Origin of the sequence: Exiguobacterium sp. s166 (assembly GCF_018618855.1) — a bacterium.
Lineage (GTDB): Bacteria > Bacillota > Bacilli > Exiguobacteriales > Exiguobacteriaceae > Exiguobacterium_A.
On sequence record NZ_JACSMU010000008.1, the window covers coordinates 55,105 to 112,775 of the forward strand.

General features: G+C 49.3%; 58 protein-coding genes and 3 riboswitches (2 of these 61 only partly in view). Of the genes, 42 read left to right on the forward strand and 16 right to left on the reverse strand.

Annotation, left to right across the window (positions count from 1 at the left end):
- On the reverse strand, positions 1 to 277 hold the 5' portion of the coding sequence (locus tag KNP93_RS14160; RefSeq protein ID WP_131972051.1) for a GNAT family N-acetyltransferase. It extends 173 nt beyond the left edge of the window; 277 of the gene's 450 nt are visible here — the first part of the coding sequence; its start codon is at positions 275 to 277; its stop codon lies beyond the left edge, outside the window.
- Positions 278 to 447: 170 nt separating this feature from the next.
- Between KNP93_RS14160 and rpoE the strand changes: the two genes are divergently transcribed.
- Both rpoE and KNP93_RS14170 read left to right on the forward strand, forming a co-directional pair.
- Entirely contained in the window at positions 448 to 972 is a 525-nt protein-coding gene (gene rpoE, locus KNP93_RS14165) for a DNA-directed RNA polymerase subunit delta (protein ID WP_131502435.1), read from the forward strand.
- A gap of 254 nt (positions 973 to 1,226) precedes the next feature.
- Entirely contained in the window at positions 1,227 to 2,822 is a 1,596-nt protein-coding gene (locus tag KNP93_RS14170; RefSeq protein WP_131502434.1) for a CTP synthase, read from the forward strand.
- Between the two features lie 80 nt (positions 2,823 to 2,902).
- Here the strand turns inward: KNP93_RS14170 and KNP93_RS14175 are convergent, their stop codons facing one another.
- Positions 2,903 to 3,412: a DUF2529 family protein gene (locus tag KNP93_RS14175; RefSeq protein ID WP_214855859.1), complete on the reverse strand. Its 510-nt coding sequence runs from the start codon at positions 3,410 to 3,412 to the stop codon at positions 2,903 to 2,905.
- Between the two features lie 93 nt (positions 3,413 to 3,505).
- On the opposite strand from KNP93_RS14175, the gene KNP93_RS14180 reads away from it, so the two are divergent.
- The 5 genes from KNP93_RS14180 to glpX all read left to right on the forward strand — a co-directional run bounded on the left by KNP93_RS14180 (position 3,506) and on the right by glpX (position 7,951).
- Positions 3,506 to 3,880 carry a response regulator gene (locus KNP93_RS14180; RefSeq protein WP_026827306.1) on the forward strand — a complete coding sequence of 125 codons (375 nt, stop codon included), beginning with the start codon at positions 3,506 to 3,508 and terminating at the stop codon, positions 3,878 to 3,880.
- A gap of 132 nt (positions 3,881 to 4,012) precedes the next feature.
- Complete coding sequence (gene fba / locus KNP93_RS14185; protein ID WP_131502432.1) at positions 4,013 to 4,867, forward strand: class II fructose-1,6-bisphosphate aldolase; 855 nt, start codon at positions 4,013 to 4,015, stop codon at positions 4,865 to 4,867.
- A 164-nt stretch (positions 4,868 to 5,031) separates the two neighbouring features.
- On the forward strand, positions 5,032 to 5,679 hold the full coding sequence (fsa, locus tag KNP93_RS14190) for a fructose-6-phosphate aldolase (RefSeq protein WP_012371594.1): 648 nt from the start codon (positions 5,032 to 5,034) through the stop codon (positions 5,677 to 5,679).
- Between the two features lie 27 nt (positions 5,680 to 5,706).
- Positions 5,707 to 6,954 (forward strand): UDP-N-acetylglucosamine 1-carboxyvinyltransferase, encoded by a 1,248-nt coding sequence (murA, locus tag KNP93_RS14195; protein WP_131972053.1) that lies wholly within the window; start codon positions 5,707 to 5,709, stop codon positions 6,952 to 6,954.
- Positions 6,955 to 6,985: 31 nt separating this feature from the next.
- Entirely contained in the window at positions 6,986 to 7,951 is a 966-nt protein-coding gene (gene glpX / locus KNP93_RS14200) for a class II fructose-bisphosphatase (RefSeq protein WP_114597299.1), read from the forward strand.
- 646 nt (positions 7,952 to 8,597) lie between these two features.
- Here glpX and KNP93_RS14205 read toward each other — a convergent pair.
- Complete coding sequence (locus KNP93_RS14205; protein WP_214855862.1) at positions 8,598 to 9,371, reverse strand: SDR family NAD(P)-dependent oxidoreductase; 774 nt, start codon at positions 9,369 to 9,371, stop codon at positions 8,598 to 8,600.
- 72 nt (positions 9,372 to 9,443) lie between these two features.
- Positions 9,444 to 10,127: a C40 family peptidase gene (locus KNP93_RS14210; RefSeq protein ID WP_131502430.1), complete on the reverse strand. Its 684-nt coding sequence runs from the start codon at positions 10,125 to 10,127 to the stop codon at positions 9,444 to 9,446.
- Between the two features lie 360 nt (positions 10,128 to 10,487).
- Between KNP93_RS14210 and rho the strand changes: the two genes are divergently transcribed.
- On the forward strand, positions 10,488 to 11,852 hold the full coding sequence (gene rho, locus KNP93_RS14215; RefSeq protein WP_131502429.1) for a transcription termination factor Rho: 1,365 nt from the start codon (positions 10,488 to 10,490) through the stop codon (positions 11,850 to 11,852).
- 97 nt (positions 11,853 to 11,949) lie between these two features.
- On the forward strand, positions 11,950 to 12,195 hold the full coding sequence (locus KNP93_RS14220; protein ID WP_012371588.1) for a type B 50S ribosomal protein L31: 246 nt from the start codon (positions 11,950 to 11,952) through the stop codon (positions 12,193 to 12,195).
- Between the two features lie 35 nt (positions 12,196 to 12,230).
- Here KNP93_RS14220 and KNP93_RS14225 read toward each other — a convergent pair whose 3' ends face one another.
- Positions 12,231 to 12,881: a DedA family protein gene (locus tag KNP93_RS14225; RefSeq protein WP_214855864.1), complete on the reverse strand. Its 651-nt coding sequence runs from the start codon at positions 12,879 to 12,881 to the stop codon at positions 12,231 to 12,233.
- Between the two features lie 177 nt (positions 12,882 to 13,058).
- Between KNP93_RS14225 and KNP93_RS14230 the strand changes: the two genes are divergently transcribed.
- Entirely contained in the window at positions 13,059 to 13,679 is a 621-nt protein-coding gene (locus KNP93_RS14230; RefSeq protein ID WP_131502427.1) for a thymidine kinase, read from the forward strand.
- Between the two features lie 67 nt (positions 13,680 to 13,746).
- Here the strand turns inward: KNP93_RS14230 and KNP93_RS14235 are convergent, their stop codons facing one another.
- Positions 13,747 to 14,505, reverse strand: coding sequence for an alpha/beta hydrolase (locus tag KNP93_RS14235; protein WP_251138838.1), 759 nt, complete (start codon positions 14,503 to 14,505; stop codon positions 13,747 to 13,749).
- 62 nt (positions 14,506 to 14,567) lie between these two features.
- A riboswitch (SAM riboswitch) is annotated at positions 14,568 to 14,671 on the reverse strand.
- 249 nt (positions 14,672 to 14,920) lie between these two features.
- Positions 14,921 to 15,024: riboswitch (SAM riboswitch) on the forward strand.
- 86 nt (positions 15,025 to 15,110) lie between these two features.
- Between KNP93_RS14235 and KNP93_RS14240 the strand changes: the two genes are divergently transcribed.
- The 9 genes from KNP93_RS14240 to KNP93_RS14280 all read left to right on the forward strand — a co-directional run bounded on the left by KNP93_RS14240 (position 15,111) and on the right by KNP93_RS14280 (position 25,406).
- On the forward strand, positions 15,111 to 16,142 hold the full coding sequence (locus tag KNP93_RS14240) for a methionine ABC transporter ATP-binding protein (protein WP_214855869.1): 1,032 nt from the start codon (positions 15,111 to 15,113) through the stop codon (positions 16,140 to 16,142).
- A complete protein-coding gene (locus tag KNP93_RS14245) occupies positions 16,132 to 16,782 on the forward strand; it encodes a methionine ABC transporter permease (RefSeq protein WP_214855871.1) in 651 nt (216 codons plus the stop codon). Before KNP93_RS14240 ends, KNP93_RS14245 begins: the two co-directional genes overlap by 11 nt.
- A 36-nt stretch (positions 16,783 to 16,818) precedes the next feature.
- Positions 16,819 to 17,640 (forward strand): MetQ/NlpA family ABC transporter substrate-binding protein, encoded by an 822-nt coding sequence (locus KNP93_RS14250; protein ID WP_214855873.1) that lies wholly within the window; start codon positions 16,819 to 16,821, stop codon positions 17,638 to 17,640.
- A 27-nt stretch (positions 17,641 to 17,667) separates the two neighbouring features.
- Positions 17,668 to 18,879, forward strand: coding sequence for a M20 family metallopeptidase (locus KNP93_RS14255; RefSeq protein ID WP_214855876.1), 1,212 nt, complete (start codon positions 17,668 to 17,670; stop codon positions 18,877 to 18,879).
- Between the two features lie 158 nt (positions 18,880 to 19,037).
- A riboswitch (FMN riboswitch) is annotated at positions 19,038 to 19,185 on the forward strand.
- A gap of 156 nt (positions 19,186 to 19,341) precedes the next feature.
- Positions 19,342 to 20,388, forward strand: a complete 1,047-nt coding sequence (ribD, locus tag KNP93_RS14260) for a bifunctional diaminohydroxyphosphoribosylaminopyrimidine deaminase/5-amino-6-(5-phosphoribosylamino)uracil reductase RibD (RefSeq protein ID WP_214855879.1) — start codon at positions 19,342 to 19,344, stop codon at positions 20,386 to 20,388.
- The gene (ribE, locus tag KNP93_RS14265) at positions 20,373 to 21,002 is read left to right on the forward strand and encodes a riboflavin synthase (protein WP_214855882.1); all 630 of its coding nucleotides are present in this window, start codon (positions 20,373 to 20,375) and stop codon (positions 21,000 to 21,002) included. Before ribD ends, ribE begins: the two co-directional genes overlap by 16 nt.
- The gene (gene ribB / locus KNP93_RS14270) at positions 20,999 to 22,183 is read left to right on the forward strand and encodes a 3,4-dihydroxy-2-butanone-4-phosphate synthase (RefSeq protein WP_214855885.1); all 1,185 of its coding nucleotides are present in this window, start codon (positions 20,999 to 21,001) and stop codon (positions 22,181 to 22,183) included. Before ribE ends, ribB begins: the two co-directional genes overlap by 4 nt.
- Before the next feature lies 1 nt (position 22,184).
- On the forward strand, positions 22,185 to 22,643 hold the full coding sequence (ribH, locus tag KNP93_RS14275; protein WP_131502418.1) for a 6,7-dimethyl-8-ribityllumazine synthase: 459 nt from the start codon (positions 22,185 to 22,187) through the stop codon (positions 22,641 to 22,643).
- Between the two features lie 126 nt (positions 22,644 to 22,769).
- Positions 22,770 to 25,406: an EAL domain-containing protein gene (locus KNP93_RS14280; protein WP_214855888.1), complete on the forward strand. Its 2,637-nt coding sequence runs from the start codon at positions 22,770 to 22,772 to the stop codon at positions 25,404 to 25,406.
- A gap of 58 nt (positions 25,407 to 25,464) precedes the next feature.
- Here the strand turns inward: KNP93_RS14280 and KNP93_RS14285 are convergent, their stop codons facing one another.
- Both KNP93_RS14285 and KNP93_RS14290 read right to left on the reverse strand, forming a co-directional pair.
- Positions 25,465 to 26,115 carry a DUF4352 domain-containing protein gene (locus KNP93_RS14285; protein WP_131502416.1) on the reverse strand — a complete coding sequence of 217 codons (651 nt, stop codon included), beginning with the start codon at positions 26,113 to 26,115 and terminating at the stop codon, positions 25,465 to 25,467.
- A gap of 11 nt (positions 26,116 to 26,126) precedes the next feature.
- Positions 26,127 to 27,485, reverse strand: coding sequence for an alkaline phosphatase (locus KNP93_RS14290; protein WP_131502415.1), 1,359 nt, complete (start codon positions 27,483 to 27,485; stop codon positions 26,127 to 26,129).
- Positions 27,486 to 27,744: 259 nt separating this feature from the next.
- On the opposite strand from KNP93_RS14290, the gene KNP93_RS14295 reads away from it, so the two are divergent.
- Both KNP93_RS14295 and KNP93_RS14300 read left to right on the forward strand, forming a co-directional pair.
- Positions 27,745 to 28,554 carry a DUF6612 family protein gene (locus KNP93_RS14295; RefSeq protein WP_188004798.1) on the forward strand — a complete coding sequence of 270 codons (810 nt, stop codon included), beginning with the start codon at positions 27,745 to 27,747 and terminating at the stop codon, positions 28,552 to 28,554.
- Between the two features lie 368 nt (positions 28,555 to 28,922).
- Positions 28,923 to 30,281 carry an alanine/glycine:cation symporter family protein gene (locus KNP93_RS14300; RefSeq protein ID WP_131502413.1) on the forward strand — a complete coding sequence of 453 codons (1,359 nt, stop codon included), beginning with the start codon at positions 28,923 to 28,925 and terminating at the stop codon, positions 30,279 to 30,281.
- Positions 30,282 to 30,339: 58 nt separating this feature from the next.
- Here the strand turns inward: KNP93_RS14300 and treC are convergent, their stop codons facing one another.
- The 7 genes from treC to KNP93_RS14335 all read right to left on the reverse strand — a co-directional run bounded on the left by treC (position 30,340) and on the right by KNP93_RS14335 (position 39,608).
- Entirely contained in the window at positions 30,340 to 31,983 is a 1,644-nt protein-coding gene (treC, locus tag KNP93_RS14305; RefSeq protein ID WP_214855890.1) for an alpha,alpha-phosphotrehalase, read from the reverse strand.
- A 23-nt stretch (positions 31,984 to 32,006) separates the two neighbouring features.
- Positions 32,007 to 33,446, reverse strand: coding sequence for a PTS system trehalose-specific EIIBC component (treP, locus tag KNP93_RS14310; protein ID WP_012371570.1), 1,440 nt, complete (start codon positions 33,444 to 33,446; stop codon positions 32,007 to 32,009).
- A gap of 302 nt (positions 33,447 to 33,748) precedes the next feature.
- The gene (locus KNP93_RS14315; RefSeq protein WP_214855892.1) at positions 33,749 to 36,535 is read right to left on the reverse strand and encodes a GGDEF domain-containing phosphodiesterase; all 2,787 of its coding nucleotides are present in this window, start codon (positions 36,533 to 36,535) and stop codon (positions 33,749 to 33,751) included.
- A 132-nt stretch (positions 36,536 to 36,667) separates the two neighbouring features.
- A complete protein-coding gene (treR, locus tag KNP93_RS14320) occupies positions 36,668 to 37,378 on the reverse strand; it encodes a trehalose operon repressor (RefSeq protein WP_131502410.1) in 711 nt (236 codons plus the stop codon).
- Between the two features lie 46 nt (positions 37,379 to 37,424).
- Entirely contained in the window at positions 37,425 to 38,387 is a 963-nt protein-coding gene (locus KNP93_RS14325; RefSeq protein WP_131972077.1) for a hypothetical protein, read from the reverse strand.
- Positions 38,380 to 39,246 (reverse strand): ABC transporter ATP-binding protein, encoded by an 867-nt coding sequence (locus tag KNP93_RS14330; RefSeq protein WP_131502408.1) that lies wholly within the window; start codon positions 39,244 to 39,246, stop codon positions 38,380 to 38,382. The genes KNP93_RS14325 and KNP93_RS14330 overlap by 8 nt, the downstream gene beginning before the upstream one ends.
- Entirely contained in the window at positions 39,240 to 39,608 is a 369-nt protein-coding gene (locus tag KNP93_RS14335) for a GntR family transcriptional regulator (RefSeq protein WP_114597321.1), read from the reverse strand. The genes KNP93_RS14330 and KNP93_RS14335 overlap by 7 nt, the downstream gene beginning before the upstream one ends.
- Positions 39,609 to 39,802: 194 nt before the next feature.
- On the opposite strand from KNP93_RS14335, the gene prfA reads away from it, so the two are divergent.
- The 14 genes from prfA (at position 39,803) to wecB (ending at position 52,531) form a co-directional block, all read left to right on the forward strand.
- A complete protein-coding gene (prfA, locus tag KNP93_RS14340; protein WP_131502407.1) occupies positions 39,803 to 40,861 on the forward strand; it encodes a peptide chain release factor 1 in 1,059 nt (352 codons plus the stop codon).
- Positions 40,861 to 41,709 carry a peptide chain release factor N(5)-glutamine methyltransferase gene (prmC, locus tag KNP93_RS14345; protein ID WP_214855894.1) on the forward strand — a complete coding sequence of 283 codons (849 nt, stop codon included), beginning with the start codon at positions 40,861 to 40,863 and terminating at the stop codon, positions 41,707 to 41,709. The genes prfA and prmC overlap by 1 nt, the downstream gene beginning before the upstream one ends.
- Positions 41,706 to 42,704 (forward strand): L-threonylcarbamoyladenylate synthase, encoded by a 999-nt coding sequence (locus KNP93_RS14350; RefSeq protein ID WP_131502405.1) that lies wholly within the window; start codon positions 41,706 to 41,708, stop codon positions 42,702 to 42,704. Before prmC ends, KNP93_RS14350 begins: the two co-directional genes overlap by 4 nt.
- Before the next feature lie 17 nt (positions 42,705 to 42,721).
- Complete coding sequence (locus tag KNP93_RS14355) at positions 42,722 to 43,237, forward strand: low molecular weight protein arginine phosphatase (RefSeq protein WP_012371560.1); 516 nt, start codon at positions 42,722 to 42,724, stop codon at positions 43,235 to 43,237.
- 6 nt (positions 43,238 to 43,243) lie between these two features.
- On the forward strand, positions 43,244 to 43,684 hold the full coding sequence (rpiB, locus tag KNP93_RS14360) for a ribose 5-phosphate isomerase B (RefSeq protein ID WP_012371559.1): 441 nt from the start codon (positions 43,244 to 43,246) through the stop codon (positions 43,682 to 43,684).
- A complete protein-coding gene (locus tag KNP93_RS14365) occupies positions 43,685 to 44,224 on the forward strand; it encodes a TIGR01440 family protein (RefSeq protein WP_131502404.1) in 540 nt (179 codons plus the stop codon).
- 110 nt (positions 44,225 to 44,334) lie between these two features.
- A complete protein-coding gene (gene glyA / locus KNP93_RS14370; RefSeq protein ID WP_131502403.1) occupies positions 44,335 to 45,594 on the forward strand; it encodes a serine hydroxymethyltransferase in 1,260 nt (419 codons plus the stop codon).
- 100 nt (positions 45,595 to 45,694) lie between these two features.
- Complete coding sequence (locus KNP93_RS14375) at positions 45,695 to 46,366, forward strand: response regulator transcription factor (RefSeq protein ID WP_251138839.1); 672 nt, start codon at positions 45,695 to 45,697, stop codon at positions 46,364 to 46,366.
- On the forward strand, positions 46,363 to 47,733 hold the full coding sequence (locus KNP93_RS14380; RefSeq protein ID WP_214855896.1) for a sensor histidine kinase: 1,371 nt from the start codon (positions 46,363 to 46,365) through the stop codon (positions 47,731 to 47,733). The genes KNP93_RS14375 and KNP93_RS14380 overlap by 4 nt, the downstream gene beginning before the upstream one ends.
- A 70-nt stretch (positions 47,734 to 47,803) precedes the next feature.
- Positions 47,804 to 48,835 (forward strand): ABC transporter permease, encoded by a 1,032-nt coding sequence (locus KNP93_RS14385; protein WP_214855898.1) that lies wholly within the window; start codon positions 47,804 to 47,806, stop codon positions 48,833 to 48,835.
- Positions 48,832 to 49,476 carry an ABC transporter ATP-binding protein gene (locus KNP93_RS14390; RefSeq protein ID WP_131502400.1) on the forward strand — a complete coding sequence of 215 codons (645 nt, stop codon included), beginning with the start codon at positions 48,832 to 48,834 and terminating at the stop codon, positions 49,474 to 49,476. The genes KNP93_RS14385 and KNP93_RS14390 overlap by 4 nt, the downstream gene beginning before the upstream one ends.
- Before the next feature lie 106 nt (positions 49,477 to 49,582).
- Positions 49,583 to 50,560, forward strand: a complete 978-nt coding sequence (locus tag KNP93_RS14395) for a hypothetical protein (protein ID WP_214855900.1) — start codon at positions 49,583 to 49,585, stop codon at positions 50,558 to 50,560.
- A gap of 76 nt (positions 50,561 to 50,636) precedes the next feature.
- A complete protein-coding gene (gene upp, locus KNP93_RS14400; RefSeq protein WP_012371551.1) occupies positions 50,637 to 51,266 on the forward strand; it encodes a uracil phosphoribosyltransferase in 630 nt (209 codons plus the stop codon).
- A gap of 128 nt (positions 51,267 to 51,394) precedes the next feature.
- Positions 51,395 to 52,531 (forward strand): non-hydrolyzing UDP-N-acetylglucosamine 2-epimerase, encoded by a 1,137-nt coding sequence (gene wecB / locus KNP93_RS14405; protein WP_214855903.1) that lies wholly within the window; start codon positions 51,395 to 51,397, stop codon positions 52,529 to 52,531.
- Between the two features lie 357 nt (positions 52,532 to 52,888).
- Here the strand turns inward: wecB and KNP93_RS14410 are convergent, their stop codons facing one another.
- Positions 52,889 to 53,680 (reverse strand): pentapeptide repeat-containing protein, encoded by a 792-nt coding sequence (locus KNP93_RS14410; RefSeq protein WP_214855906.1) that lies wholly within the window; start codon positions 53,678 to 53,680, stop codon positions 52,889 to 52,891.
- Between the two features lie 647 nt (positions 53,681 to 54,327).
- Here KNP93_RS14410 and KNP93_RS14415 point away from each other — a divergent pair.
- The 7 genes from KNP93_RS14415 to atpA form a co-directional block, all read left to right on the forward strand.
- Positions 54,328 to 54,546: an AtpZ/AtpI family protein gene (locus tag KNP93_RS14415; protein ID WP_012371548.1), complete on the forward strand. Its 219-nt coding sequence runs from the start codon at positions 54,328 to 54,330 to the stop codon at positions 54,544 to 54,546.
- A complete protein-coding gene (locus KNP93_RS14420; protein WP_012371547.1) occupies positions 54,543 to 54,929 on the forward strand; it encodes an ATP synthase subunit I in 387 nt (128 codons plus the stop codon). Before KNP93_RS14415 ends, KNP93_RS14420 begins: the two co-directional genes overlap by 4 nt.
- An 8-nt stretch (positions 54,930 to 54,937) precedes the next feature.
- Complete coding sequence (gene atpB / locus KNP93_RS14425; RefSeq protein ID WP_026827347.1) at positions 54,938 to 55,681, forward strand: F0F1 ATP synthase subunit A; 744 nt, start codon at positions 54,938 to 54,940, stop codon at positions 55,679 to 55,681.
- A gap of 75 nt (positions 55,682 to 55,756) precedes the next feature.
- On the forward strand, positions 55,757 to 55,969 hold the full coding sequence (gene atpE / locus KNP93_RS14430) for a F0F1 ATP synthase subunit C (RefSeq protein ID WP_012371545.1): 213 nt from the start codon (positions 55,757 to 55,759) through the stop codon (positions 55,967 to 55,969).
- 137 nt (positions 55,970 to 56,106) lie between these two features.
- Complete coding sequence (atpF, locus tag KNP93_RS14435; protein WP_131502396.1) at positions 56,107 to 56,640, forward strand: F0F1 ATP synthase subunit B; 534 nt, start codon at positions 56,107 to 56,109, stop codon at positions 56,638 to 56,640.
- Positions 56,640 to 57,173: a F0F1 ATP synthase subunit delta gene (locus KNP93_RS14440; protein ID WP_131502395.1), complete on the forward strand. Its 534-nt coding sequence runs from the start codon at positions 56,640 to 56,642 to the stop codon at positions 57,171 to 57,173. Before atpF ends, KNP93_RS14440 begins: the two co-directional genes overlap by 1 nt.
- 19 nt (positions 57,174 to 57,192) lie before the next feature.
- Positions 57,193 to 57,671, forward strand: partial view of a F0F1 ATP synthase subunit alpha gene (gene atpA / locus KNP93_RS14445; RefSeq protein WP_012371542.1) — the start only. Its footprint extends 1,030 nt past the window's final position; the window shows 479 of its 1,509 coding nt (coding positions 1-479); its start codon is at positions 57,193 to 57,195; its stop codon lies off the right edge, out of view.

Consider the following 57,671-nt stretch of genomic DNA (forward strand, 5'->3'; position numbering starts at 1 on the left):
CGATGCCGTGCGACCGGGCTTCCGGCAATACATAGACGTGGCGGATCCGACCCGTTCCGGATTGACCGGATTGCTTCATATATCCCCCGCAGGCGAGGACCTGATTGTTCGTCGAAAGGACGACGAACATCGCTTCCCCGTCTTTTTGAAACGATTCCTCCCGGCGGTTCCGTAACATCCGCTCGACCAGTTGGAATCCTTCCTGGGAACTTTTAGCGAGCAACGGAAGCCAGTTATATCCATCGAAATCATTAACCCGTTCGATTGTCATGTCCATCCGTGATTCCTCCTTCTTTTCTTTTGGATTATTCCTTTTTCGACGCTGTCAAAAACCCGATTTTCTTTTTTGATGAATCTTTTTTTGCGAGGGACTGGATTTTTAAAAGCCCTTTTGCGTATAATGAGAAGTAATGGATTGAACGCAAATGAAAGGAAGTGGCCGTCACAATGAGCCTCAGCCGTTTAAGTAAAGAAGAAATTACTGATCTTTCACTGATTAACTTCGTCAATGAAATGCTGCAAGAAGCGGGCGAACAGCCTATTACTTTCGATGACATCATTAAAGAAATCGAAAAATTCCATACGTTTAAAAATGAAGAGGATAAGTTCGAGAAACTTGCCCAACTCTATACGGACATGAACATCGATGGGAACTTCGTTAACGTCGGAGCTAACCGTTGGTCGCTTCGTGCATGGTACCCGTTCGATAAATCGGATGAGGATTTGGTTATCGAAGCCCGTCAACGTGGTGAACTCGATGAGTTCGAAGAAGAGTTCAACTATGATGCGGAAGAAGATGAGTTCGAGACGATTGAAGATGATCTCGATACATTCGCGAAAACTGCTGATTACGATGCAGCAGACGACAGCGAAGAAGACACATTCAAAAAAGTTGCGGTCATTGATGACCTTGAAGACGATTTGGATGAAGAAGACCTCGAAGATTTCGAGGAAGATGACGAAGAAGTTTAACAACCGCAACCTGCCATTTTTGAACATGAAAATGGTAGTTTTTTCGTTGACGGCTGACACAAGTGTGTGTGATTTTTTTCTTTAAAAAATCTGCTTGACGAAGTTTTCGGAATGACGTAAGTTAGTCATGGGCTTCTTTAAGCAACGTGCTTAATTTCAGCAAAAGTGTCTCCTGTGAATGGGGGCACTTTTGCTTTTTTATTTTTTAACGACCTCTGACAGATTTCTGGACTCGAGAAGGGAGCAATTTAATCATGACAAAGTATATTTTCGTAACCGGTGGGGTAGTATCTTCACTCGGTAAAGGGATCACGGCAGCATCACTCGCCCGTCTCTTGAAAAACCGTGGCCTCAACGTCACGATCCAAAAATTCGACCCGTACATCAACATCGACCCGGGGACGATGAGCCCGTACCAGCACGGGGAAGTATTCGTCACGGATGATGGCGCTGAAACCGATCTTGACCTTGGTCACTACGAACGGTTCATCGACATCAATCTCAGCCAGAATGCGAACGTGACATCCGGCCGGATTTACTCGACCGTTCTTAAAAAAGAACGTCGCGGTGATTACAACGGTGGAACGGTTCAGGTCATTCCGCACATCACGAATGAAATCAAAGATCGTGTCTTCCGTGCCGGGAAAGAAACAGGCGCAGATGTCGTCATCACAGAGATTGGCGGAACAGTAGGGGATATCGAATCGCTTCCGTTCATCGAAGCCATTCGTCAGGTGAAAAACGATATCGGAAAAGAGAACGTCATGTACGTTCACTGTACGCTCGTTCCGTATCTTGCAGCTGCTGGCGAGCTGAAGACAAAACCGACACAACACAGTGTCAAAGAACTCCGCAGCTACGGCATTCAGCCGGATATCATCGTGCTTCGTGCCGAGCATGATGTACCGCAAGAAATGAAAGATAAAATTGCCCTCTTCTGTGATACACGTCCGGAAGCCGTCATCGAAGCGAAGGATGCATCGACACTGTATGAAGTACCGCTTAACTTACAACGTCAAGGCATGGACCAGCTCGTCTGTGACTACTTCAAGTTCGATACACCGGTTGCTGATATGACAGCATGGAAGCAACTCGTTCACACCGTGACACACCTCGAGAAGAAAACGAAAATCGCACTTGTCGGGAAGTACGTTGAATTGCGTGATGCGTACATTTCGGTTGCAGAAGCTTTGAAGCATGCCGGTTTTGCTTTTAACAGCGACATCGAAATCGACTGGATCAATGCAGAAGATGTCACACGTGACAACGTTCAGGAACTGCTTGGCTCAGCAAACGGAATCCTTGTTCCGGGCGGATTCGGAGAGCGTGGAATCGAAGGGAAAATCGAAGCAACACGTTTTGCCCGTGAAAACAATGTACCGTTCTTCGGAATTTGTCTCGGTATGCAACTGGCGACAGTTGAGTTCGCGCGCAACGTCTTGAACTTAAAAGGTGCCCACTCGGCAGAAATCGATCCGGCGACACCGTATCCGATCATCGACTTGCTTCCGGAGCAAAAAGACATCGAGGATCTTGGAGGAACACTTCGTCTTGGTCTGTATCCATGTAAGCTCGAAGACGGTTCAAAAGCACGTGCCGCGTATTCAAGCGAACTCGTGTACGAGCGTCACCGTCACCGTTACGAGTTCGGTAACGAATTCCGTGAACAGTTCGAAGCAAACGGTATGATCTTCTCCGGTACAAGCCCGGATGGCCGTCTCGTTGAAATCATCGAGATTCCAGAACACAAATGGTTCGTCGCATGTCAGTTCCACCCGGAATTGATTTCGCGTCCGGAGCGTCCGCAAGCCTTATTCCATGACTTCATCCAAGCATCACTTGGTGAGTAAGAAATTTAGCGAACGGCTAAACAACCCTGTTTCCAAATTGGAGACAGGGTTGTTTAGTTTATTACTATAGAAGAAAAGCGTCATTCCCACTCTTCCGTCATCTCCTGTAATTGCGTCAAAATGTGCGTTAACAAGAAGGCACCAAGCGCGAGACTCGGCAATCCGTGACGGGAACCGTCCTCAGCCGGAAGCAGCCCTTTATCGAATTTCAAGGCAAGCGGAGCAATCGAACGTTCGAGTGTTTCGGTCACGTCGCCAAGCGTGATGATCGAATACGGCGTGTGCCAGGCATCATAGCGGGCAAGCGACGCGAGCAGATCGGAACGTTCCGTATCCGGTGTGAAAATCAACACGCGGTCGACCGCATGGAGGGTTTTATGATCCTTAATTTTCGAGACACGTTTCATCTGGTCCGGACCGTCGGACAACATTGGATACAGTCCTTCAAACTCGCCGTAGGCATCGAGATAGACTTTTCCTTGACCGACGAGTGCCTGGGCAAGCAGCCGGACGACATCTAACAATTCGTCTTCCTGTTTTGTAAGCGTTTGTAGTTTCCCGTTGAATTGTGTCGCTAAAATTTTCAGCATTTCTAACATCCTTTCTAAATTTCTCTCACACACAGTATATAGCAAGTTTTGCTTTCATGTAGAATGGAAATAACTAGAGGAGGAGTGTGGGAGATGAAAGGAAGATTACTCATCGCGGAAGATGAACCGGGGATTCGGAATTTACTGGCACAATTGTTTCGGGCGCAAGGATATACGACCGATGTCGCTGTCGATGGTCTTGAGACGATCGAACGGCTGAAAGAGACGGAATACGACTTATTATTGATGGATGTCAATATGCCGGGCCGAACCGGTCTTGAAGTATTGCGTCATCAGGACGAGGTCGGACGACGGATCCGGACGATTCTGATGACTGCTTTGGACGAAACAGAAGCGATGGAAGAAGCAAAACGACTCGGTGTCGTCGCCTTCTTCGGAAAGCCGTTTGACATCTTTGAATTAAAAAAAGAAGTGACTGTGCAAATTTCGAACGATGTAAGCGGTTAATCCTTCACGTCGTCGTCACAATCCTAAATTCGGAGTGAAATGCTGTACGTTCCGGTGAATCAGTGTGTTATAATCAGTCTGAAAATGCACGTTTACGTGTAAGTAGCGATCAAAACAGAGGAGGATGTCATTATGCCATTAGTATCTATGACAGACATGTTAAACAAAGCTCTCGAAGGTAAGTACGCAGTAGGTCAATTCAACATCAACAACCTCGAGTGGACTCAAGCAGTACTCGGTGCGGCTCAAGAAGAGCAGTCGCCGGTTATTCTTGGAGTATCTGAAGGTGCAGCACGTCACATGGGCGGATTCTACACAGTTGTTAAAATGGTAGAAGGTCTCGTTCACGACATGAAAGTAACAGTTCCTGTTGCAATCCACCTCGACCACGGTTCGAGCGTTGAAAAATGTAAAGAAGCGATCGACGCTGGATTTACATCTGTAATGATCGACGATTCACATAGCCCGATCGACACAAACATCGAAACAACAAAAGCTGTTGTTGAGTATGCGCATTCGAAGGGTGTTTCAGTCGAAGCGGAAGTTGGTACAGTTGGCGGACAAGAAGACGACGTCATCGGTGATGTCATGTACGCGAAACTTGACGACTGCGTTCGTATCGTCAAAGAAACTGGAATTGACACGCTTGCTCCTGCGCTCGGTTCTGTTCACGGACCATACAAAGGTGAACCAAACCTTGGTTTCACTGAAATGGAAGAAATCCGTAACGCAACAGACCTTCCACTCGTTCTTCACGGTGGAACAGGAATCCCGACACACGATATCGAAAAAGCAATTTCGCTTGGTACTTCGAAAATCAACGTCAACACGGAAAACCAAATTTCGTTCGCGAAAGTGGTTCGTGAAGTCTTGGCTGAGAAACCAGAAGCATATGACCCACGCGTATTCATCGCACCAGGTCGCGAAGCAATCAAACAAACAGTCATCGGTAAGATGCGTGAGTTCGGTTCAAGCAACAAAGCTTAATTTTCCATGCCTAAAGCACGGTAGACACTCGTCTATCGTGCTTTTTTTCATCTAAATCAGCAGATTGTTTTGGAAAACGTTAGGACTTCTCGGCGAAAAAATTTATAATAGAAGAGTAAGCGATTTCAAGGGATATTTTAAGGAATGAAAGGGGAAAGAGAGAGATGAGATTTTTTATCGACACAGCAAACGTAGAGGATATTAAAAAAGCACATAAAATGGGGATTTTGGACGGGGTCACCACAAACCCGTCACTTGTCGCGAAAGAAGGCGTCGATTTCCATACACGACTGCGCGAAATTTGTGAAATCGTCGGAGACGTCTCCGTCAGTGCCGAAGTCATTGCGCTTGATGCAGAAGGAATGATTCGGGAAGGGAAGGAACTTGCTCAGATTGCACCGAACATTACGGTAAAGGTTCCGATGACACCGGCAGGACTGGAAGCCGTCGCAGCTCTTTCAAAAGAAAACATCACGACGAACGTCACATTGATCTTCAACCCGAACCAGGCCTTACTCGCGGCACGTGCCGGTGCGACATATGTATCACCGTTCCTCGGTCGTCTGGATGATATCGGTCAAGATGGAATGGGACTGGTCGAGACGATTGCTCAAATCTTCGTCATTCATGATATTCCGACACAAATCATCGCGGCTTCTGTCCGTAATCCGGTGCACGTCACGAATGCGGCACTCGCTGGAGCTGACATCGCGACGATTCCGCTCAATGTCATTGAGTCACTGACGCAACACCCGTTAACGACACAGGGAATCGAACGTTTTCTTGCTGACTGGGAAAAAGCGCAGCAATAACAGATTGTAGAGAAAGGTTGATGGAATGTGGACATTTTGCATATCGTAGGACAACAACGTCTTGAAGGAACCGTCATGATCAGTGGATCGAAACAGAGTGCGATTCCGTGTCTCGCGGCAGCATTACTGACCGATCAACAGGTCATTCTTGAGGGGGTGCCGGACATTGGCGACGTTGCGACGATGATCCAGATCATTGAGATGCTTGGAGCCGTCGTAACACGTCAAGGCGATATGGTGACGATTGACCCGAGTCATGTCGAACCGATGCCGCTCACAGGGACAGATACACGAAAATTACGTGGATCGATTTATCTGATGAGTGTCCTCGCGGCGCGATTCAAACAGGGGGTCGTCGGTCTGCCCGGTGGTTATGCCATCGGTCCTCGGCCGATTGATTTACACATCAAGGCACTGGAACGACTTGGTGTCGCGATGCGAAATGAACAAGGGGTTTACTACATGCATGTCGAAGAGTTGAAGGGAAACCGGATTTATTTGGACCTTCCTTCATTCGGTGCGACAATCAGTGCTTTACTGGTAGCAGTCATGGCGGAAGGAACGACGGTCATTGAAAATGCAGCGTGTGATCCGGAAGTCATCGACGTCAGTACGATGTTGACGAATATGGGTGCGAGTGTCAAAGGTGCAGGGACCGATGAGATTCGAATCAAAGGCGTCAAGACGCTTCAAGGATGCCGCCATACCTTGATTCCGGACCGGATGGAAGCAGGTACGTTCCTGGCAATGGGAGCAGTCCTCGGCCGTGTGACGGTGGATAATGTCATTCCGTTACATCTTGAAAGCATCATTCAAAAGCTGGAACGGTTCGGGGCCAACATCGAGTTGGCGGATGATTCGGTCACAGCATCCATCGATATGGCGAAACCGATCGATATTCGTGTTTTTCACTACGGCGGCTTTCCGAGCGATCTTCAACCGATCATCTCGGCTGTCCTGTTGAAACCGAAAGGCGCGAGTGTCGTCGTCGATAAGCTGTATCCTCAACGTTTCCGGCATGTCCAGGAGATGCGGCGGTTGAATGCACGAATTACACACGAAGACGCTTCGATCATCATCCGTGGTGGTGAAGCGTTACGTGGTACGGAAATTGAAGCTCATGATCCGCGCGGTGCAGCGGCCCTCGTGTTAAGTGGAATGCTTGCTTCCGGTGAAACGTCATTACACCATGCAGAAGTACTTGATCAAAGCTATGAACAGTTCGTCGAGAAGTTAAAAGGACTCGGAGCTCTTGTTTGGCGCGAAACGGTTTAAGGTTTTCAGTTAGGGAGAGGGGATTATACACATGGAGAGAAGTTTATCAATGGAACTCGTACGCGTAACGGAGGCAGCAGCACTGGCTTCGGCACGCTGGATGGGGAAGGGCTTGAAAAACGAGGCAGATGACGCAGCAACAAGCGCCATGCGTGATGTATTTGATACGATCCCGATGAAAGGAACGGTCGTCATCGGCGAAGGGGAAATGGATGAGGCACCGATGCTTTATATCGGTGAGAAACTCGGAAATGGATACGGACCACGTCTTGACGTCGCCGTCGATCCGCTCGAAGGCACGAACATCGTCGCTAAAGGAACATGGGGCGCACTCGCAGTTCTTGCGGTCGCCGATGCGGGAGACTTATTACATGCACCGGATATGTACATGGATAAGATTGCTGTCGGACCGGAAGCAGCAGGACACGTCAGCCTGGATGCGACGATTGAAGAAAACATCGCGGCCGTCGCAAAAGCGAAAAATAAAGAAATCGAAGACGTCGTCGTCTCGATTCTTGACCGGGAACGTCATGAAGAAATCATTCAACGGATTCGGGCAACAGGGGCACGGATTCGTCTGATTGGGGACGGAGATGTCGCAGCAGCCATCAATACGGCTTTCCCGCACACAGGGATTGATATTCTGCTCGGTTCAGGCGGGGCGCCGGAGGGTGTTCTGGCAGCTGTTGCATTAAAATGTCTCGGCGGAGAACTTCAAGGCCGGCTCTTACCGGCAGATGAAGCGGAAGTCGCACGATGCAAGAAGATGGGGATTGAAGATCCGTCGAAAATCCTCATGATGGATGACCTTGTCACGGGAGATGACTGCATCTTCGCAGCAACCGGTGTCACGGACAGCGAGTTGATGAAAGGTGTTCAGTTCACGGCACAAGGCGGTCAAACGCACTCGGTCGTCATGCGTGCGAAGTCGGGAACAGTTCGTTTCGTTGAAGGAATTCACTCGTTCAAGAAAAAACCGAAGCTCGTTATTAAGTAATTGGGATGACAGGCTTATCCAAAAGAATCTACGTTTTCTTCACCCGCTTTCCTCGGGCGAGACACAAGCTGTGCCTACTTTGTCCAAATGGACAAGTAGTCGGGTCTTGTTTGTCTCTGACAGCGCGGAACACCGCGCTTTTTCCCGTAGGAGTCGAGTGAAGAACGTAATTCTTTTCGAAAAGGGAATGCAGTTTGATGCTGTATGCGAGTCATGATTCAAAAAATGAATGAAGGGAGGTAGATTTTCGGTATTTAATCCGGAAATCTGCTTCTTTTTTCTTTTTGTACAAGAAATAAGAGCATTTGTATGAGGTATCTCAATTACTCACCAAACTGTCGTAAATGAGCATAGAAACAGCCGATGGTCCCATGAAAAGGGATCATCGGCTATTTGATTCCTGTAGAACGGAGGCATACATTCTCGACTCCTACGGGAAAAGGAAGCGCGATTAGTGCTTCCGTCAGGGATAGGGAAGACCCGGCAGATTGCATATTAATTCGAGCAGCCGCGGCTTGTCTCCCGCCCGTGGAAAGCGAGGATGTAGGAAACGTTCGTCATGAGAATTGATTTTGGAGTGACTGATGAGTCAGGCTCTGATATCAAATTTATAAAAGTCCAATCGCATGGAAATTATAAAACTGTATTAAAGACTGTGTGTCGGAGCTTGCAATTGGTGTGTCATCTGGACGAGTTTACGACGTGTGAAAAAGCGTGTCATAAAGACATACACTGCATTACTGCGACCGGGGATGACAAGCGTTTTTCCTTTCATGTACCCGGTAATGGAAAGCTTTGCAACTGTATTGGCATCCATGATACCTGGTCGTTTAAACAATCCGGATGTCGCAAGATCGGCTGTTTTAGCGAAATCTGTATACGTGGCGCCCGGACAAACAGCTGTCACTTGAATATTGTAAGGCGCAAGCTCATCAGCCAAAGCTTCCGAAAAACTGAGGACGTACGCTTTTGTTGCATAGTAGACGCTCATGAAAGGACCGCCGTGGAAAGAAGAGGTCGAAGCAATCTGAATGATCCGTCCGCTCCCTCGAACTTTCATCCCACGGGCAAAAGCTTTCGTCAAATGCGTCAGTGCTCGAATGTTGACGTCAATCATGTTGAGTTCACGGGATAAATCAGTTTCGACAAACTCCCCATACAGACCAAACCCGGCATTATTGATCAAGATATCAACCGGAATGTTTTCTGTCGCACGTAACAAGGCTTCGATTTGAACGGTTTGTCCGATATCATATGGAAGCACGACGGCAGATCCGCCCCGCTGTTCAACAAAGTGTTTCGTTTCGAAAAGTTGTTCGACGTTCCGTCCGACCAGTAACAGGTGATGTCCTTGTTCGGCATGCAGATAGGCCAGTTCGCGCCCGATTCCGGCAGAAGCGCCGGTAATTAATACGTTCATGATCCGTCCTCCTTATGTAATAGGGTAGAAAAAAAGCGATCGAGCCGATGCTCAACCGCTTGGTTTGTTCAATTATAGGTATGAACCCGCGCCGACAAGGCGTGAACCCCAGTAACCTGATTTGAAGCTTGAGTACTTGACGCCACCTGTTTCTGAGTTCACCATGCTTGTTTTGCTTGTTGCCATACCGACGTGTTGAATGCCGCTACCGTGTGAGAAGAAAACAAGATCTCCAGGTTGAACGTTTGAGACACTTACTTTTCTAGAAGAAGAATATTGTGAAGAAGACGTACGTGGCAATGTTTTGCCCGCTGCTTTTTTGTAGACGTAGCTTGTGAAACCAGAGCAGTCAAATCCACGAGTTGTCGTTCCGCCCCATACATAAGGAGTTCCTTTATGTTTAGCTGCTTCGCTTAGAAGGCGTGTACGTGTTGAAGATGAAGTTGTTGATTTTTTAGCCGTTGAAGTAGAAGACTTGTATGTTTTCGTATACTGTGTAGAAACATAACGTGTTTTTCCACCGTATGAAATTTTAGTCCAGCTGCCTGATTTACCTTTGTATGTAAATGTTTGGCCTGCGTTTACTTTACCAACGATGCTTGCTTTTGTAGAAGGACCCGTCCGAACACGTAATCCGCTGTCTGTGATTTTAACTTTCGTTACTGTAGAAGCTGCCTCAACCTTATCTGTTCCCACTGATGCAAATCCTGAAACCACTAATGCTGCCGTTGCGACCGATGCTAGAAAACGTTTCATATGTGAAATCCTCCATGTCATTTTAAAGTAGTTTTGAAAACCGAGTTATATGATGTATCTCATTAAGTGTTTGTTTAAGCAGTTTGCCTTACAACTGTGTAAGTTTTTCTCTGCACGATTATCTTAGCATGCGGAGACATGAAAACGTTTTTTCAGTTCCGCTACAAAACATGACGTTTTTGTAACATAACTGCAATAATATACTCGAATATTACAAAGAAGAAATTCCCATTTCTTAAATCACGACGAAATGGATGAAATGTGATACCTTTAATTCACGAAGAATATACAACATGATCATCGCACCATGATGATTACATCCTTTGCTCCTGAATTTATACGAAGAATAGGTGAATGCATATGCCAACTGAAAAAACTGACAAACCAGAACGTTCCTATACACTCGCTCAACTCAGCAACCTGACATTAAAAGATTTATATGAGATTGCAAAAACAAAAAACGTACCACAGTACCGAGAGGCGCGTAAGCGTGAATTGATGTTCAAGATTCTTAAAGCGCAAGCAGAATCCACCGGTCTTTATTTCCTCGAAGGGGTACTCGAAGTTATCCCCGGAAACCCACAAATGCAAAATGATGGCGGCTTCGGCTTCCTTCGTCCTATCAACTATTCGCAATCCTCTGAAGATATCTACATCGCCGCCTCACAAATCCGCCGCTTTAATCTCCGTAACGGAGACGTCGTGACTGGAAAAGTCCGGCCGCCAAAAGAAAATGAACGGTTCCAAGGTCTTTTAAGTGTGGAAGCCGTCAATGGAGAAGCACCGGATACGGCGCGCAATCGTCTGTTCTTCCCGGCATTGACACCGATCTATCCAGATCGTCTGATGCGTCTTGAGACAGAACCGCGTCATTTGTCGGTCCGGGTGATGGATATGATTGCCCCGGTTGGATTTGGCCAACGCGGTTTGATTGTCGCGCCGCCAAAAGCAGGTAAGACTTCTCTATTAAAAGAAATCGCCAATTCGATCCAGGTGAATCATCCGGATGTTGAATTGATTATTCTGTTGATTGACGAACGGCCGGAAGAAGTGACGGACATCGAACGTTCTGTCCCCGGAGCGGATGTCGTCAGTTCAACGTTTGACGAAACACCGGACAACCACGTCCGGATTTCGGAACTTGTCCTTGAGCGGGCGATGCGTCTCGTCGAACATAAAAAAGATGTCGTTATTTTAATGGACTCGATTACACGGTTGACGCGGGCTTATAACTTAACTGTTCCGCAAAGCGGTCGGACATTGTCCGGAGGGATTGACCCGGCAGCCTTCCACAAACCGAAACGCTTTTTCGGTGCCGCCCGGAATATCGAACACGGTGGCAGTCTGACGATTCTTGCGACGGCACTCGTCGAAACCGGTTCACGGATGGATGATGTCATCTATGAAGAGTTTAAAGGAACCGGCAATATGGAACTGCATCTGGACCGAAAATTATCCGAGCGCCGGATCTTCCCGGCCATCGATATCCGGAAATCCGGAACACGGAAAGAAGAGTTGCTGTTACCGCAAGATCAGCTCGATGCCTTGTGGACGATCCGCCGGACGATGAACGAGTCCAATGAGTTCGTCGACAGCTTCTTACGCAAGATTCGGGACACGAAAAATAACGAAGAATTTTTTGTCGAACTGGAGAAAGAAAAGAAGAAACCCGTACGGCGCGCACCTGTTAAACCACGTGTGACGAAAACCGACACAACGACTTGAAAATAGGTATTGCGGGACATGAAAAAATCGTTTAGTATAGGAAGGTAACTTACTCTGGCTCAGCAAATGAACCAGGGCGGAAGGAGAGAAAACAACCATGAAACAAGGAATTCACCCAAACTACAACAAAGTTGTATTTATGGACTCAACTACTGAGTACAAATTCTTGACTGGTTCTACACGTTCTTCGAACGAGACAATCACTTGGGAAGATGGAAACGAGTACCCACTCATCCGTGTGGATGTGTCTTCGGACTCGCACCCATTCTACACTGGTCGTCAAAAGTTCAACGCTGCAGACGGTCGTGTCGATCGCTTCAACAAAAAATACGGCCGCAAGTAATTGCGACTTCAGTATTAAAAAACAGCCTGTCTCCATTACTGGAGCAGGCTGTTTTTGTATAGACAGAACTTGGCACGGTACGCCAGATACGTTTTTAAAACGAAGGATAGACCGATTCCACCGGCAGCACCAATCAGATACGGAAGTGTATCCGGATTGTTCGCAAAATGTTCGAGTAAAAGACTGAAGGAAAAATGACGACCTAGGAAATAACCTGCTCCTAAAAAGACACTGATCCAAATTAAAGCACCGGTATAGGCATAAGTAACGAAGATCCGGAACGGCATTTTCGAGACGCCGGCAAAAAAAGCGGACAGTTGCCGGAGACCGGGTATGTAATAACCGATGATTAAAACCGTTTTTCCGTAACGTAAAAATCCGGCTTCTGCTTTGAAAATATGTTTTTCAGAAATACGTAACTTCGGAGCCATTCGATGGAGCAACGGCATTCCAAGTTTCAGACCGAGCACATAGCTGATTGTCATTCCGATACAACTGCCGGCATAGGCAGCAAGAATTGTCCCGACGAGCGGCAAATCACCATGATGCATCCAGAATCCTGACATGACGAGTAACGTCTCGTCTGGAACCGGAAGACCGACGATTCCACCGGCCAGAAGAATTGCGAGTCCGAACGCTCCATATTGATGGAGGACTTCATGTAATATGTGATGAATCGGAGTCACCTTCCTTCAAAGAAACTTCTCTTTCAGTGTACAGGAAATACATACCAGTTGAAATGAGAAGATGAAGAAAGTGGCGAATTTGGCAAGGGTTTTTGATTTTTAGAAGTCAATCCTTTTTCTCAATTTAGATTCGGGCTATACTCGTTAAAGTGACTAATTTAGAGGACGGTGTTTACGATGATGCATGTGATCAATCAATATGGTTGGATTGAAGTGATTTGCGGAAGTATGTTTTCCGGCAAGTCAGAAGAACTGATCCGTCGTGTCAGACGGGCACAGTATGGAAAGTTACCGGTTCAAGTGTTCAAGCCGGCAATCGATGACCGGTATCATGAAGAGCATGTCGTGTCGCATATCGGCAACTCGGTCATTGCGATTCCGATGGCGACGAGCCGTGATGTCTATGCAGCAGTGGCGGAAGAGACGCAAATCGTCGCGATTGACGAAGTTCAATTTTTTGACGATGAGATTGTCGCAGTCATCGAAGCACTGGCTCAAGATGGCAAACGCGTTATTTGTGCGGGACTCGATCAGGATTTTCGGGCCGAGCCATTCGGCAAGATGCCTGAATTACTGGCACGTGCGGAATTCGTGACGAAATTACAGGCGATTTGTCTGTCATGCGGAGATCCGGCGTCACGGACACAACGATTGATTGACGGGAAGCCGGCAAACTACAATGATCCAATCATTCTCGTCGGGGCGTCTGAATCCTATGAACCGCGTTGCCGTCATTGTCATCAAGTTCCGGGCAAACCGCAACCGTTACAGGAATGGAAAAAACAACAGCAAAATTGAGAATAGACGATTTGAAAAAGCGAACGATTCTTTGGCCTCACGGCCGGGAATCGTTCGCTTTTTTTTATCAACCGGTTCGTGTCAACCGGCTGAACTGTTCGATGAATTGTAAGGTCTCACGGACAATCGTCTTTTGATCATGGTCAAGCGTCGCGACATGGTACGAGTCGAGCAGACAATAACTGCGTTTATCTGTTGCCCCAATCGTCCGGTACAAATAATCGGAACAGGCCGGCGGGACGACGTGATCCTCAGCAGAATATAAAATAAGTGTCGGAATTTGAATCGTCGCTAAGTGTAGTCGCGTGTCATCAATGAGTCGTAACAGTTCCGAAGCACAAACTGCGGGGACAAGATCATAGATGATTTCAAAAGCGGTCTGCTTGATATCAGGGGTGCTTTCCGGCAGATAGACCGGACAATCGGTGAAGGATAAGGCTTCGTAAGCAGGGACGGACAAGGCGGCATTTATCGTGATGATTCCTGCAATCGGGAGACCTTCAGCGGCAAGTGACAGGGCAAGTGTCGCCCCCATCGATTGTCCGACGATGAAGATCGATTCGCACCGTCCGGCTAACTGTTCGAAGCCGTCACGCAAGCTCTGTTTCCAGTCATCTGCCGTCGTCGCTTCGAATTCCCGGACATCGGTCCCGTGACCGTGCAGGCGAGGGGCATAGACGGAGAAACCTTGTTCTGCGAACTGTTCTCCTACAGCCCGAACGCTTTGCGGCGTTGCGTTAAAACCATGACAGAGCAAAATGCCGACGGATCCGCGTCCTAAGGAAAAGGCTTCCGCACCCGGTATAACAGGATAAACCATACTCATCATCTCGTCCTCCATTTCAAAAATAAAAACCCGTTTGGCTTTGGACGCAAACGAGTTTCTCGTGTGTATCATCCAAAGCAACCGCTTTGCTGGTCGGAGCACCTTGCATAACAGCAGGTTGCCGTGGAGTCCTAGAGCCAGGTCTCTCGTCCACTCTTGATATATCGTATAGGAATTGTCGGATTAATCATTGAGAAGATGATAGCATTGGCGGAAATGAATTGTCAAACTCTCTTGAACAGGCGTCAAAATTCAGACAACGATCCGGTTTGTCCCGGGACAAAAATCGATATGGGTCATATGGTTTATTTTTGAAAATATGGTTGACCTTTAAAAGATCTTTCTGTAGTGTAAAAATTAGTTTTACGACATAAGTTCAACCGGCAACAACACACATACGAATTTCATACCGCAACACTTATCCAGAGAGGTGGAGGGACTGGCCCTACGAAACCTCGGCAACAGACTCATTATGAGCACTGTGCCAATTCCATCAGACAATTGTCTGAGAGATGAGTCGAGTGGATTCTGCCATTGTGCGGATCCAGGTCTCTTCTTGTTTCTTAAGAAGAGACCTTTTTTGTATTTTAAAGGGGGAACAAGTGGTGATTACATTCAAAAATGTAAAAAAAATCTATGAAACAAAGGAACAATCGATTGCTGCGCTGAACGGGGTCGATCTCGAAATCCGAAAGGGAGAAATCTTCGGTGTCATCGGTTTCAGTGGAGCCGGAAAAAGTTCCTTATTACGATGCGTCAACCTGCTTGAACGGCCGACATCGGGCAGTGTGACGGTCGATGGCCAAGATTTGACGACGCTCTCGGCGAAACAGTTACGGGAAGCCAAACAACACATCGGGATGATTTTTCAGCACTTCAATCTGCTGGATTCGAATACGGTTTTTGCGAACGTCGCAAAAACCCTTGTCTTAAAGGGCGTCAAAAAAGACGAGGTCCATCGGCGGGTCAATGAACTGCTGGATTTCGTCGACTTGGCGGATAAGGCCGATCATTATCCGGACCAGTTATCGGGCGGACAGAAACAACGGGTCGGGATTGCCCGGGCACTTGCCACCCAGCCGTCCGTCCTGTTGTGTGACGAAGCGACCTCGGCGCTTGATCCGCAGACGACACAACACATATTACGCCTGCTGAAACAAATCAATCAGGAATACGGCATCACGATCTTACTGATTACCCATGAGATGGGTGTCATCCGTGAGATTTGTGACCGGGTCGCCGTCATCGAAGCCGGCAAGCTGATTGAATCGGGTACCGTGTTCGACGTCTTCTCGAATCCGCAAACGGCGACGGCAAAAAACTTCGTCCGTTCCGTCATGCAGGATGAGATTCCGGCGTCGGTTCAAAAAGTCATCGATCAACGGGATACCGGGCACCATATCTACAAAATCAACTTCCTCGGGGCAGGGACCGGACAACCGCTTTTATCGCAAGTCGCGAAACGGTTTGATGTCGATCTCAACATCCTGCACGGCAGCATTACGGAACTGCAAAACATTCCGTTTGGCAGTCTGCTTGTTGAACTGATCGGTGATGCGGCGGAAATCAAACGGGCACTGCATTACATCGATCAATCGGATGTCGTCGTCGAGGAGGTGCTCGCAGATGCTAGTTAATTACACGGACATCTGGACCGCTTTTCTGCAGACGTTGACGATGGTTGGACTGTCATTACTCTTTTCGACATTGATTGGTTTACCGCTCGGGATTCTGCTTGTCGTGACACGCAAAGGAGCGTTGCTCGAACAAATTCCGTTCTTCAATGTCCTAAGCGGCATCGTCAATATCTTCCGGTCCGTTCCGTTCATCATTCTGCTCGTGGCAATCATTCCGCTGACCCGTTTGATTGTCGGATCGTCAATCGGAACACAGGCGGCAATCGTTCCGCTCGTCTTTTACGCGGCACCGTACATTGCCCGCCTGATCGAAAGTTCGTTGCTTGAAGTCGATACCGGTGTCCTTGAGGCAGCGGAAGCGATGGGGGCGACACCGTTGCAGACGATTTTCCGTTTTCTGTTGCCGGAAGCGCTCAGCTCGCTTGTTCTGAACCTGACGATTGCGACGATTGGTTTGATCGGCGCATCAGCAATGGCCGGGGCAATCGGTGGCGGGGGACTTGGTGACTTGGCAATCACGTACGGTTACCAACGGTTTGATACGACGGTCATGATCATCACGGTCGGAATTCTCGTCATCTTGGTTCAAGGGTTACAGACGACAGGCAATCTGTTAGCACGAAAAATTCGGAGACACTAAACAACTACAAATAGAGAAAAAAGGGAGAGATGAAAGATGAAAAAAGGTTTAGCGATTGGTGCAGCATTAACGACGGTATTGTTTGCGGGATGTGCCGCTTCCGGAGAAGAAGATCAAAAGACGGTCAAGCTCGGAGTCAGCGGTTCTGATACACAAGTCTGGGAATACGTCGCGAAAAAAGCGAAGAAAGAGGGCATCACGATTGAACTCGTCAAGTTCTCCGACTACGTCCAGCCGAACCTCGCCCTGGCGGAAGGGGAGATTGATGCGAACTCCTTCCAGACCGTCTCTTACTTTAACGCCTTCAAAAAAGAACATAAGTTAAAACTGTCGCCGATTGCGACGACGGTCATCGCGCCGATGGGGATTTATTCGGATAAGGTCAAGGACGTCAAAGACATTCCGGTTGGCGGAAAGATTGCCGTCCCGAACGAAGCGACGAACATGGGTCGGGCATTGCTGCTGTTGCAGGAAGCCGGCTTGATTAAATTGCCGGACGACTTTGACGGTAACGGCTCCGTTGATAAAATCGTCGAGAATCCGAAAAAACTGAAGATTGTCCCGGTCGTGGCCGGTCAGACACCACGCGTGCTGCCGGATGTCTCGGCCTCGATCATCAATAACGGAATTGCCGTCGATGCCGGCTTTAATCCGATCAAGGACTCGATTCTCCATGAAAACGAGACGGCAAAACCGTACATCAACATTATCGCGACCCGGACGGAAGACAAAGACAAAAAGACGCTCAAGAAAATCGCCTCGCTGTACCATCAGGATGACGTCGCTGCCTTCATCAAAAAAGAGTACAAAGGCAGCACGATTCCAACGTTCGTCCCTCTCAGCGATATCGGAGAATAACCAAAAACCAAAAGGAGCGTGACCCAAATGACAATTCAGACGAGACGGCAAAACCTGACACAAACGATTGAACAGGATATTGAGCAAAAACGGGAGTCGTATCTTGAGACGAGCCATCGGATTCATGCGACACCGGAAATCGGCAATGAAGAATATTTTGCGTCGCGTCATCATACGGAACGCCTGACAGCCGAAGGGTTTACAGTCGAACTTGGTGTGGCCGGACACGAGACAGCGTTTCTCGCCCGGAAGGTCTCGGATAAACCGGGAGCAACGATCGCTTTTCTAGCTGAATATGATGCCTTGCCGGGAATCGGTCACGCATGCGGACACAACATCATCGGCACGACAAGTGTCGCAGCAGCGATTGCCGTCAGTCAAGTTCTGGATGAAGTCGGCGGCAGTGTCGTCGTCCTCGGGACACCGGCGGAAGAAGGCGGACCAAACGGCAGTGCGAAAGGGAGTTTCGTCAAACACAATCTGCTGACGGGCATCGATGCGGCCTTAATGGTCCATCCGTCCGGACAGACCCGGATTACCGGTTCTTCGCTCGCCGTTGATCCGCTCGATTTTGCCTTTACCGGTAAACCGGCCCATGCGGCAGCTTCGCCGGAAGAAGGGATCAATGCCCTGGATGCCGTCATTCAGTTGTTTAACGGAATCAATGCGTTACGGCAACAGTTGCCGAGTGACATCCGGATTCACGGAATCATTACCGATGGTGGAGATGCGCCGAACATCATTCCGGAGTATGCCAAAGCCCGTTTCTTCATCCGGGCGACGACACGCGAACGGCTGAATGCGGTGACGGCAAAAGTCAAAGCCGTTGCCGAAGGGGCAGCCCTTGCGACCGGAGCGACGCTTGAGATCATCGCCTTCCAAAACGAAGTCGATAACCTGTTGTTCAACCGGACGTTTGACGAGATTTTCCGGGAAGAAGCGACGGCGCTTGGGGAAGACGTCAAGACCGATGAACGGCAGGGTCTCGGTTCGACCGACGCCGGCAACATCAGCCAGGTCCTGCCGACGATCCATCCGTACATCAAGATTGGAGCAGACGACTTAGTTGCCCATACGGAAAGTTTCCGGGAGGCGGCGAAATCGGAACAAGGCGACGAAGCCTTGATCACGGGAGCGAAAATCCTGGCCCGGACGGCGTTCCGTCTGCTGACGGATGACTCGTTACTCGGGACGGTCAAACAGGAGTTCCACGACCGGAAAAACGGTTACTTGACGTAACAGCGAAAGACAGAAGTATGTGTTGGTCCGACCGGATGTCATCAAGACGACCGGGCGGGCCAAACCATACTTTTTTTGTTGAACCGGAAAAAAGAAAACAAATTCTCTTTTGTATTTTAAAATAACCTGTGCTAGTCTTGACCTGTACAACTGAATAACCAGTTCTTCGGGGTAGGGTGAAAATCCCAACCGGCGGTAATGCGATGATTTTCGAATCGACGAGCCCGCGACCCACAATGTACGCATTGTGGCTGACTTGGTGTGATTCCAGGGCCGACGGTAAAGTCCGGATGGGAGAAGAACGAAAAAATGTGCTTGAAACCATTTTCTGAAAAAATCTGTTCGGGAAAAGGTCTATTTCTGTATGCTTTTGAACAGAAAACAAGACGTTTCTTTCGTGATCCTTCAATCATGACGCCCTGCAAATGCAGCGGCGTCTTTTCTTTTGAAAGGAGCGGAAATATGAATAATCGAATGCACCAGGCGATGCAGTTGGCACGGATGCTGGACGGACAAACGAGTCCAAATCCGAGTGTCGGTTGTGTCATTACGAAACATGGAAAAGTGATAGGCTTCGGTGCCCACCGGTTTGCGGGTGGTCCGCATGCGGAAGTCGAAGCATTAAACATGGCAGGAGAAGCGGCGCGTGGTGCGGATCTCTATGTCACACTCGAACCGTGTAACCATCATGGAAAGACACCGCCCTGTACGGAGGCGATTTTAGCCGCCGGCATCAAGCGGGTGTTCGTCGCAACGGAAGATCGGCATGCAATCGTCGCCGGACAAGGTATTACGCGTCTGCGTGAAGCCGGACTGACGGTCGAAACCGGATTACTCGAAGACGAAGCGGTTCGATTTTATACACCGTTTTGGCAAAGTCTCGAGCGGAAACGACCGGTCGTCACCGTCAAAGTCGCCCAAAGTTTAAACGGTGTCGTCACGACAGGTGAGCAACGCCTGATTACATCAGATGCAGCCCGGGCGGCAGGACGTGAGCTGCGGGCAACACATGACGCCATCTTAGTCGGGAGTGAGACGATTTTAATCGATGATCCCGCATTGACGTTACGCACGGAAGCCGGACCTGAACCGATTCGGGTCGTCGTCGACCGTCGTGGACGTTTGACGGAAAGCGCCCAAGTCTTTCGGGACGGTTTGAATCCGACATACTGGCTGACGGAACAACCGCGTGTCTCAATTCAATCGAACGTCACGATTCTCGTCGGCACGTATACGACACCGAATCAGATTTTAGACATATTGTACGACCAGGGGATCCGCAGTTTGTTGATTGAAGGCGGACCAACGATTCAGTCGTCATTTTTAGAAGCAGACCTTGTCGATCGTCTTGAAATCTATCAAGCCCCGTCCGTCTTACAAGGGACGACCGGATTGACAAGCACAATCGAGATTGAAGACCGGTTCGATTTAACCGACGTCGCGCAAATCGGACAGGATGTCCATCTGCGTTATACGCGGAAAGGAGACGGCTTATGTTCACGGGATTGATTGAAGAAGTCGGGACGATTAAACGAAAAGTTCCGCGCCCGAACGGTTTAGCGCTCGAAATCGAGGCGCGGCATGTTCTTGAAGAAACGAAGATCGGCGACAGCATCGCCGTCGACGGGATTTGTTTAACGGTCACGGCGATGACGGCGACCGGGTTCACGGCGGACGCCGTTCACGAAACGATTCGGGCAACGTCCCTTCAGACGTTGCGGGTCGGCACACCGGTTCAGCTCGAACGGGCGATGCCGGCTAACGGACGGTTTGGCGGTCATTTCGTCAGCGGACACATTGACGGAACAGCCCGGTTCTTAAGCCGTCGACCGGACGGTGAAGCGATGGAATACCGGATCGAGACCGGGGAGTGGAGTAAATACTGTATTCCGAAAGGCTCGATTGCGATCAACGGAACGAGCTTGACGATCCAACACGTGGAACCGAACAGTTTAATCATCTCATTGATTCCGCACTCCCGACAGGTGACGACGTTCGACCGGTTGCAAAGCGGGGCACTCGTCAATATCGAGTGTGATTTGATGGCAAAACATTTGTATCACTTTACACAGCAGGAACAAAAAACGGATTGGTCGGCATTTTTAGGAGGCGGAGCAGGATGAACGGATTTGATCTCGTAGAAGAAGCGATTGAAGAATTAAAACACGGACGTCCGATCATCGTCTGTGATGATGAAAACCGGGAAAATGAGGGGGACCTGATTCTCCTCGCGGAACATGCGACACCCGAACAAATCAACTTCATGATCACGTACGGGAAAGGACTCGTCTGTGTTCCGGTCAGCCCGCAACTTGCAGAACGCCTTGAGCTGAATCCGATGACAGATCACAATACCGATCCGCACGGGACGGCGTTTACGATCAGCATCGATCATGAAGAAGCGAAGACCGGCATCAGTGCCGCGGAACGTGCGTTGACGATTCAACGGATGCTGACGGATGAGGCAAAACAATTTAAGCGTCCCGGTCATATTTTCCCCTTGATTGCGAAAGAGGGCGGTGTCCGGGAACGGCGTGGACATACGGAGGCCGGTGTGGATTTGGCACGGCTTGCCGGAAGTGCTGAAGCAGCTGTCATTTGTGAAATCATCTTAGAGGACGGGACGATGGCGCGCGTGGATGATTTACTGACCTATAAAGAAGTCCACGGGCTGAAGATGATTACAATCGATGCCCTCGTCACGTATCTCGAACGTCCTGTCCGGCGCGAAGCGGACGTCCTGCTTCCGGCCGCGCACGGTGCGTTTCGGATGCTCGGCTATACGACGCCTGATCAAAAAGAACACGTGACCGTCCTGTCGGGAGAGCCGGAAGACGGAATGCTCGTCCGGCTGCATTCGGAATGTCTGACGGGAGACGTCTTCGGATCAAAACGCTGTGATTGCGGTCCGCAACTTGACGCAGCACTGGCACGCATCGGACATGAAGGCGGAGCGTTACTCTACCTGCGCCAGGAAGGGCGCGGTATCGGCTTGATGGCGAAACTGAAAGCCTATGAGTTGCAGGAGCAGGGACTCGATACGGTCGAAGCGAATCACGCGCTCGGGTATGCGACGGATTTACGGGATTACAAAGTCGCAGCCGCGATGTTACACGATTTAGGTGTCACGAAAATTCGGCTGATGACGAATAATCCGGAAAAACAACAGGCACTGGAACAACACGGTATTACGGTGCTCGAGCGGATTCCGCTTGAGATTGACCCGGTACCGGAAAACAAGCAGTATCTGCAAACCAAACAAACGAAACTCGGGCATCTGCTCGATATCCAAGGAGGACAATAACATGGTATTCGAAGGATTTTTAACAGGTGAAGGACTACGCGTCGCAATCGTCGCAGCACGATTCAATGAATTGATTACATCGAAACTGGTCGGTGGAGCAAACGATGCGTTCCGTCGTCACGGAGTCGCTGCGGATGCTGTCGATACAGCATGGGTTCCGGGAGCGTTCGAGATTCCGCTCGTCGCGGAAAAGCTTGCGAAAAGCGGAAAGTATGACGCTGTCATCACACTCGGTGCCGTCATTCGCGGTGCGACATCACACTACGATTATGTCTGCAACGAAGTCGCGAAAGGTGTCGCCGGCGCGTCACGTGAAACAGGGGTGCCGATTATCTTCGGTGTCCTGACGACTGACTCAATTGAACAGGCCGTCGAACGGGCGGGAACGAAAGCGGGGAACAAAGGATACGAAGCAGCGGTCTCAGCAATCGAGATGGCGAACCTGTTACGGACTATTTAATGAAATAACTGAGTCTTGAGACCTGTTTCCGAATGGAACAGGTCTCTTTTTTTATTCTGGCAGGACTTTACGAACTCCATCCCTAATGATAAGGGAAAGACTCTTTACAGAAGGGTGGAAAGGAAGATGGTGCGTTCAAAAAAAGCTTATTATCTGCCTGTTATCGTCTGCTTTATTACAATTTACTATCTTTGGCTGATTATTTTTGCAAACCAGCCAGAGTTGTCAGCTTGGGGCAGTAACTTGTTTTCCATACTCGGTTGCGCGTTTGCGACATGTTTGTTGGTTCAGGCGCAACGAGAACCGGACCAACAAGAAGGACATTTTTTTCTCTACCTTGCATACGGAACAGGAAGTTATCTGATTGCCGAATTGATGTGGGGGACGTATGAGAATATTCTTCAAGTCGAAGTTCCCTTTCCCGGTATCTCGGATCTTTTTTACGTGTTGCAATCTGTCTTCTTTTTAGTGGCCTTTCTACACGCAATCCAACGCCATGTCACAAAAGCTCGTTTAGTCAGCTTTATATTTGATATCGCCATCGTTATGACGGTCGCTGTTACCTACAGTTGGTTTTTCTTAATCCGTCCGCTGTTTGACGAACCGTTCACCTCGAAAGCGGAATTCGTCCTGGCCTTTGCTTACCCGATGTGCGATATCGTTCTGTTATTTTGTATGATCAGTATCTATTATTTATTTGAGAAACACGAGTGGCAAAAACGACGACGTATGTTTCAGTGTTTGTTCATCGGATTGTTGTTACAGGTCGGCGCAGATACATCGTTTGTCTATGTGACGACCGTCAGCGGTGAGGATGTCATCCGGTTGATTGATCCATTGTTTGTCATTGGTTTACTGACGATTAGTATATCTGGTCATTTGGATAATCCCGTACAAAAAAGGCAACAGAAAGAAACAACGCGACGAAGACGTGCACCGATCGGGAAAATGTTTTTACCATATCTGTTAGTCATATTTTTATTTTCAACGATGACCTTTTATGCACGCCAAAATGAAGCAATGAATGGCTTAATGATAGGTTGCGCTATCACGATTCTCCTGATTTTAGTCCGCCAGATTCTAATGATTTTGAGTCACCAAGAATTAATTGAAGAAATTCATCATAAAGCGGACGAGTTAGAAGTGAGTGAGGAACGGTATAAGTCTTTGTTTACTTACCATCCGGATGCCATCTATTCACTTGACTTGAAGGGACGTATTGAAAGCGCGAATCCTTCGTTCGAAAAATTGACGGAGCAGGATGCGGAGGAATTGATTGGCAAAACGTATCGGCAGTTCACGACATGGCAACAGACATCGACAGACAAGGCGACAGCACAGCAATTTGAAACTGTTTTCCAAAAATCTGGCGGTCCAGATGTTTTGCTGAATGTAACCAACATTCCGATTCGCGTCCGGGATCGATTCGTCGGGATGTACGGGATTGGGCAGGATATCACGACCATCCGGGAAAATGAATTAAAAATCCGCCGGCTTGCTTATTACGATCATTTGACCGGGGTCATCAATCGGACCTACTTTGAAGAAGTATTGCACCATTTAGTCGAAGAAGAGCGGAAGGAAGAAACCATCATTCTCTGTTTTATTGATCTCGACGACTTTAAACTCGTCAATGATTCGTTCGGTCACCATGTCGGCGATCAGTTGTTGATTCAAGTGGCAGAGCGCCTGCAAGAAGCCGTCAATCCGGACGATATCGTCGCCCGTCAAGGCGGAGATGAGTTTACCGTCATCTTGCGGGATGTTACGTCGGATGAGCAGGGCAGAAGCCGAACGGCCCGTCTGCTCGATGACTTAAAACGAACGTATGCGATTGAAGGAATCGAATTGATTTCCAATCCAAGTATCGGAGCCGTCATATGTCAGCGGACAGCGGGAAAACACGTCGTGACGTTGCTGAAGCAGGCCGATCTTGCGATGTATCAGGCAAAATCGGGTGGCGGTAAATCCATCATCTTCTTTGAAGATATTGCCGAAAAAGCGTCCTACCGCTTGCGACTCGAATCGGAGCTGCCGATTGCCATTGAAACCAATCAATTGATTTTACATTATCAGCCGCAAGTCGATACGGTCACGTATAAGATGGTCGGTGTCGAAGGACTGATCCGTTGGAATCATCCGGAACTCGGAATGATTGCACCAAACGATTTCATTCCGATGGTGGAAGAAGTCGGCATGATTATCCGGCTTGGTGAATGGGTGTTACGCGAAGGGTTTTTACAGGCAAAACGGTGGGAAGATGAAGGAGTCACATTGAAGGTTGGACTGAATGTCTCGATGCAACAGTTTCATCATCCGACGTTCGTCCTGACTTTGATTCGTTTAGTAGAGGAAACAAGTGTTGATCCGACGCGTATCGATCTTGAAATCACGGAAGTCTCAGCTGTCGAAGATATCGAAGAAACCGTCGTGACGATGAATCGCTTAAAAGAACTCGGCTTTACGATTTCGATTGATGACTTCGGAACCGGCTACTCTTCCTTATCCCGTTTAGCGGACTTCCCGATTGATACATTGAAGATTCCCCGCGAGTTCGTCGAAAAAATCCAACCGACGACGACCGGCTACTCGATGATTTCATCCATCATCCATTTAGCGAAGTCACTCGATCTTGAGGTCATCGCGGAAGGTGTCGAGACGCTCGAGCAGGTCAACGTTCTAAATTGGTTGGAATGCTCGCGGATGCAAGGTTATTACTTTGGTCGCCCGATGCCCGCAGAACAAATTCCGGCTCTTTACTAAAAAAGAAGACGATCCTTTCCAGCAAAACAGGAAGGGATCGTCTTTTGGTCTTTTAGCATTATAAGCGCAAAGAAAGGGACGAACCTTTTCCAAGCACATCACGTTTCGCACTGAGGACATCACTCGTCAACAACTCGACTGATGTGAGCGGTTGTTCGATAATGAAACCGAAGTTTCCGCTTCGTGTCTCGCCGGGGGCATATGTCGCAGCGAGCGACTCGAGGTAGACATCGTCTTGCAGTGTCTTCTCGGTTTTTGCATCGAGCCTGAAGTGAGCGACGGGGTTAAACGTGACCGGCTCATCGCCTCTGTTCGTGATCGTCACACGTGTCTTGACGAGGTCAAACGATTCCTCATGCGTAAACCCGTGGAAGAAATCAATCATCCCGTAACTCGGCCGGGCATGGAACACTTTCACTTCTTCGACTTTCATCGTGATCGGTCCGATCGTTCGTGTCACGTCGGGACGGACAAACTGTTTTAACGTCAATTCGCCTTTGTCGTCGGTAACCGATGCGTCGACTTTCGTCAGTTTCCGGTCATCTGGTAATTGCGGGTTCGGGACATATGCGGCAGACTTTTCGATCGATACCGGTGTTTCCTGTTTCGGGGCCGACTTTTCTGATGACTTCTCTTGGACGGTGTCTGGCGTAGTGCCGCAACCCGAAAGAATCGTCCCGAGCATCAAGGCAGCAAGTATCTGTTTCATGGAAAGTCTCCTTATTTCTTCGACTTCAGTAAATCGAAGATGATTTTGGCATGATCCGTATTATCGACTTGTCCGGCAAACCGTTCCTTCGCTGGACCAAACGCATAGACGGGAACGTCTTCACCCGTATGTCCGCCTGTCGTCCAGCCGGTGTGCGACCGTTCATTGAAGATGGCTTCGATCGCATTGTCGACATCAAGCAGTTTCTTCGATTCCGCAGCACGTGTAACGGACTCGATTTCATCTTCCGTCAGGGTGAGTTTCTTCTGGTCGATATATGTCGTCAACGTTTTTTTGACATCGGCACCTTCGATGATTTTTGCTGCCATGAAGTCTGGTGTCTTTTTCGCCGCCTTGATCGGCTCGGCGAACCAGTTATAGATACCATCCGCTCCAATCGAGTAACCGCCGGTCGAATGGTCGGCTGTCGCCACGACAAGCGTGTGCTTGTCTTTTTTGGCAAAGGCGATTGCCGCTTTGAAGGCACGTTCGAAGTCTTCCATCTCGCTCATGGCACCGACGATGTCATTGTCATGACCGGCCCAGTCGATTTGACTTCCTTCAACCATCAGGAAGAAGCCTTTTTTGTTTGAATCAAGTCGTTTGATGGCGGAATTCGTCATCTGTTCGAGTGACGGAACGGATGATTCCCGGTCGATGCGTTTCGGCAGACCACCGTCCGCAAACAGACCGAGGACCTGTTTGTTTTTATCCGCCTGCATTTGATCCAGATTCGTGACGTAGCTGTAACCGTCTTTCTTAAACGCTTTCGTCAAATCGGTATCCGGACGGACGAAGTTTGATTTCCCGCCTCCGAGCAGGACGTCGATCTTATGTTTGCCGTTGACCCGCTCCTTGAAGTAGTCGTCCGCAATCGCATTCATGTTTTTCCGGTTCTCATCGTGCGCGCCGAATGAAGCCGGTGTCGCGTGTGTAATTTCGGATGTCGCAACAAGTCCCGTCGATTTTCCGCGTTCTTTCGCTGCTTCAAGGACCGTCTTGACCTCTGATTTATCATTGTCGACGGCAATCGCGGCATTATATGTTTTGACACCGGACGACATCGCCGTCGCGGCGGATGCGGAATCCGTGATGTTTTGCTCCGGGTCTTCCGGATAGGTCATCTGTTGTCCGACGAGATATTGATCAAATGCCGTTTTTTCCGCGACCGGCGTCGAAGGATCATTTTTTAAGTACCGGTGGGCTGACGTATACGAGACACCCATCCCGTCCCCGATCAGGAAGATGACATTCCGGATTTCCGGTGATTTTGCATGTTTCGTCTTAGCCTCAGCGTCGTTCATCGAGACCATCGTACTTAAGGAAAGGGTCGACAAGGCAAGAATGGGAATGATTCGTTTTAACTTCATGGATTGTTCCTCCTTCAGGAAAATAAATAAATAGTTTAGTATCGGATCAGATCTACAGGACTAACTTTAGCGGTAGAGTGTAAAACGAACATTTGAGGGATGTAAAGTTTTGTTAAGAATCAAACAGAAAACTTTACGTCGGACAGGAAGGTCGATGAGTAAAAAACAGTCAGAACGGTAATAAGATAAGAAATGGTTTTGAAACATTTTTCAGTGACAGCTCGTAAAGAAAGATAATCAATTTCAAGGAGGAATGACGATGAAGAAGACAAGGTGGATGACGGTCGGTCTCCTTACGGCAACGATTGGACTGGCAGGGTGTAATAACGAGACCATAGAAGATGGTCAAGGGGAGAACGGTTCCAAACAGCTTTCGAATACGGAGTTGCTGAAAAAAGCGTCAAGCGCACAAGAAAACATCAAGTCGTTTCATATGGACAGTGACATGATGTCGGAAGTTGGCGGTATGCCGATCAGTCAAAAGATTTCGGCAGACATCATCCAAAAGCCGATGACGATGTATCAAAAGATGACAATGAAAAATGCAGAAGACGGGACCGATGTCGAAACGGAACTGTATCTCGTGGATGATAAAATGTATATGTCGCAATCCGGACAATGGTTGGTACAAGATACATCGGAACTAGGGGATATGTTAGAAAACATGGAGTCGTCGGCATCGACAGAACAAAGTCTGAAGTTACTCAAAAAATATAAAGACAATTGGACGATGAAAAAAGAAGGTGATGTCTATCAAATCGATGTCGATTTGAAAGGCGATCAACTGAAAGCCTTCATGAAGGATTCTCTTGAACAATCCGGACAGCTTGCCCAAATGAAAGAGGTCATGGATCAAGTGGATTATAAAAAGATGGAGTACTCGATGACGTATGATGCAAAAACCTACTATCCAAAGACGCTTGATATGGAAATGGCGTTTGAGATTGAAGAAGGAACGGAATTTACGATGAAAAACGAATCTGTATTCTCGAAATTCAATGAGATTAAATCGATTGAGTTGCCGGCGGAAGCAAAAGACGCACAGGAGTTGCCGAGCAGCAAGCAATAAGAAGAAACTGATTGACCTGAAAAGGGACTGACTCAAAATTCAGTCTCTCCAAAGATAAGGGTGGCAGATTATAATTCTGCCACCCTTATCCCGTTTAAACAGGAATCACTCGTTTCACGCTGGCAGAGACAAACAAGACCCGGTTTCCTGCCTGGATCAGGAAGGGAAACTGGCTTGTGTCTCGCCTGAGGAAAGGGCGTGAAAGGACGAGAGATTCCTTTTTGAGTCAGCCCCTTTTAGTGAGCAGTAAAAAGAATACAACAATATAAGCTAGGCAATCGTCTGCACAGAAAATTAACCATTGACAATAATCTGTAAATTCTGAAAAGATAGAAAAGTACATATCGAATTGAAGGAGGGGAAACAGAATGGGGACAGCGTTCAGTGAGTGGATTGGTACGGTATCGGATTTTGTCTGGGGACCGCCGTTGCTTATCTTTTTGGTCGGTACAGGGATTTACTTGACGATACGACTTGGATTCATTCAAATTACCAAGCTTCCGTATGCCTTAAAACTGGCATTCACGAAACATCAGGACGACACGTCGGAAGGGGATATCAGTCATTTTCAGGCATTGATGACAGCTCTTGCGGCAACGGTCGGTACAGGGAATATCGTTGGGGTTGCAACAGCCGTCGTCCTCGGGGGACCGGGCGCGATCGTCTGGATGTGGTTATCCGGATTATTCGGGATGGCGACGAAGTATGCCGAGGCGATTCTCGCCGTCAAGTACCGTGTTGTCGATGAGAAAGGACAGATGGCCGGGGGGCCGATGTACTATCTCGAACGGGGATTAAGACAGAAATGGCTCGGCGTGTTATTTGCCGCGTTTGCTTCGCTTGCCGCCTTCGGGATTGGTAACGGTGTTCAGACGAACTCTGTTGCACTGGCGATGAAATCGACGTTCGACGTGCCGTTGTATGTAACGGGGATTGTCCTGATGGTGGCGACGGGGGTCGTCATTATTGGTGGAGTTAAGTCGATTGGGAAAGTCGTCAGTTATTTTGTCCCGTTCATGATTTTCTTCTATGTCGGAAGCGGTCTCTTGATCATGGTCATGAACTTTGATTTGATTCCGGGTGCGCTCGCGACCATCTTCAGCAGTACATTCTCGAACGAAGCCATCACCGGCGGAGCAATCGGTGCCGCGATTCGTTACGGGGTCGCCCGCGGGGTCTTCTCGAATGAAGCAGGTCTCGGTTCTGCACCGATTGCCGCCGCCGCTGCAAAAACGGATTTCCCGGGGCGTCAGGCACTCGTCTCGATGACGCAGGTCTTTCTCGATACGCTTGTCGTCTGTTCTATAACCGGCTTGACACTCGTCATGGGTGGTCAGCTCGATAAAAAGCTGGAAGGGGTCGAATTGACGACAGCCAGCTTTGAAGTGTTCCTTGGACCGGCCGGGAAGTACATCGTGACGATTGGTCTTGTCATGTTTGCCTTCTCGACAGTCCTCGGATGGTCCTATTACGGGGAAAAATCAATCTATTATCTGTTTGGTCAAAAATCGATTTTACCTTACCGGATTCTGTTTGTACTCGTCGCGGGACTTGGTGCGATGACGACGAACTTGAACATGGTCTGGGCGATTTCCGACGTTTTCAACGGACTGATGGCCATTCCGAACTTGATTGGTTTGATTGGTTTGTCCGGTGTCGTCATTGCGGAAACACGACTGTTCCGGGAACAGTTGAAACGGGAGGAGGCCGAACGACGAATTTCATAGAATCTCTGACATTGCACAAATCCCGCATTCTCATATGGAGAGTGCGGGATTTGTTTGATTAAGCCGTTTGATAGAGCATGAGGGATTCGTACGGGCGTAATGTGACTTGCCCTGACGTCTCTAACACATCCGGATAGTTCTGAATCAGGATCTGATGATCAAGCCACTCGTCCGGTAACGTGAACGAAGTTGTCGTACCGTAAAAGTTTGACAAGACGAGCAGCCGTTCCTCATCAGTGATTCGTTCGTACGCCCAGAGCGCAAGATCATCAGGTGTCAGAAGCCGGTAAATGCCGTTCGTCAAAACATCATACTGTTTGCGCAGGTGAATCAGCTTCTTGTAATGATAGAAGACCGAGTCCGGATCGGCGAGAGCAGCTTCAACATTGATCGAAGTATGATTTTCAGGAACCGGAATCCATGGTGTCGCGGTCGAGAAACCGGCGTGCGGTGACGCATCCCATTGCATCGGTGTCCGGGCATTGTCCCGGGATTTTTGACGGATTGCGGCCAAAATATCAGCTTCCGTTTCACCGAGCGTTGTTTTTTCAGTATAGGCGTTCAGCGTCTCGACATCCCGGTAATCCGCCAAGTCGGTAAAGTCCGGGTTTGGTGTGCCAATTTCTTCGCCCTGATAGATGTACGGTGTTCCTTGTAAGCCGTGTAACGTCGTTGCAAGCATCTTCGCACTTTCGATCCGGTAAACCGTGTCGTCACCAAACCGGCTGACGACGCGGGGCTGATCATGGTTACACCAGAAAATCGCATTCCAGGCATTTCCCTGCATCCCGACCTGCCAGTCGGAGAGAATCCGTTTCAGCTCGAGGAAATCAAACGGGGCTGCCGTCCATTTTTCTCCGTTCGGGTAATCAACTTTTAAGTGGTGGAAGTTGAAGGTCATCTTCAGCTCCTGCTCATTTGTATTCGAGTAACGAAGGCAATGATCGAGTGTCGTTGACGACATCTCACCGACGGTCATCAAGTCATGACCGGCAAAGACACGCTGGTTCATCTCCTGCAGGTAGTCATGCACGCGCGGACCGTCCGTATAGTATTTCCGGCCGTCACCGGTCGGGTCATCTGCAAAACTGTCATCTTTTGAAATCAGATTGATGACGTCGAGCCGGAAGCCGCGGACGCCTTTATCGCGCCAAAAGCCCATCATCTGATAGACGGCTTCCCGGAGCGCCGGGTTTTCCCAGTTGAGATCGGCTTGCGTCTCGTCGAACAGATGCAGGTAATACTTACCGGCGACGTCGTCGAACGACCAGGCCGGTCCACCGAATTTTGACACCCAATCCGTTGGTTCGTCCCGCCAGATGAAGTAATCGTGGTAGGGGCTGTCGGGATTTCGTCCTTGCTGGAACCACATATGATCGGTCGAACAATGATTGACGACGATATCCATCATGACGGATAACTGGCGTTTGTTTGCTTCCGCAATCAATTGATCGAAGTCTGCCATCGTACCGTAAGACGGGTCAATCGCGTAATAGTCACTGACATCATAGCCGTTGTCGCGTTGCGGGGACGCATAGACCGGCGTCAGCCATAGGTAATCGACGCCGAGCTCCGTCAGATAATCGAGTTTCGCTGTCACACCACGCAGCGTACCGGTCGCTTTGCCTTCCGGGCTGTAAAAACTTTTCGGATAGATTTGGTAGACGGCGGATTTACGCCAGTCGGTTGTCGTAAGAGTCATATCAGGTCACACCTTTCTAAAACTTATGCTGCCTCTTTAAGTGCCGCTTTGCGGGCACGTTTCGTCGAGACGTAATGGAACAGGAACGTACAGACGATCGGAACGATGATCGCGATGACCATCCCGATGATGAAGGACAGAATCGATCCGGGAACAATCGAGATGAAGGCCGGAAGACCGCCGACACCGATTGCCGGTGCGAGTACTCCGCTGACAGCGATGAAGGAAGATGCAATCGCGGATCCGACCAGTGCCGCATAAAACGGATACTTGAACCGGAGATTGACCCCGAACATGGCGGGTTCGGTGATTCCGAAGTAAGCCGAGATGGCGGAAGTCGATGCCATGTTTTTATCATTGACGTTTTTCGCGAGGAACAGCATCGCAAGTGTCGCCGATCCTTGAGCGATGTTCGAGATGGCAATCATCGGCCAGATGAACGTCGTCCCGCTTTGACCGATCAGTTGCAGATCGACGGCGATGAACATGTGGTGCATTCCCGTGATGACGAGCGGGGCATAAAGGGCACCAAACAGCAACGCACCAAGGAGTGGAACGGCTTCAAACGTATTGACGACGCCGATTGTAATCCAGTCTCCGATTTGACGTGTAACCGGTCCGATGACGGCAAGGGCCAGGAAGCCGGTTAATGTGATGGTCGTGATCGGGACGACGAGCAGCTGAATCGCATTCGGAACACGGTTTTTGAGCCAACGTTCGATTGTACTTAAGACGTAAGCGGCAGCGAGGACCGGTAAAATCTGTCCTTGATAACCGACTTTTTCGATTTCAAATAAGCCGAGGATATTGAATGTCGGAATATCCCCTTTTAGTGCACTTTGACCGTAATTCCAAGCGTTCAGGAGATCCGGGTGCACGAGCATCAGTCCCATGACAATCCCGAGGATTTCACTGCCGCCAAAGCGTTTCGTGGCGGACCAGCCGACCAGTGCCGGCAGGAAGACGAACGCCGTGTTCGCCATCATGTTGATTAAATCCCATAAACCCTGCAGGTTCGGATACCGTTCGATCATCGTCTTGCCGCCAAACTCAATGCCGAACAGATTGTTAATTCCCATTAACAGTCCGGCGACGATGATGGCCGGGATGATCGGCATGAAGACATCGGAAAAGACTTTGATCAGTTTTTGGAACGGATTCATTTTCGAGGCACCGGACGATTTGACGTCAGCGATTGTCGTCGCCTGTAAACCGGTTAATTGAATGAACTCGGCGTAGACACGGTCAACGTCGCCGGCACCGATGACGATCTGATAGACACCCGCATTCAGGAAAGCTCCTTTGACGAGCGGGACTTCAAGTAACGCTTCTTGTTCGACCAAACTTTGATCTTTTAATGTCAAGCGGAGGCGGGTGACACAGTGGGCTGCCTGCTCGACGTTATCTTTGCCACCGATTCGTTCGATGATTTGTTCTGCAATTTGCCGATAGTTGGGTTTCATCTCACATTCTCCTTTGGGATTGAACTGAAGACTCATTTTGAAATGAAAACGTTTTCTTATATGCGCACACTCATCTTAACTTATCTATATAAGTTAAGTCAATAACTTATATAGATAAGTTTGAAACCGCTTTGATCAATAAAAAAGGGGCTGACTCAAAAGTCAGTCCCTACAAAGAAAAGGATGGCAGATTCTAATTCTGCCGCCCTTTTCTCGTTTAAACAGGAATCACTGTTTCACGCAACTCCTACAGGAAAGAGCGTGAAAAGACGAGAGATTCCTTTTTGAATCAGTCTTGTTTTTCAGGAAGATTGCAGCGCTTCGAAGACGAGATGGGACTGCTTCACATCCAAGTACTGGCATTCATATTCGATCTGACCGTTATCCAGTTCGATCGCCTGAAGCGGTCGGACCGGAATCGGCTGTTGTTTCAAAATCAAAACGAGTTCAATCCCTTCATGAACAGGCAGATGTAGCGGGGAATAGAAGGAGACACTATGCATGGTCCCTTTGGAGACCACGATATTTGTTCGACCGACGTGGATATCCTGTCCGTTCAGCCGTTGAATCGTAATGGAAGCATCGACCGTCCGGGTGCTGATTGGGGCAGTCATCGCTTCCGTCGCTGCAATCTGCCGTTCGCGCATGGCGCGTTCGAAATGGACTTTAGGTAACGGTTTACTGAACAAGTATCCTTGGATGGTCGTACATTCGAGTCCTCGTAAGAAGTGGAGTTGTCGCATCGTCTCGACACCTTCTGCGACGACATCCATGCCGAATTCCTTTGCCATGAAGAGGACGCTCCGGACAACGGATTGTGTTTTTTTGTCCTGGACCAGCGTCGTCGCGAACTGCCGGTCAATCTTAATCGTATCAATCGGATACTGTTGCAGATAAGAGATTGATGAATAGCCTTTTCCGAAATCATCCAAGGCAATCTTAATGCCCATTTGACTGAGCATCTGAAGTGACTGCTGAATTTTACTGTTATCAAACAAGACATCGGTCTCGAGAATTTCGATTTCAAGCATGCTTGGGGAAACACCGAAGCGCTGGAGTGTTTCCTGGCAGGTCTCGGCAAAGTTCCCGTGGATCAAGCGTTTTGGAGAAACGTTGATTGAAATCGGAACGATCGGTAAATCGGCAAGAATCCATTGATTGATATTCCGGCATGTTTCTTCGAGCACCCAGTCGGCAATCAGGATATGCATCTCGCTTTCCTCGGATAACGGAATGAAATCGTTTGGCGGAATCCGGCCCCAGTCCGGATGTTGCCAGCGGATTAACGCTTCAGCTCCGACAATCGTTCCGGACCACGCGTTAACTTTTGGCTGATACTCAAGGAACAGTTCGTTCCGGCGGATAGCCGTTCGGATACTTTTTTGAAGTTGATGGCGCCGGTAAGTCTCGATATTGAACGTCGAGGAATAGACACTGTATTCATTCACACGGGCCCGACCGAGGGCGATGCTCGCTGTTTTGACAAGGTCTTCCGCCGAATCCGCATCTTCCGGAAAACGGCTCACGCCGATACCGATTGACGGGTACCATTCGTAGGAATCGACGACGATTTTTTGTTTGGACAGTTCAATCAATTGTTCACAGATCTTGTTGATTGAACATTCTTCGACGACGTTCGGGAACAGGACGATGTATTCATCTCCGTAGAGGTGACCAAAGTAAGAAGCAGTCGGCAGGTGGTGTAACAATTGTGTTGCTGTTTTTGACAACCACTTATCACCAATCGGATAACCGAAATCATGATTGATGTCCTGTAAGGCATTGTAGCTGACGGTCAAGACGCTGAACGTGGGATAAGTAGCAATCCATTGGTTCATTTGTTCAAGAACGAGTGTCCGGTTCGGCAGTCCCGTCACCCGGTCATGCATCGCCAGTTGAAAAATTTTCTCTTCCTGTTGTTTTAACTGTGTGATGTCCTGAATGACACTTTGGAAAGCGGAGACGACACCGTCTGCGCTACGGATCGGTGTCCGGTTTTCTAAAATCCAATGAATCCTATCGTCGTGACGGATACGATAGGAGACTTCGGACTCATGATTGGCAAGAATCCGGTGATAACTCGCTTCGACTTTTGATCGATCTTCAGGAAGAATCAAATCCTCGATCCAAAGCCCGTCGACCTGTTGGTGCCGGTGCAGCAATCCTTCAAAGATATTTTCAAATCCCCGTGTGTGAAAATCAATCTTTTTTTGATCAATATCGTACCGGTAAATCGCACTCGTCGACACTTGTTGGAACGTTAAAAACTTTTCTTTTTCATCATGAAGTTGTTTATCCAATGATTTGTGTTCCGAAAGATTATAGAGAACACAAGTGAGCTCTGCCTGTTGTTGCCGGTCATCTTGCCGGAACGCACATCGGCAGAAGATATCCTGATAACCATGCTGTGGATGAAGGACACGTGTTTCGATGTCGAGTGAAGGCAAACAGCGGTTTGTTTTCAACAGATCGAGATATTCACGAAACTCCTGTTGGTCAGCAGGATGAATCCGTTGGAAAAACTCTTGTTTAGACAAATGTTTGAGCTGTTCGGGCCGGACTCCGAATAATTCCGCGAACGAGTCGGAGGAGCGCAACAAGTTACCGTGCTCATTGAATGCGGCCAGTGCGATTCCCGGAAGTGTTTCGACCAATTGCTGATCAAACTGAATCGAGTCCATCTGTTGTTTCATCAGTCGGTTTGTCGTTAAATCGCGAGCAATTCCATAAGCCCCGACAATCAGACCATTGGAGAAGATCGGAATATTGACGATCATCATTTCGAGATAATGACCTTTCGAATGCCGGATGTGTGCCGTATACGTTTCGCTTTGTCCCTGCATGACCTGTTGAAAATGGAACACTGTGCTGTCTTGATCGTCTGGATGAACAAAATGTTTGAAGTGGTTCATTAAAGCGTCTCTCGTATAGCCCAGTAATAGGGATGTTTTATCGTTTAGACGCGTGACACGTCCTAAAATGTCGAGTGTATAAATCGCATCCGGATGGTTTTCCATGAAGTGTTCGTCAATGGTGGATACGTCCTGACCACGTTTTAGTAGGGTCTGTAGTCCTTTCTTAAATGACAATGGCAAAACCTCCAGTTAAAAAATATAAAAAGAAACCTAAAATTTGGTTCACATTTTTATAATATAACATTCAAATGGAAGAATGAACGTTTCGTTCAAAAAAACAAAAAAAGGACTCTGAGTTTAGAGTCCTTAGCGGCGGGCAATATCCGTAAACTGAAACTTATCGAGCCGGTGACGCGACTGTGTCCGTTCAAAATGCTGACCCTCGTAATAATACGTATCATTCGTAATGACGATGACGTGGGTGGTGCCCTCGAGATCCAGATACTGCTGATCTTCCACCGTCGCGGGTTGGGCCTCGATTTTTCGTTTGGCATAACTGATCTGCCGTCCGAGTGTCTGTTCGATATACGCATAAATCGACGCACCGGCAATTTCTTTCGTCAAACCGGGGACGAGGGACGTCACGAACAGGTTGATATCAAAGATGACCCGTTCCCCGTCAATCGACCGGACCCGTTTGACCTGCGTGAGCGACGTACCGGGTGTGACATGGAACAACTGGGCCAGTTCCTCGGTCGCTTCGAGCAGTTCACAGGAAATGACATCGGTCTTGACGTCATGTTCGCCGATTTGCCGGTTTGCTTCAGAAAAGCTGACGATGCCGTTGAACTGAAAGGCAATCGCATCCTGACTGAGTACGAAGACTCCTTTTCCCTGGTGTTTACGGACGAAGCCCTTGTCCTGCAAGGCATCGATTGCTTTGCGGACCGTGCCGCGGCTGGCACCGAATTCCTGCATCAATTCCGTTTCCGAAGGAAGTTTGGTTTCGGCCGGTAACGTCCCGCCCTGAATCTGGTCGACCAATTGCTGATAAATCTGAAGATATTTTGGCATCATCGATTCCGTCCTTTATCCAAAGTGTTGGGGATAGTGTAGCACGGAATCAACGTTTCCACCCAATCATCCGGCGGTACGAACTAAAAGCAGGCCAGGCGAGAATCGCGACGGCAAGCCAGTAGAGAAATTGATTTTCAGACGAGATCACACCGATGACAGCTGCGAGCAAAATGGTCGTATAGACGGAGAAAACGATGATCAACAGCGGATGGATCTTCGGGAAAACCGTGAAACGGCCAAGGCGTTCGTTTTCGCTTCTGACATAAAGCAGACTGCCGCAACTGATTAAGAGGACCAGCAAGACCAGGTTGAATACGAGGGCGCTGATCAACTGTTCGTCTTGGAACAACAAGGTGAACGGTGAAGCCGTCGTCGTCAGGAAATCGAACAACGAAGCCTCCTCATCGGCGAGACCAAATCCGAGTGTCGTGATGGCGGCGATCGCAAAAAAGGTCAGGTAGTTTAAAAACAGGAAGAACAATCCGAGTAATAATTGGCCGATGACGTCGCCGGCAATCGTTCCCGCGAGTAAAAAGATACTGAAGACGACGAGATCGAATAGAAAATACGAGACAAAATCGAGCGTCAGGTCAGACAGGCTGACGTAGTCAAACGGATGAATGCCGCCGATTCCTTGTAAAATCAGCCAGCTGACGAAGAAACCGATGATCGGCAAAATCAGCAGGATGGCGACACCAAGACTCCATTTGATCCAGTAGAGCGTTTTTTTATTGACCGGCAAAGCGTGAAGCATTAAGCTCCGGCCGCTTCCACGCTCTTTTCCGAGGATTAAAATCGCGAAGACCGCCATCAGAATCGCGCCGAATCCGGCAAAACTCGGACTGACGAGGACGGATTGGATGATTTCGTTTTCTGCTCCACCGTATGTACCGAAGTTATCGATGACCGTGTAACTGCCGAAGCCGTAACTGAAGACAGCGAGCAGGAAAAGAGAAGCGAGTGGCCAGATGCCCTGCTTGATATGATAACGTATCAGTTGTTTATACATGTTGATCGCCTCCGAACGTTCCTAAAAAGTAATCTTCGAGTTGGACAGGTAACACATCTCTCAGTAACGGATTTGTCTTGTCGACGTAAGCGGCACCGGCTTCCGAGCGGACGATCAGCGTGACGACCCGGCCGGTTTGTGACAGGACGTGAACATCGTTATGGTGGAAATCCGGGACCGTCTCATAGGCGAGTTGCCATTTCTGCATGCTGGATTTCGCATCTTCGAGTGTTTGCGGTTCTTTGACGAGGTGTTGTTCGATCGTCATGATCCGGTCGGCCAGTGAATCGAGTTCCTCTAACTGATGGGACGCGATCAGGACGGCGGTTTGACGTTCGGCAAGCAAGGTCACAAGCTGTTTTAAGTAATTTCGTTTATTGATCCGGTCGAGTCCGTCCGTCGGTTCATCGAGTAACAGGACCGGTGCGTTGGTTGCGAAAGCAAGCTGCAGTAAAAACAGCTGGGCCTGACCTTTTGAGAGTGAGGTGACACGGCGTCCACGATCGAGATTCAACGACCGGCAATAGTTTTCAATAAAAGTCCGTTCGAAATTCGGATAAAACGCATTGTAAAAGCCGATCAATTCCCCGAGTGTCATCTGACGGTAGACGCCGATTGAATCCGGAACTAAAAACAGATGTTGCCGGGCTGACGGAACGTGATGGATGGACTGTTGGTTCCATTCGACTTTTCCGCGGGACGGCTCAAGTGCTCCGACGAGTGTTTTCAGTAACGTCGTCTTGCCGGCACCGTTTCGTCCGATCAGTGCTGTAATCGTTCCGGCTGGCAACGTGAACGAGGCGTTTTCGTAAATCATTTTGGAATCAATCTGTTTGGTCAGGTGAGACACGGTCAACATGAGGAATCCTCCCTTGTTTGGATAAGTAGTTGATAAAGATCTGCATTGGATATCGATAATTCATCGGCTACGCTGCACAGTGTCTGCACATGTGGTTGAATCGCAGCCTGTTTGACCTGTTCGATCGGTAAATCGGAAATAAAGGAACCTTTGCCGCGCATCGTGACGATGAAGTTACGGCTTTCGAGTTCCTGATAGGCACGGGAAACGGTATTCGGATTGACGAGTAACGTGCTCGCCAGTTCACGGACCGACGGCATCTGTTCACCGGACCGGAGAAGTCCGCGGGCAACCGCACGGATGATTTGGGCGACCAGTTGCTCGTAAATCGGCAACGAACTTTTAGGGTCAACCGTAAACATTCGATTACCTCCTTAAGTGTATTAATTCAATTAGTACACTAATTATAGGAAAATCCATCCAGGACGTCAAGTGGAGTAAAAAAAGGAGTGACGGGAAACGCTGCTAATAAGGAAGAAATGTTGCTCCGGCGTAACGCGACTCTAAATATTTGCTATACTGACGACAGAAGAATCATCAGGAAGGATGACCGAGAATGTTAGAGCGATTAAGTGCGTTGGAAGACCGTTATGAAAAATTAAATGACCTGTTGGCGGACCCCGCCATCATTAAAGATACGAATCAACTGCGTGAGGTATCGAAGGAGCAGTCCCAACTGGCACCGACCGTTGAAGTGTACCGCGTCTACCGCGATAAGATGGAAGCCTACCAGGAGGCGCGTCATATGTTGACGGACCCGGAGATGCGCGATCTCGCGAAAGAGGAAGTCGCCGTGCTCGAGCCGGAAATCAAGGAACTCGAGACGAAGCTGAAAGCTCTGCTCCTGCCGAAAGATCCGAACGACGATAAAAACGTCATCGTCGAAATCCGCGGTGCGGCAGGCGGTGATGAAGCGGCGTTATTTGCCGGCGATCTCTTTAAAATGTATTCGAAGTTCGCTGAAAAACAGAGCTGGAAAATTGAGATCATCGATGCCAGCTATACGGAGCTTGGCGGCTACAAGGAAATCATCTTCATCGTCAAAGGAACGGGTGCGTATTCGAAGCTAAAGTATGAGAACGGCGCCCACCGAGTCCAGCGTGTCCCGTCAACCGAGTCGGGCGGACGGATTCATACATCGACCGCAACCGTTGCCGTCTTGCCGGAAGCAGAAGATGTCGAAGTCGAGATTCACGACAAAGATGTCCGCGTCGATACGTTCACATCGAGCGGACCGGGCGGACAATCGGTCAACACGACCCAGTCGGCTGTCCGGGTCACGCACGTACCGACGGGAATCGTCGCCAGCTGTCAGGATGAAAAGTCACAAATTAAAAATAAAGAAAAAGCGATGAAGGTGCTGCGGGCACGTGTTTACGATAAGATTCAACGCGAGCAGCAGGCCGAGTACGATGAAAAGCGGAAATCAGCGGTCGGAACGGGTGACCGGTCAGAGCGGATCCGGACGTATAACTTTGCCCAAAACCGTGTCACTGATCACCGGATCGGTTTGACGATTCAAAAACTTGACCGGATTCTGCAAGGTGAGATGGATGAAGTCATCGATACTCTCGTCATGGAGTATCAGGCCCGGGCATCGGAGGCGGCGAACTGATGCGAATCGCAAAACGTCTGAATCAGGCACAAACGATGCTCTTGACGGCAGGACGCGAGGCCTCGAGTGCCGAATGGTTACTTATGCACGTTTTACAGGTCGACCGGACCGGATTGTTGATCCGTTTGTCGGACGAACTTGAGCCGGAACAGGACCTGTTGTTCAGTGAATATTTACTGGCCCATTTAAATGGTGTCCCGGTCCAGCATTTGATCGGATACCAACCGTTTTACGGACGCGACTTCCGCGTGTCACCCGCTGTCTTGATTCCGCGGCCGGAGACGGAAGAATTGATTGAATTCGTGACGGGACGCCTGCAAGGAGAAACATTCAAACCCGGTGAAATCGTCGATATCGGAACCGGCAGCGGAGCGATTTGTCTGACGCTTGCCCTTGAACTGAAACAACCGGTCACGACGGTCGATATTTCGGCGGAGGCGATTGCGGTTGCCAAAGAAAATCAACAGATGCTTGGCGGAGAGGTCACCTTTTTGGAAGGGGATTTGCTGGCACCGCTTGCTGACCGGTCAGTCCGGGTGTTAGTCTCGAATCCCCCTTATATTGAAGAAGATGAATTGCTCAGTGACGTCGTGTTTGACCATGAGCCCCACCTCGCGTTGTTTGGCGGGAAAGACGGACTCGTGTTCTACCGCCGCCTGATTGAAGACAGCAATCGGATCCTGCGCGATGATTTTCGTTTGATTGCGTTCGAAATCGGACACAATCAGGGCGATGAAGTGCAAATGATGTTAAAAAAACGTTATCCAACTGTAGAAACGGGTATTTTAAAAGATATAAACGGTAAAGACCGTATCGTGTATGCGGAACGAAAGGATTGTCCAGAGTGAAGACGGAAATGATTCAGCAGAAGACATTAAATGAAGCGGTACGACTATTACAAGAAGGTGAAGTCGTCGCGATTCCGACGGAGACGGTCTATGGTCTCGCAGGGGATGCGACGAGCGAAACGGCCGTTCGGCGAATTTTCGCCGCGAAGGGTCGACCTTCCGACAATCCGTTGATTGTCCATGTCGCATCCATTGAACAGGCAAAGCAGTTCGTCACTCATATTCCGGATGTCGCGACTCAATTGATGGATACGTTTTGGCCGGGTGCCTTGACGATCATTTTAGAATCAAACGGACGTGCATCCTCACTCGTCACCGCAGGACTGGATACGATCGGATTACGGATGCCGGACCATCCGCTGGCGCTTGAGTTAATCGAAGCGACCGGGTTGGGTCTGGCAGCACCAAGTGCCAACCGTTCCGGAAAACCTTCACCGACGTCATCTGCGCATGTCGCACATGACCTCTCGGGCCGCATCGCCGCAATCGTCGACGGCGGGGAGACCGGAATCGGTGTCGAATCGACGGTCATCGACTGTACCGTGAATCCACCGGTGATTTTACGGCCGGGTGGTGTGACGCGGGAACAGATCGAATCGATCATCGGAGACGTGTCACTTGATCCTGCCTTATCGATGAAGGACCAGACACCGAAGGCACCAGGCATGAAGTACACGCACTATGCACCGGAAGCAACGTTATCCGTTGTAGCGGGTGACCTCTCATTCCTGCAGCAACTCATCGATGAAGCACGCCAAACCGGACAAAAGACAGGCGTCATTCTCTTTGACGGAGAAGACATCGAAGCCGATGTCCGTTGTTTCCTCGGAACGACGATGGAAACAGCTGCGCAACGTCTTTACGATTGTTTACGGCGATTTGATCAGACGACAGTAGATCAGATTTTTGTACGGGATCTATCAGAAGAAGGGGTTGGGCTGGCAGTCCGAAATCGGCTCCACAAGGCAGCAGGTGGTCGGATCATTCGCCCGTAAAGAAGGAGGATACTGAGATGAGCACACGTCGTGTATTGTTTATCTGTACAGGAAACACATGCCGCAGTCCGATGGCAATGGCATTATTACGGTCAAAAGTGGCCGATCAAGAATTTGATGTCCGTTCCGCCGGTCTGCGTTCGATGCAAGGATTCGATGCTTCTGAAAACGCATTGCAGGTTTTACGTGAGCGCGGCATTGAACTTGAACACTATACGCAAGTATTTGACGACGTCCTCGGGCGTTGGTCGGATATCATCTTGACGATGACACGCAGCCATAAACAGGAAGTCGGCGAACGGTACCCGGAACTGAAAGACCGGACGTTTACGCTGTACGAGTACGTGACCGGCCTTGAACGGGATATCAATGATCCGTACGGCGGATCGATGAACGTTTACCGCCAGGTCCGAAATGAACTCGAACCCCTCGTCAACCGTCTTGTGTTAAAATTGACGCAGAACGGAAACGGAAGAAAAGCACCGGACAACCGGAAGCTTCCGAAAAAACAACCTAAACAAACGGGGGAATAGTTAACGATGAAAGTAGCAATCGGAGCAGACCATGGTGGTTTTAAGTTAAAAGCGGAACTGAATGAACTCTTACAGGAGCTCGGAATTGATTATACGGACTTCGGAACGTATTCGTCTGAATCAATCGATTATCCGGACGTCGCGATTCCGGTCGCGGAAGCGGTCGCGAACGGTGAATTCGACCGAGGGATTTTAATTTGCGGGACAGGTATCGGAATCGGTATCGCTGCGAACAAAGTCAAAGGCATCCGGGCAGCACTCGTCCATGATACGTTCAGCGCCAAAGCGACACGTCAGCATAACAACTCGAATATCTTGACGATGGGCGAACGTGTCATCGGACCGGGTCTTGCGCGTGACATCGCGAAAATCTGGCTTGAGACGGAGTTCGAAGGCGGACGTCACGAAAACCGCGTCTGCAAAATCTCAGATTATGAGGTGAAGTAAATGGATCTGGAACAAATCAAACAAGATCTCGAAGCGTCGTTGACGGAACTGAATGAACGATTCCCGTTAAAAGGGAAACTACTCGTCATCGGGTGTTCGACAAGCGAAGTCATCGGCAAACAAATCGGTAAGGCGGGTTCGCCCGAAGTCGCAGAAGCGTTGTTCGATGTCTTTGATACGTTCCGTCGTTCGCATCAAGTCGATCTGGCGTTTCAAGGTTGCGAACATATCAATCGTGCCTTGACGCTGGAGCGGCAAATCGTCGAACGGCTCGGACTGGAAGCGGTGACGGTCGTACCGGTTCCGGAAGCAGGCGGTTCGATGGCGAGTGTCGCCTATCAACGTTTTTCGGCACCGGTCGTCGTCGAAGCGATCCAGGCCGATGCCGGGATCGATATCGGAGACACATTCATCGGGATGCACTTGAAGCAAGTGGCGATTCCGGTCCGTCTGCCGCACCGCGAAATCGGTGAGGCACATGTGACAGCTGCCGTCACGCGACCAAAACTGATTGGTGGCGCGCGTGCTAAATACGAATGATTTGCGCAAGGGGTTGCACTCCCCTTGCTTTTTTAATGGATTTTTAGAGGGTGCCAGCAAGTGATTATTCGTGTTAAGATAGGTCTATCGAAATGAATGGGGGAATTCAGATGGAACAAACACCACTAACGTATCTGAAACAGCAAGATGAGGAACTCTTTTCGGCTATGCGCAAGGAATTAGGGCGTCAACGCGATAATATCGAGTTGATTGCGTCAGAAAACTTTGTCTCACAAGCGGTCATGGAAGCTCAAGGCAGCGTGCTGACGAACAAATACGCAGAAGGTTATCCGGGTCGTCGTTATTACGGCGGTTGTGAGTTCGTCGATTTAGCGGAAAACTTGGCACGTGATCGTGCGAAGGCCATCTTTGGAGCAGAACATGTCAATGTTCAGCCGCACTCAGGTGCACAGGCCAACATGGCGGTCTACTTCACGATTCTTGATCAGGGCGACACGGTCCTCGGGATGAACCTCTCCCATGGTGGTCACCTGACACACGGTAGTCCTGTGAATTTCTCCGGTGTTCAATACAACTTCGTTGAGTACGGCGTCGATCCAGAAACAGAGATGATCGATTACGATGTCGTCGCGAAGCTTGCGGAAGAACACAAACCAAAACTGATCGTCGCGGGAGCATCGGCTTATCCGCGCGTCATCGACTTCAAACGATTCCGTGAAATCGCGGACAGTGTCGGTGCCTACTTGATGGTCGACATGGCGCACATCGCGGGACTCGTCGCGGCAGGTCTCCATCCGAATCCGGTCGAACATGCGCATTTCGTCACGACGACGACGCACAAGACACTTCGCGGACCACGCGGCGGGATGATTCTTTGTAAGGAAGAACATGCCAAAGCCATCGATAAATCGATTTTCCCGGGAATCCAAGGCGGACCGCTCATGCACGTCATCGCAGCGAAAGCCGTTGCCTTTGCGGAAGCATTAGCACCTGACTTCAAGGAGTACATCGAGCAAGTCGTGGCCAATGCGAAAGTCCTCGGCGAAGAGTTGACGGCACGTGGACTGCGGATCGTCTCTGGCGGTACCGACAACCACCTGCTTCTCGTTGATCTCCAACCGCTAGGCATCACGGGCAAGCTTGCGGAGCATGCTTTGGACGAAGCCGGCATCACGGTCAACAAAAACACGATTCCGTTTGATCCGGCGAGCCCGTTCGTTACGAGCGGAATCCGAATCGGGACGGCAGCGATGACGTCGCGTGGATTCAAAGAAGCCGAGATGAAACAAATCGCAGAGCTGATTGAACTCGTTCTGAAAAACCCGGAAGATCAAGAAACACTGACAAGTGCCCACAAGCAAGTTCTGGCATTGACAGGTCGTTTCCCGCTTTACCCGGAACGCGGTTAAGTTTTAAGCGTACAATCACCACCTCTACCTTTTCGATTGATGAGAAGTGCGGGGTGGTTTTTTTTTGATGACCTTCAGCTAATCGGAAAGGAAGTGAAGGATGATGAAGATTTTAGTCGTGGAAGATGATCTGCATATTCAGCGACTTGTCCGGGAGACACTTGAAGCGGACGGCCATCAGATTGTCACGACGGCGGACGGGAACGAAGCGGCCCGATGGATGGACGACCAACTGTTCGAAGCAGCCGTGCTGGACGTGATGGTGCCGGGACGAACCGGTTTTGAATTGTGTACCTTGTTGCGGGAAAGTCATGAAATTCCGATTTTGATGCTGACAGCTCTCGGAGAACTGACCGATAAACGTGACGGTTTTTCATCGGGAGCGGATGATTACATCACGAAACCCTTTGATCCGGAAGAACTGGTTTTCCGTCTGCATGCCGTTGCCCGGCGGTATCAAAAAGCCGTTGTCCCCATCATACAATTTGGTGAGGTTACGATTGATAAACAGAGCCAGCAGCTGACGATCGGAACGACCCGGTTGACGATTCCCCGCCGTGAGTTCGAATTGTTGCACCAATTGGCCAACTTTCCGGGACGGGTCTTCAGCCGGGAAGAATTGATCGAACACGTCTGGGGACTCGACTTCATGGGGGACGACCGGACGGTTGACGTCCATATCAAGCGACTGCGCAAACGACTGCAGGAGACGGACGCAATCAAAATCCAAACTGTCCGCGGTCTCGGATACCGGTTGGAGGCGACGGCATGAAATCGTTGTATGTGAAAATTGTCGGGCTCGTCTGTCTGGTTCTGCTCGTCTCCGCATTGATTGCCTTATTGATCAGTAATGTCTTGTATTACACCGTGTGGCAAGCTTCTTACAGTCAGAAGGTAGAAGAGGCGGTCGAGACATCGTTCGCTTATTACGAACGACACGGGGACCGGCGTGTCGATTCGTTTTACGAGATGCTCAGTGCGACCGGCTTTCAACTTTATGTCGTGTCGGAATCCGGACAGGTCAAGCGGTACGGGAATCCGTTCCGTAATGAGACAATCGCACCTGCTGTCATTCAATCAGTGCAAGACGGACAGGTCTATCAAGGGATGCGGGACTACCCGTTCCATTTGTTCCTGCTTGGATTGTTTGATAATGAAGTCATCAATACGTACGGAACGTCCTTAGAAACGGATACGGGGACGGATGCCGTGTTCATTCGTCCGGACTTAAGCCGGCAGATTCGTGAGTTGCATCTGTTCGTCGGTGCGTTCCTGGCGTTACTCGTCCTGCTCAGCTTCCTGCTGCTCGTCTTTTCGATCCGTTACCTGGTGCGTCCGATCAAACGATTGACGACGGCGACGGAACGGATGACGACGGGGGATTACTCGATTTCGGTCGCGACGACCGGGCAAGATGAAATCGGGGAATTATCGCGACGGTTCGACGAGATGGCGCAGGCCGTTGCCAAGTCGGACGCCGAACGAAAAGCATTCGTCGCCAATGTCTCACATGAATTCCAATCACCACTGACGACAATCAGAGGATACGCCGGACAACTCGACCGGTCTGCACGACCCGAAGACCGGTCGAAATTAAGGACAATCGGACAGGAAGCGACACGAATGGCCGAATTGACCCGTCAATTACTGACCTTGGCACGGCTTGACGAGGGGCGTCCGCTGAGACGCCAGCCGATTCAGCTCATCCAGTCGATTCAGGCGACACTGGAGACACTTCGTTATCAGTTGGACGAACGTGGAGTGGCCGTCGCACTCGATGCATCGGATGATCCGGTGATTCGTGCAGACGAATTGGCGCTGGAACAGATTTTTCAAAATCTGATTCGAAATGCCTTACATGTCTCGGCGGAAGGCGACTTGATTACGATTCAAGTCGACACACAAGCGGATTCCGTCATCGTTCAGATCAAAGATCAAGGACCGGGCATGACGGAGCAAGTAATCGCTCATGCCTTCGAACGATTTTATCAAGGTGATGCGTCACGCGGGACGAGCGGATCCGGTCTCGGACTGGCAATTGTCAAGGAAACGATGGATCAATTGGATGGACAGATTCGAATCGAGTCGATTCCGGATGCGGGAACGACGATTGTGCTGACTTTTGTAAGTCAGGACTGAGTCGTTCATGTTCCGTTCATCTTTCACCTCTACAATCAAACCTGTAACGTACAAACAGGAGGGATGAAAGATGAAGATGGGATGGCGTGAATTGATTCGGATGCGACAACGCTTCTTCTTGATGGCAATCGTGACGACGTTGATCGTCTTGTTGATTTTAATGATTTCCGGACTGGCCGACGGACTGGCTTATGACAATGGAGCGGTTGTCCGCAACTTGCCGATCGAGCAGGTTGCCTTGAGTAAAGATGCGGAAGGGCAGCTGACACGATCCTTTTTGGAACGGACGGATCAACCGGTGGCGACGGAAGCATTAGGTGTGCAAAACATGGTGCTTGAAAAGAAAAATGGGACAAAAGAAGATGTGACGGTGTTTGCTTCTCCGAGTAATACGCGTTACGGACCGCAGCAATTAGCGGACTTAAAGGACGGTCAAGTCCTGGTCGATCGACAGTACTCCGAACAGAGAGGCACGAAAGTCGGCGATTCGGTCACGGACTTCCGGACGAAACAGACGTTTGAAATCGTCGGTACGGTCAACGACGGACGCTACAGCCATGCACCGGTCGTCTGGATGACGATTTCGACATGGGATGCCTGGCAAAAAAAGATGGACTCGAGTTATGTCTCGGCATTCATCAGCCGGGATTCGATTAAAACAAAGCTTGCGACGTATACGAAACAGCAAATCGTCGAACAAGTGCCGGGTTACGCGGCGGAACAAAACTCGTTCCAAATGATGCGGCTCGCACTCATCATCATCGGTTCGTTGATTTTGACGGCTTTCTTTTACATCTTGACGATGCAAAAAATGAAACAACTTGGTATCTTGAAGGCAATCGGGATTCGGACGCGGACGATTGGGCAAGGACTCGTCCTACAGGTTTTCCTGCTGACGGTCATCTCGTTTTCAGTCAGTCTGCTTTTGACTTGGACGGTCGGACAATTGTTGCCGGACGATTTACCATTCCGGTTTGAATGGACGACCAGTCTGCTGTATGGTGGACTGATTATCCTGATGGCTTTGCTGGGCGGTCTGATTCCGTTGCGTGCTTTGAAAAAACTGGAACCGGCTGATGCGATTGGAGGAATGACAGGATGATTAAGCTGACAGATGTCGAACAAACATATGGTGCGATGAAGGTGTTGCAACACGTCTCGTTCGAAGCCCGGGAAGGAGAATTGATTGCGCTTGTTGGACCGAGCGGCAGCGGGAAAAGTACGTTACTCCAATTGCTGGGGCTGTTGCAGACACCATCCGCCGGTCTGATTCAATTTGATGGAAGTCCGCTTGGAGATACGTCGGATGAAGGACGGCGCCGGATGCGCCTTGAGGCAATCGGCTTTATTTTTCAGGAATCCCATCTTGTACCCTTCTTAACAGCAGCGGAACAACTGGAGCTCGTTGCGGAAGAAGCCGGACGAACGATTGATGCAGCAGCTCAGCTGGAAGTGTTCGGATTACGTGAGAGACGTCATCACTTGCCGCACGCTTTATCCGGCGGAGAACGGCAACGGGTGGCGATTGCCCGGGCGCTTGTCAATGATCCGCGTCTCGTTCTGGCGGATGAACCGACGGCGAGTCTTGATTATACGAATGCCCGACAGGTGATGGAGTTGTTGCAGCGACAGGCACATGAGCACGGCAAGACGGTCATCGTCATCACCCATGACGAACGGATGCTGACGTATTGTGACCGTGTCTTACGGATGGAAGATGGACAGATTCAAGAAATCAATTAAAACGGGATACTGCTCTGACTTTTGTTTTCGCACGAAAAATAAAAGTTGGAGCAGTATTTTTGATATACTGAACTGAACACGAATAATTTAAGGGTGGATTTAAACGATGGACTTATCTAAATTCATACGGTCGGAACTAGAGACGATTAATACGGCACACATTACGAAATGGTTGGAAGATAAAAGTTTATCAAAACGTGACTATAAACGATTGGTTGAAGATTTTAAAGCCATTGTCATCATGGAACAAGCCGGTTTTTATGAACAGGCCGATGCACGGTTCATGCAGTGGAAACCTCTTCCGTTACCGGCAGAGATTTACCGTTACCGATTGGCGATTGCGGGAAAAATCGGTGGGAAACGATTGGCCCGAAAACGTTTTTCGGCATATCCTTCTGTTGTACAAAATCATTCGCAACTGAAGTCATGGAAAAAAAATCTTCGGAGCAATCCGTTGTGGTTAGGTGGACTAGTCGTAGCCGGCCTATTAGCAGTCGGCATTACGCAAGTTGATTTTTCCGAGGAAGCTCCGTCTAAAAAAACTTCCGAACAAACGAACGTTGAACAAAAGCTTGCGTCTTTAGAAAAAGAAGTCGAACAGCTGAAACAAAAAAATGAGAAGCTGGCGGCATCTGAAGAAAAAAAGACGGAAACAAAAAAAACCAAAGCCGATCAATCGAAAGAAACGGAACAAGAGGAGCCGCAGGCGTCAACGAAGGATCCTGAGCAGGCCCTTCAGGAGGCAGTTTCTTCCGTTCAGTCCAAAGAGTATGAAACGGCGAACCAATTGTTGACCGGAAAGGTCCTGACGAATAAAGAAACAGCCGGTATGGCGCGTTTCTACAAATTGATTGCAGCCGGAAAGCTGAAAGAAACGAAACAAAGTGACTACCTGGCCTACCGGAATGATTTTCCGGAATCCGGTTACATGAGTGATGTCTTATGGATGCAGGCTGTTTACGAACAAAAAAATAAAATTGGTAATTACAAAACGACATTACAGGAGTTAGCGAAACAACCGGACAACGAATGGTCATATGCTGCGAAGGCAATCCTTCAAGGGAAGAGTACGCTGGGAGATTGATTCGAAGAAAACAGTTCCCAAGCAGTCGCTTTTTGGAGTACAATGCGAAAAGAGAATGGAGAGGAGATGCAAAACAATGAGTAAAGTACATGTATTTGATCACCCATTGATTCAGCACAAGATGACGATCATGCGTAAAGTCGAAACAGGAACGAAACAATTCCGGGAGCTTGTCGACGAAGTGGCTTCATTGATGGCATATGAACTCACGCGTGATCTTCCACTTACTGACGTTGAAATCGAGACACCGGTCACGAAAACGACGCAAAAAATGATCGAGGGTAAGAAACTGGGAATCGTTCCGATTCTTCGTGCAGGTCTTGGGATGGTGGACGGCATGCTTCGCATGATGCCGAACGTCAAAGTAGGACATATCGGTCTTTACCGTGATCCGGAAACACTTGAGCCGACGGAATACTATCTCAAATTACCGACAGACGTCGCAGAACGTGATTTCGTCGTCGTCGATCCAATGCTTGCGACCGGCGGTTCTGCTGCTGACGCAATCTCCTCTTTGAAAAAACAGGGTGCACAAAGCATTAAGCTGGCTTGCCTCTGTGCGGCACCTGAAGGCGTCAAACGCATTCAGGAAGAACATCCGGATGTCGACATTTATCTCGCGGCACTCGATGAGAAATTGAATGACCATGGTTACATCGTTCCTGGACTCGGGGATGCGGGTGACCGTCTGTTTGGTACGAAATAATCAGCAGACTGAAAGGCGCTTCCTGTGAAGGGAGCGCCTTTTTTTGTACGAGTTGCCACAGGTGTGAACTGCGCACGTGACATGGAATATGTTTTAATAGGAGCAGAAGCAAGAAGGAGGAAGTCTGTATGCCCATCAAAGTCATGCCGATTTTCGGCACGCGACCGGAAGCCATCAAAATGGCACCGCTCGTCAACGTCTTAAAGAACAATCCTGCGTTTGACGTCCATGTCACGATTACGGCCCAACACCGGGAGATGCTCGATCAAGTATTGGAGCTGTTCGAGATTACACCGGATCACGATTTGAACATCATGAAAGCGCGGCAGACCTTGGTCGATATCACGACACGCGGTCTCGAGGGACTCGATGCTGTCATGAAGGAAGTCAAACCGGATCTCGTCCTTGTCCATGGCGACACGACGACGACGTTCGTCGGCAGTCTCGCTGCCTACTACAATCAAATCGCCGTGGGACATGTCGAAGCCGGACTCCGTACATACAATAAGTACTCACCGTTCCCGGAAGAAGTGAACCGGCAACTGACCTCGACGCTGGCCGATCTGCATTTTGCACCGACCGAGCAGGCGGCAGTGAATCTGGCGTCGGAAAACAGACACGCGGGCGTTTTCGTGACCGGGAATACGGCGATCGATGCCCTGCAAACGACGGTCCAGACAGATTATATGCATCCCATTCTAGAAAAGATCGGTTCGAAGCGACTTGTCCTGATGACGGCGCACCGGCGGGAAAATTTAGGTGCGAAGATGCACCAGATGTTCCGGGCGATCCGGCGTCTTGTCGACGACCATCCGGACATTCATGTCGTGTATCCGGTTCACTTGAATCCTGTCGTCCAGGAGGCGGCGAGTGACGTATTCGGAGGACACGACCGCATCACCTTGATTCCGCCGCTCGACGTCTTTGACTTCCATAACTTTGCGAGCCGGGCGCACCTTATCTTGACGGATTCCGGCGGCGTCCAGGAAGAAGCTCCGTCACTCGGTGTGCCGGTTCTTGTCTTACGCGATACGACCGAACGTCCGGAAGGCGTTAAAGCGGGAACGCTGAAGCTGGCCGGAACGGATGAAGAAACAATCTATCGTCTCGCGAGTGAGTTGCTCGAGGACGAAGCAGCGTATAACAAGATGGCCCAGGCTTCAAATCCTTACGGAGATGGTCATGCTTCCGAACGGATTGCAGCGGCGATTCTGGAACATTTTAATCAGGATGCGGAGTTTGAGCCGTTTAAAGTCGAAAACTGACGAAAGTTTAGACATACAGCAAAGGACCGATGTCCCCGTCACAAACGGAGGCACCGGTCCTTTTATGGAATCCAACAGATCATCTGTTCCAAAGATGGACGTACGAACGATGTGTCAACAGTCCGAGTGAACGTCCTCATTTCATGCGACTCCTGCAGGGAAAAGCGCGTTTTTTGCGCTGTCAGAGACAAACAAGACCCGGTTTCCTGACCACAGGTGCAGGAAAGCTGGCTTGTGTCTCGCCTGCGGAAAGCGAATGAGGAAGAGGGCGGAACGCCTGTGACGATAGAATGACGCATTATCTTTGGGAAAGAGACGGCACTTCTTTTGGACAATAATTAATACCCCATTGTTCCCTTACGCCCAGTGCGAAGGGCGGAGCAACCGTTCCGGAAGGCGTGTCTTCGTATTGCCTTGCGCCGCATTGACCTGCGCTTGCGTCAAAAACAGCGCGTCGGTCAGATCGGCTCCTGCCAACTGACAGTCACGCAGGTCGGCACCGAGGAAGTTGACGCCACGCAACCGGCTGTTCGATAAGTTCGTCGCGAGCAAAAACTGTCCGCGGACACTTATGCCGGAAAAGTCCTGTCCGGCAAGATTTTTCCCAATCCAGTCGCGGGGAAGTGGGCGTCTGCTCGTCCCTGAAAACGGTGTTTGAACCAGTCCTTCGATTTTTGCAAGGAGCGGTAGCAATGTTGCCCGTACCTGATCGAGATCGAGTGCCGCAAGCTCGTCCGGAGAAGAACCGGTCATTGCATCCAGTTCAGCCAGCTTATTTTCTAGCAGATGATGAATCGAGCGGGTTGCTGGCCGGATGCCGTCTGTCAGGTACCACATCATTTCCTGCAGATGGACCATCTTCGGATACAGGGCGTACATGACCGGTTTTGTCGTCTCATCGTACACGCCGGAAAATGTCACTTGCGAAATCTGTTGTCCGGCACCAAAGCAGTCATAAACGGTACATCCTTTATACCCGCTCGGGCGCAAACGGTCATGAATCCCGCAACGGTAATCAGCATCTAAATTCCGGCATGGTGTCGCTTCCGGTTTGTTGTGACCAAAATCGCTTGAGGCGGAAAAAGCGAGTGCCGTACAACACAATCCGAAGCAGTCCCCGCACTGAACTCGAAAGCGTTCGGTTTCCATTCTCTTCACATCCTTTTGATTTGTTCATGTCACTTCTTTTTACCATATGTAGACAATCATTTTCAAATCACAATCAACGAGTAAACGAGCAGTGGCTCCACTCAAATGGAAGAACTAAATATATGATTTTTGTAAAAAAACAGCTGCACCATGACCTTGAAAGCAGCAAATCATCCGTGAATTTTTAAGCTGTGACAAGGCACACACGAAACGAATTGGAAATCGTCTGCGGGCTTTGTTACAAACAGATGTCAGAGGGGTTTTCGTGTCCCGTAACGGAAGCGTTTACAATTGTGAAGAAAAAATGTTTTTTCACAAAATCGACACAAATCAAATTTAGACGACTTGTTTCTCATTACGAAAGACGATATAACGTTACTGTTCAATGGTTTTGTTCACCTAGTGAACCATCTCGATAAACGTTGATAGTACTACATATTTTCTTCACATCTTCGTGAAAAGAGTGCCGGGGGAGACCTCTGTGAAAACCTTATCAATTGTTGATATACAATGGTTTCGACGGTCCATTTTAATTGTGAATTCATTTGACTATGAAATGGTTCTCATTGTATTCTTGACTAGTATGAAAATCCGCAAATTGTGGGAAAGAAAAAGAACTCACAACTGGGAAAAGGGGGTCGTCTCTAGTGCGCCAAAAAGGGCTCGCGACGAGTATGGTCATGGCCTCGCAAATTTCGACGGCACTAGCCGCACCGATCGTCATCGGCTTTCTTGTTGGGAACTATGGGGAACAGCAGGACTGGTGGCAAAAGATGGGCGCGACGTTTGCAGTGTTCATCGGGATTTTCATCGGAATTCTCTGCATGATCGCAATGATCAGGCACTTGTTAGGAGACAAGACATGAATATCATCCTTCAAGATGCGTTGTATCGTGCGTACTTACGATGGTTTGGACTCTACTATGGAATCCTTGCCGTTCTGTTACTTGTCGGTTATCCGAGTGATCCGGTGATTTATGGACTGGCGCTGGGTGGGGCAGGTAGCTTCATGATCTTGACGCTGCAACGATTAAGCGTCGATCGAATGTATCGTGTAATCGAGCGTGGGCGCAAGCCGATGTCTCGAGGGACCGTATCACGCATGGCGGTCGCGGTACTCTGTGTGATGATCGGCTTGAAGTATGAAGCCGAATTGTCATTAACTGCGGTGGTAATAGGCCTTCTCGCCGGCCACGTCATACAATTTTGTGAGTATTTTACTCACGAACTTAAGCGGGAAAAGAGGTGAATAATCAAATGAACCACGAAATGCCACTTTACGAAATCCCACTCTGGGGCGACTTCGTTCTGTACGGTAGCTGGACAAACTTGATCACAGTGCTGATTGCAGCTGCTCTCGTTTTCCTGATTGCCGTGGCCGGTACGCGACGTCTTGTGATGAAGCCGACCGGTGCTCAAAACGTGATGGAGATGTTCCTCGAGTTCGTTCGCGGAATCATCAGCAGCACGATGGACTGGAAAACAGGGGGTCGCTTCCTAACTTTCGGAATGACACTGTTCCTGTTCATCATCGTGTCCAACTTAATGGGTCTTCCCTTTAACGTTGTGACGGGTCACTACATTTGGTTCAACTCACCAACTGCAGATCCGTATGTGACACTTGCACTTTCATCTATGGTAGTGGTCATGAGCCATTATTACGGTGTGAAAATGCGCGGCTTCGGCTCGTATGCGAAAACGTTTATGACGCCGATGTTTATTATTACCATCATCGAAGAATTCGCAAACACGTTGACACTTGGTCTTCGTCTTTACGGTAACATCTTCGCGGGTGAGATCATGATTGGTATCATTCTCTCGATCGGTATCATCTCTGGAACGAACGATTTCCAATTCCTCGGACCAGTCGGTGTCATCCTGTCAGCGATCCCAATGTTGATCTGGCAAGGATTCTCACTCTTCATCGGAGCAATCCAAGCGTATATCTTCCTTATCTTAACGATGGTTTACATCGGGCATAAGGCAGCGCACGACCATTAATTCGAAGGTAAAGCATCTGCTTTTCCGATAATCGCACGACCAAATTTCGAACACAATCTAGGGAGGCAATTCATAATGGAACTTATTGCAACAGCGATCATCATCGGACTCGGCGCACTCGGCGCAGGTATCGGTAACGGTCTTATCGTAAACGGTACAGTATTAGGACAAGCACGTCAGCCAGAACTCAAAAACGAACTTCGTCAAACAATGTTCATCGGTATCGGTCTCGTTGAGGCACTTCCAATCATCGGTGTAGCGGTCGGTTTCCTTCTCCTCAACTCTTAATCCGTATTTAATTTTACGTACCAAGAACTGAGCTACATAGGGCGTTATTCGTTCCACTAGAGTGAACCGTCATGGGGGCTGCGGCTCCCTTATGTAGATATTAGAAGTAGGACCAACCACGAGGGGAGTGTAATCGAATGAATCTCACGTATCTTGCGGCAGAAGCAGGCGGCGAAGGTAGTCACCTCTTACTTGCTAACATGATCGTCACGATCGTCGTTTTCCTCTTGCTCCTCATCCTCTTGAAGAAATTCGCATGGGGCCCGCTCGTCAACATGATGAAAGCGCGGGAAGAGCATGTGGCTAGCGAGATCAATTCGGCTGAAAAAAGCCGGAAAGACGCTGAAGTCTACGTAGAACAACAACAAGCAGAACTCAACAAGGCACGTACGGAAGCACGTGACCTGTTAGAAGCATCACGCCGTCAAGCTGAGGCGGAACAAGCACGTGCGATGGAGCAGGCACGTGTCGAAACAGAATTGAGCAAGGAAGAAGCTCGCCGTGCAATCGAACGTGAACGCGCTGAAGCACAAGCTGCTTTGAAGAACGATGTTGCTCTTCAAGCAATCGCTGCAGCACGCCACGTCATGAAAACACAGCTTGCGACAGACGAAGCGGCACAACGTGCACTCGTCGACCAATTCCTCGCTGACACTAAGGGCACGAACTAATGCGTGACCACGTAGCGGGACGCTACGCAAAAGCGCTCTTCGATCTTGCACTTGAGCACCATGTGCTCGAACAAGCAGAAGCTGATGTGCGAACGCTCGGCGAAGTGCTCCACGCAACACCAGAGCTCGCATCGGTTTTAGGAAACCCGTCGATTTCTGCAGAAGAGCTGAAGCAAGTCCTTCATACGAGCTTCACAGGCTTCAATACGATTGTCTTAAATACGATCCTCGTCATGGTCGAAAACGACCGGGCACCGGAAGTATTGTCATTGCCGGAGCATTTCATCGCGTTGTTGAATGAGCACCGTAACGTTGCAACAGCAATCGTGACAAGTGCATACAAACTGTCGGACGAAGAACTCACGAACGTGAAGGAAACGTTTGGCCAAAAATCAGGAAAAACGCTTGAAGTAGAAAATGTTGTTGATACGAACGTAATCGGCGGACTTCGTGTTCAAATCGGTTACACGACATATGATGGCACGATCGAAACGAAACTAACGCGACTTGAGCGTGAGCTGTTAAAAGCGTAAGAAAATAGGGGTGAAACGCATGAGCATTAGAGCTGAAGAAATCAGCGCCCTGCTTAAAGCGCGTATCGCGCAGTACGGTTCTACGATGGAAGTGAACGAGACAGGTACAGTCATCCAAATCGGTGATGGTATCGCTCGTGCACACGGACTCGACAACGTCATGTCGGGAGAGCTCGTAGAATTCGCTAACGGCACAATGGGCTTGGCGCAAAACTTAGAAGAAGGCAACGTCGGTATCATCATTCTTGGTGACTACCTTGAAATCAAAGAAGGCGACTCTGTTCGCCGTACGGGCCGCATCATGGAAGTACCAACAGGAGACGCACTCCTCGGACGTGTCGTCAACCCGCTTGGTATGCCAATCGATGGTCTTGGTCCAATCGAAACAGAACACTATAACCCGATCGAGCGTAAAGCTTCTGGTGTTATGGCACGTAAATCGGTTCACGAACCACTTCAGACGGGAATCAAGGCAATCGATGCCCTCGTTCCAATCGG

Bases quoted from the DNA above. Each gene is read 5' to 3' on its own strand.
- ribH (WP_131502418.1), top strand. From the start codon at position 22,185: ATGGTATTCGAAGGATTTTTAACAGGTGAAGGACTACGCGTCGCAATC.
- KNP93_RS14280 (WP_214855888.1), top strand. From the start codon at position 22,770: ATGGTGCGTTCAAAAAAAGCTTATTATCTGCCTGTTATCGTCTGCTTT.
- KNP93_RS14255 (WP_214855876.1), top strand. From the start codon at position 17,668: ATGACAATTCAGACGAGACGGCAAAACCTGACACAAACGATTGAACAG.
- fba (WP_131502432.1), top strand. From the start codon at position 4,013: ATGCCATTAGTATCTATGACAGACATGTTAAACAAAGCTCTCGAAGGT.
- KNP93_RS14235 (WP_251138838.1), bottom strand. From the start codon at position 14,505: ATGAGTATGGTTTATCCTGTTATACCGGGTGCGGAAGCCTTTTCCTTA.
- KNP93_RS14295 (WP_188004798.1), top strand. From the start codon at position 27,745: ATGAAGAAGACAAGGTGGATGACGGTCGGTCTCCTTACGGCAACGATT.
- prmC (WP_214855894.1), top strand. From the start codon at position 40,861: ATGCGAATCGCAAAACGTCTGAATCAGGCACAAACGATGCTCTTGACG.
- KNP93_RS14205 (WP_214855862.1), bottom strand. From the start codon at position 9,371: ATGAACGTATTAATTACCGGCGCTTCTGCCGGAATCGGGCGCGAACTG.
- KNP93_RS14365 (WP_131502404.1), top strand. From the start codon at position 43,685: ATGGATCTGGAACAAATCAAACAAGATCTCGAAGCGTCGTTGACGGAA.
- KNP93_RS14250 (WP_214855873.1), top strand. From the start codon at position 16,819: ATGAAAAAAGGTTTAGCGATTGGTGCAGCATTAACGACGGTATTGTTT.
- KNP93_RS14335 (WP_114597321.1), bottom strand. From the start codon at position 39,608: ATGTTTACGGTTGACCCTAAAAGTTCGTTGCCGATTTACGAGCAACTG.
- KNP93_RS14210 (WP_131502430.1), bottom strand. From the start codon at position 10,127: ATGAAACGTTTTCTAGCATCGGTCGCAACGGCAGCATTAGTGGTTTCA.
- KNP93_RS14175 (WP_214855859.1), bottom strand. From the start codon at position 3,412: ATGCTGAAAATTTTAGCGACACAATTCAACGGGAAACTACAAACGCTT.
- rpoE (WP_131502435.1), top strand. From the start codon at position 448: ATGAGCCTCAGCCGTTTAAGTAAAGAAGAAATTACTGATCTTTCACTG.
- KNP93_RS14180 (WP_026827306.1), top strand. From the start codon at position 3,506: ATGAAAGGAAGATTACTCATCGCGGAAGATGAACCGGGGATTCGGAAT.
- KNP93_RS14385 (WP_214855898.1), top strand. From the start codon at position 47,804: ATGAAGATGGGATGGCGTGAATTGATTCGGATGCGACAACGCTTCTTC.
- upp (WP_012371551.1), top strand. From the start codon at position 50,637: ATGAGTAAAGTACATGTATTTGATCACCCATTGATTCAGCACAAGATG.
- ribD (WP_214855879.1), top strand. From the start codon at position 19,342: ATGAATAATCGAATGCACCAGGCGATGCAGTTGGCACGGATGCTGGAC.
- KNP93_RS14300 (WP_131502413.1), top strand. From the start codon at position 28,923: ATGGGGACAGCGTTCAGTGAGTGGATTGGTACGGTATCGGATTTTGTC.
- rpiB (WP_012371559.1), top strand. From the start codon at position 43,244: ATGAAAGTAGCAATCGGAGCAGACCATGGTGGTTTTAAGTTAAAAGCG.
- KNP93_RS14290 (WP_131502415.1), bottom strand. From the start codon at position 27,485: ATGAAGTTAAAACGAATCATTCCCATTCTTGCCTTGTCGACCCTTTCC.
- treC (WP_214855890.1), bottom strand. From the start codon at position 31,983: ATGACTCTTACGACAACCGACTGGCGTAAATCCGCCGTCTACCAAATC.
- ribE (WP_214855882.1), top strand. From the start codon at position 20,373: ATGTTCACGGGATTGATTGAAGAAGTCGGGACGATTAAACGAAAAGTT.
- fsa (WP_012371594.1), top strand. From the start codon at position 5,032: ATGAGATTTTTTATCGACACAGCAAACGTAGAGGATATTAAAAAAGCA.
- KNP93_RS14220 (WP_012371588.1), top strand. From the start codon at position 11,950: ATGAAACAAGGAATTCACCCAAACTACAACAAAGTTGTATTTATGGAC.
- KNP93_RS14170 (WP_131502434.1), top strand. From the start codon at position 1,227: ATGACAAAGTATATTTTCGTAACCGGTGGGGTAGTATCTTCACTCGGT.
- KNP93_RS14390 (WP_131502400.1), top strand. From the start codon at position 48,832: ATGATTAAGCTGACAGATGTCGAACAAACATATGGTGCGATGAAGGTG.
- treR (WP_131502410.1), bottom strand. From the start codon at position 37,378: ATGATGCCAAAATATCTTCAGATTTATCAGCAATTGGTCGACCAGATT.
- atpF (WP_131502396.1), top strand. From the start codon at position 56,107: ATGAATCTCACGTATCTTGCGGCAGAAGCAGGCGGCGAAGGTAGTCAC.
- KNP93_RS14245 (WP_214855871.1), top strand. From the start codon at position 16,132: ATGCTAGTTAATTACACGGACATCTGGACCGCTTTTCTGCAGACGTTG.
- treP (WP_012371570.1), bottom strand. From the start codon at position 33,446: ATGAAACCCAACTATCGGCAAATTGCAGAACAAATCATCGAACGAATC.
- KNP93_RS14230 (WP_131502427.1), top strand. From the start codon at position 13,059: ATGATGCATGTGATCAATCAATATGGTTGGATTGAAGTGATTTGCGGA.
- KNP93_RS14440 (WP_131502395.1), top strand. From the start codon at position 56,640: ATGCGTGACCACGTAGCGGGACGCTACGCAAAAGCGCTCTTCGATCTT.
- KNP93_RS14285 (WP_131502416.1), bottom strand. From the start codon at position 26,115: ATGAAACAGATACTTGCTGCCTTGATGCTCGGGACGATTCTTTCGGGT.
- KNP93_RS14380 (WP_214855896.1), top strand. From the start codon at position 46,363: ATGAAATCGTTGTATGTGAAAATTGTCGGGCTCGTCTGTCTGGTTCTG.
- KNP93_RS14395 (WP_214855900.1), top strand. From the start codon at position 49,583: ATGGACTTATCTAAATTCATACGGTCGGAACTAGAGACGATTAATACG.
- KNP93_RS14410 (WP_214855906.1), bottom strand. From the start codon at position 53,680: ATGGAAACCGAACGCTTTCGAGTTCAGTGCGGGGACTGCTTCGGATTG.
- KNP93_RS14330 (WP_131502408.1), bottom strand. From the start codon at position 39,246: ATGTTGACCGTGTCTCACCTGACCAAACAGATTGATTCCAAAATGATT.
- ribB (WP_214855885.1), top strand. From the start codon at position 20,999: ATGAACGGATTTGATCTCGTAGAAGAAGCGATTGAAGAATTAAAACAC.
- glpX (WP_114597299.1), top strand. From the start codon at position 6,986: ATGGAGAGAAGTTTATCAATGGAACTCGTACGCGTAACGGAGGCAGCA.
- wecB (WP_214855903.1), top strand. From the start codon at position 51,395: ATGCCCATCAAAGTCATGCCGATTTTCGGCACGCGACCGGAAGCCATC.
- KNP93_RS14420 (WP_012371547.1), top strand. From the start codon at position 54,543: ATGAATATCATCCTTCAAGATGCGTTGTATCGTGCGTACTTACGATGG.
- KNP93_RS14375 (WP_251138839.1), top strand. From the start codon at position 45,695: ATGATGAAGATTTTAGTCGTGGAAGATGATCTGCATATTCAGCGACTT.
- atpB (WP_026827347.1), top strand. From the start codon at position 54,938: ATGAACCACGAAATGCCACTTTACGAAATCCCACTCTGGGGCGACTTC.
- prfA (WP_131502407.1), top strand. From the start codon at position 39,803: ATGTTAGAGCGATTAAGTGCGTTGGAAGACCGTTATGAAAAATTAAAT.
- KNP93_RS14325 (WP_131972077.1), bottom strand. From the start codon at position 38,387: ATGTATAAACAACTGATACGTTATCATATCAAGCAGGGCATCTGGCCA.
- atpE (WP_012371545.1), top strand. From the start codon at position 55,757: ATGGAACTTATTGCAACAGCGATCATCATCGGACTCGGCGCACTCGGC.
- KNP93_RS14355 (WP_012371560.1), top strand. From the start codon at position 42,722: ATGAGCACACGTCGTGTATTGTTTATCTGTACAGGAAACACATGCCGC.
- rho (WP_131502429.1), top strand. From the start codon at position 10,488: ATGCCAACTGAAAAAACTGACAAACCAGAACGTTCCTATACACTCGCT.
- glyA (WP_131502403.1), top strand. From the start codon at position 44,335: ATGGAACAAACACCACTAACGTATCTGAAACAGCAAGATGAGGAACTC.